Genomic DNA, 57,671 nt, shown 5'->3' on the forward strand with positions numbered 1-57,671 from the left:
ATGGGACCAGAAGATGCTGTACTAGCGGCAAAATGGATTAATGCGAAAACTGTTGTACCGATGCATTACAATACGTTCCCAGTTATTGAACAAGATCCATATCAATTTGTAGAAAAGCTACAAAATTGTACAGGGAAAGTATTAGAAGCTGGAGAAAGTATTACACTATAGAAAAGAAACCCTTCATTTGAAAAGAAAAGTGAAGGGTTTTTACGTGTGTAGGACAGCTTTTAATGCTTGTATTTGTTTTGGTGATTCTTTTCTTTTGGTACGTGGCTGTTCAGGTGTTTCATTCAATTCCATTGTAACTTTTTTACCATCTACGAAAGCTAAAAATACAGCACCTACAACCTCTAAAAGTTTTTTCATCATGTGTTCGCTCCTTTGATTTATTTCTTGTCTTAATTGTATAGGTAATCAAGTGTGCGAACTATCGAATGAGATGACAATAGCATTACATTGTTGTAATAGAATGACTGGTGGAATGTAAGAGTTATTTTGTTATAAAAAAAATAGTACAGGTATGCAAAGAGAGAGTGTAACAGTTTTGAAAATATAGTATACTGAAAGTACAACACATGAAGAATTTAGGGAAAAGAAAGTATGGTGAAACCATTTGGCTACCAAGCATAACCAAATTTTAGAACATATTAATAGCCTGCCAGTAGGCCATAAAATTTCTGTAAGACAAATTGCGAAAGATTTGAGTGTAAGTGAAGGGACCGCTTACCGTGCAATTAAAGATGCAGAAAATAAAGGGTATGTTAGTACAATTGAACGTGTCGGAACAATTCGAATTGAACAAAAGAAGAAAGAGAATATCGAAAAACTGACATATGCAGAAGTCGTTAACATTGTCGACGGTCAAGTACTTGGAGGCAGAGAAGGACTACATAAAACGTTAAATAAATTCGTAATCGGGGCAATGAAATTAGAAGCGATGATGCGCTATACAGAAGCTGGGAACTTACTTATTGTCGGTAACCGTACGAACGCACATCAATTAGCGTTAGAAACTGGAGCCGCTGTATTAATTACGGGCGGATTTGATACGGAAGATCATGTGAAGAAATTAGCAGATGAATTAAAACTGCCGATTATTTCAAGTAGTTACGATACCTTTACAGTTGCAACGTTAATTAACCGTGCGATTTACGATCAGCTTATTAAGAAAGAAATTGTACTCGTTGAAGATATTTTAACGCCAATTGAAGAAACATTATATTTAAAGCCAAATGATACAGTGCAGCAATGGCATGCCTATAATGAAGAGACGATGCACGGAAGGTATCCGATTGTTGATGAAAGTAACAAAGTGCTAGGAATCGTGACTTCAAAAGATATGATCGGTGTAGCGAAAGAAACACCAATTGATAAAGTAATGACAAAACACCCAATTACAGTGAACGGTAAAATGTCTGTCGCAGCTGCGGCACGTATGATGGTGTGGGAAGGTATTGAGTTACTTCCTGTTGTTGATGAAGGAAATAAACTACAAGGTATTATTAGCCGTCAAGATGTACTTCAGGCACTGCAAATGATTCAACGTCAGCCACAAGTTGGAGAAACCATTGATGATATTGTAACGAATCAATTTATGACGCCGAAAGAAGCGAAGAATGAGCATCTATATCAATTTTCGGTGACGCCGCAAATGACGAACTCAATCGGAACGTTATCGTACGGTGTATTTGCAACAATTGTGACAGAAGCGACAAATCGCGTCATTCGTGCGCAAAAGAAAAGCGATTTAATTGTTGAAAACTTAACGATTTATTTCGTAAAGCCGGTTCAAATTGATAATGTTGTATCTGTTCATCCGAAAGTATTAGAAATTGGGCGTAAATTTGGTAAGGTCGATGTAGAGGTGCATCATGAAGGTAATGTTGTTGGAAAGGCATTACTTATGGTGCAGTTAATCGATAAATAAAAAGATGGAACAAATCGTTTTGATTTGTTCCATCTTTTTTTGTTGTTTTAAATTTGAAAGGCATGATTTTAGATGGGAGTTTTAGTGAAATATGTATGGAGTGGAAAAGTAACGTAAGAAAAGACAGAATAGTAATTCGATTTGGCTGTATATTGTGTTATGATTATATTGTAAGAAAATGGAATTCTGAAAGGTGGTATGCATTATGTCGTCAGCCGTACTCTTTTTTGGTAGTATCGCACTATTTTACTTTCTTGTAATGATACCGATCCAATATTTATATTTACAAGGTTTACATGAAAAAAAGGAAAAGACAGGATTATCTCAGCGAGAGCTATATGAAAAAATGTCTTTTGGAGAAGAACAACTACATTTTCATGTACAAGGTAACCCATTTAATATACCATCTGCGTTTGTTGCATATATGATTTTGAAAGTTAAGGGACGTAAAAAAGCATCACAATATTGATGCTTTTTTATGTTGCTTCATAGACTTCGGCTTCTTTAACTGCTAATGGCAAGAAATGTTTGTATTGGCGAAACCCGTTAAATACACTTGCACTACCAAATAGAACGAATAAAACACCAACGATAATACGAGCGGTTGAAAGTTCTAAAAAGAATTGGTTTATCCCGAAAAATAAAACGAATGAACCGAGTGCCATTGCGGATTTTCCTGAGAGCCAACCTTTCTCCATTGGGCGGTTTGTACGAAAGTATTTTGTTTTGTAAAAGAGGTACAACATAAATGAGACGATAATACAGAAGACTAATACTGGCATAATGAACACTCCCATCGCTTTGTGAAAAATAATAGAAAAGAAAAAGAAATATCTAAACTTTCTAACTTTTATTATAAAGCAATTGTTCGCATGTATGAAATACTTTCCGTTATAATGGAGGATAAAGTGAAGAAGTTGATTAAAAAGGAGATTATACATATGCATGAGCAAATTTTAGGAGCAATTAAAGAGTTTGATACAATTATTATTCATCGCCACGTGCGTCCGGACCCAGATGCGTTAGGTTCACAGGGTGGTCTTGGTACAATTCTACAAGAATCGTTTCCAGAGAAAAATATTTATACGGTTGGGTACAATGAACCGTCACTAGCATACTTACGAGTAATGGATGATATTGAAGATAGTGTATACGAAAATGCGCTTGTTATTGTTTGTGATACTGCGAATCAAGAACGGGTTGACGATCAACGCTATACAAAAGGGAAGATGTTAATTAAAATTGATCATCATCCAAATGAAGATCCATATGGAGATATTACGTGGGTAGACACGACAGCGAGTTCTACAAGTGAAATGATTTATGAGTTTTATAACTATGGAAAAGATAAAGGATTAAAAATAACAAAAGAAGCAGCTCGCCTTATTTTAGCAGGAATTGTTGGAGATACAGGTCGTTTCTTATTCCCAAATACGACAGCAAAAACACTTCGTTACGTAAGTGAGCTTGTTGATATGGGTGTGAAATTCACAGATTTATACAATGAAATGTATAAGACAAAAGAAAAAATTGCTCGTTTAAACGGTTATATTTTACAAAACTTTACGATGGTAGAAGAAGGAGCAGCTTACATTAAATTAACGAAAGAAGTATTAGAAGAGTTTGATGTACTTCCTTCTGAAGCATCTGGTGTTGTTGGAGCGCTTGGCAATATTGATGGATTAAAGGCGTGGGTTCTATTTTTAGAGGAAGATGACGTAATTCGTGTTCGTCTTCGTTCAAAAGGACCAGTTATAAACAAATTGGCAATGCAATATAACGGCGGAGGGCATCCGATGGCTTCTGGTGCCAAGGCATCTTCTTGGGAAGAAGCGGATCGTCTTTTTGCTGATTTACGTGAGATTTGTAAATAAAAGACTATATGTTAGAACGAAAAGAAGGAGCGGCGCTAAAGCCCTCCTTCTTTATTTTTCTTTCTCTATAGTAATGCTAATTTCAAGCACTGTATCAAAAGATATTGTATCGACTTTAAAACGGTATAGGCGATCGTAATGTTTGTATGTTTTATTTTCGATTACCTTTTTTAGTAGGTCTTTATTTTTTGCGATACTTTGAATGTTTTTCGTTAAAAGATGCTGGAGATCATTATGAATAGATGTAGTCATATTTTCGAGTGTAAGATTGTCTAAATCGTATTTTTCTCGATTGATAAGTTTTATTTTAATCTCTTGAATGGTTAAGAGCCGTTTATTTTCAGTGTTCAATTTTTCTTGATCTTCGAGAAGGACGTGGAGCTTTGCTTCTTGTTTTTCTATAATTTCTCTTTGTTCTGCTATTTTACTAGCTTGTTCTTGTTGAAAAACACCGTATATGTACAAAAAAATAAACCAGCTCAACACGCCTCCAACAGCAGCACCAGCTAATACTAAGTACCATCTTTTTGCTGTATTGGCACTTGGTACTCTCATACATGTTCCTGCGTTAGCCATTTAATAATAATGAGACCTGTTTGCATACCACCAGTTGCGAAAAAAATAAGGAGAATTTGTTTTACGATATCTTTCATATCTCCGCCAAAGAAACTTCTTTCAAAGCTATAAAAGGTATCGAATGTTCCGCCGATTGCTGCAACGAGTGCCCAAATTCTTAAATTTTGGGCGAATTGATTAATGTAAGTTAGAGCTGGTTTTCCGATAAGAAACGCACCAAATCCACCAATTAATGAACCGCCAAGTATAACCCCAAAGGCAATAAAATAACTAATAATAAGCAGAGAGAAAAAAGTATGTTCTCTTACATCCATCGTCATTCCCCTTTCTTCTTCATATATATGGACAAAGTATAAGAAGTATGTTTTGATTTCCGCTTTCCTCATCACCTATAATAAAAGTAGTCAAATAGGTAAAGAGAGGGTACAACAGTGAAGTTTGTGCATTTACAATGTCAAACCGTTTTTAGTTTATTAAAAAGTGCTTGTAAAATTGATGAGCTTGTAGTCAGGGCGAAAGAACTTGGTTTTTCATCGCTAGCTATTACGGATGAAAATGTTATGTATGGTGTTATTCCGTTTTATAAAGCATGTAAGAAACATGGTATACAGCCTGTTATTGGATTAACCGCTTCTATTTTTAGTGAAGAAGAAGAAAGGTCTTATCCGCTTGTATTACTTGCTGAGAATGAAATAGGCTACCAAAATTTATTAAAGATTTCTAGCAGTATTATGACAAAGTCCAAAGAAGGTATTCCTAAGAAGTGGCTTGCGCATTATGCGAAAGGATTAATTGCTATTTCGCCAGGTAAAGATGGCGAAATTGAGCAATTATTACTAGAAGACAATGAGAGTCAGGCTGAAGAAGTAGCTCGCACGTATCAAAATATGTTCGGCCATTTTTATATGAGTTTGCAGCATCATGCAATTCAAGATGAGTTGCTTTTACAAGAGAAACTACCTGAATTTATTAGTAGGGTTAATATTCCAGTCGTTGCAACAAATGATGTGCGCTATATCAATCAAAGTGACGCGCTTGTTCACGAATGTTTACTATCTGTTGAAAGTGGAACGAAAATGACTGATCCAGATAGGCCGAGGCTGAAAACAGATCAGTATTATTTAAAGTCATCGGATGAAATGGAAGCACTATTTTCCCATGCGCCGGAAGCAATCCAAAATACAATAAAAATTGCAGAGCGTTGCCAAGTAGAAATACCGTTCCATGTAAATCAACTTCCGAAGTTTCCTGTTCCGTCTAATGAAACGAGTGATATATACTTGCGTCGTGTTTGTGAAGAAGGTTTGCGGAAACGATATGGTGAACCGAAAGAAGTGCATATAAAGCGTTTGGATCATGAATTAAATGTTATTTCTCGTATGGGATTTAGTGATTATTTCCTCATCGTATGGGATTTTATGAAGTATGCACATGAAAATCATATTCTAACAGGACCAGGTCGTGGATCGGCAGCTGGTTCACTCGTTTCATACGTATTAGAAATTACAGATATTGATCCAATTGAATACGATCTATTATTTGAAAGGTTTTTAAATCCTGAACGTGTGACGCTTCCTGATATTGATATTGATTTTCCAGACGTAAGACGTGATGAGATGATTCGCTATGTGAAAGATAAATACGGTCAGCTCCGTGTTGCGCAAATTGTAACGTTTGGTACGCTTGCAGCAAAAGCGGCAATTAGAGACATTGCCCGCGTAATGGGGCTTCCGCCGCGAGATATTGATATATTTTCAAAACTTATCCCATCAAAGCTTGGTATAACGTTAAAAGATGCATATGAAGAATCACAATCACTTCGTGAGTTTATACAAGGGAATCTTTTGCATGAGCGTGTGTTTGAAATCGCAAAACGTGTAGAAGGTTTACCACGTCATACGTCTATTCATGCGGCTGGTGTTATTATGAGTCAAGAACCGCTAACAGGCAGTGTAGCAATTCAAGAAGGACATAACGATGTTTATGTTACGCAATATCCAGCCGATGCGCTAGAAGAACTTGGGTTGCTTAAGATGGACTTTTTAGGATTACGTAATTTAACGTTACTTGAAAATATTATAAAATTTATCGCGAACAAAACTGGGAAAGAAATCGATATAAGAAACTTACCTCTTCAAGATGAAAAGACATTCCAATTATTAGGGAGAGGAGATACAACAGGTGTATTCCAGCTTGAGTCAGGCGGTATGCGAAATGTACTTCGCGGGTTAAAACCGAATGAGTTTGAAGATATCGTAGCTGTTAACTCGTTATACAGACCAGGACCGATGGAACAGATACCGACTTTTATTGAATCGAAACATGGAAAAAGAAAAATCGAATATTTACATCCGGATTTAAAGCCAATTTTAGAAAGAACATACGGCGTCATTGTATACCAAGAACAAATTATGCAAATTGCATCGAAGTTAGCAGGGTTTTCGCTTGGAGAAGCAGATTTACTGCGCCGTGCAGTGAGTAAAAAAAATCGTGATATTTTAGATCAGGAACGTAAGCATTTCGTCCAGGGGTGTTTGCGAAATGGATATGATGAGACGTCTGCTGAAAAAATTTATGATTTAATTGTAAGATTTGCGAATTACGGTTTTAACCGAAGTCACGCTGTAGCTTACAGTATGATCGGATATCAGCTTGCCTATTTGAAAGCGAACTATACGCTGGAATTTATGACGGCATTATTATCAAGCGCAATTGGAAATGAAGATAAAATTGTACAGTATATACGAGAAACGAAGCGGAAAGGTTTTCACGTTTTGCCGCCGTCTCTTCAGAGAAGTGGTTATAACTTCCAAATAGAAGGGAATGCGATACGTTACAGTTTACTTTCGATCCGAAATATTGGAATGGCTACAGTGACGGCATTATTAGAAGAACGAGAGAAAAAAATGTTCGAAGATTTATTTGAATTTTGTCTCCGTATGCCGTCAAAGTTCGTAACGGAGCGTAATTTAGAAGCTTTCGTCTGGTCGGGATGTTTTGATGATTTTGGTGTTTCGAGAACGAATTTATGGAAAAGTATTAAAGGGGCGTTAGAGTACGCGAATCTCGCACGTGATTTAGGAGATGCTGTTCCAAAATCAAAATATGTACAAGGAGAAGAGCTATCTTTTATTGAACAACTAAATAAAGAGAAAGAAGTACTTGGCTTTTATTTATCAAGTTATCCGACAGCGCAATATGTGAAGTTAGCAAAAGAATTAGAAATTCCATCTCTCGCTCAGGCGATGCGACACAAGAAAAAAGTACAAAGAGCTATTGTGTATATAACAAGTGTTAGAGTGATTCGTACGAAAAAGTTTCAAAAGATGGCATTTATTACATTCTGTGATCAAAATGATGAAATGGAAGCGGTCCTCTTCCCGGAAACGTATATACATTTCTCGGATAAGTTGCAAGAAGGAGCAATTGTTTTAGTTGACGGTACGATTGAGCTAAGAAATCATAAGCTGCAATGGATTGTAAATGGACTATATCCGCTAGAGGAAATGGATGTTTATGAAGAAAAGAAAGACGCATCTGTTTACGTGAAATTGCCATCTCAGTATGAGAAAAAGCTTTTAAATCGGGTTACGAAAATATTGTTCGACTATTCAGGTTTTGCGAAAGTACTAATTTATTATGAAAAGGAACATAAAATGGTACAATTATCTCGGAGTTTATCGATTCATCCAAGTGAAGAATGTTTAGGAGCACTTCGTGAAATTGTCGGGGAAGAAAATGTAGTTGTGAAAATATAATGGACAATTTCCCTACACTTCGATTATTATAGTAGTAGTGTTCGTGGTCAGACCACTTGGAGAAATTGATATCAGCAAGAATAATTTGAGGAGAGTGGATAGTTTGTCAACACTTCGTGAAGAAGCACTTCACATGCATAAAGTGCATCAAGGAAAATTAGAAACTGTATCAAAAGTAAAAGTAGAAAATGCAAAAGATTTAAGTCTTGCATATTCTCCAGGGGTTGCAGAACCTTGTAAAGAAATTTATGACGATAAAAGTAAGGTATATGAATATACGATGAAGGGAAATATGGTAGCAGTTGTGACAGATGGAACAGCTGTACTTGGTCTTGGTAACATTGGACCTGAAGCATCTCTTCCAGTAATGGAAGGTAAAGCTGTATTATTCAAGAGCTTTGCTGGTGTAGATGCATTCCCAATTGCCTTAAATACAAACGATGTAGATAAAATTGTTGAAACTGTAAAATTAATGGAGCCAACTTTTGGCGGCGTTAACTTAGAAGATATCGCAGCACCAAACTGCTTCATTATTGAAGAGCGTTTGAAAAAAGAAACAAATATTCCTATCTTCCATGATGATCAACACGGAACAGCTATTGTAACAGTAGCAGGTCTTGTAAATGCACTGAAATTAGTGGGAAAGAAAATGTCTGACATTAAAGTTGTCGCAAATGGCGCAGGTGCAGCAGGTATTGCAATTATTAAACTTTTATATCGCTATGGTGTACGCGACATTATTATGTGTGACCGTAAAGGGGCAATCTATGATGGTCGTCCTACAGGTATGAATCCGGTGAAGGATGAAGTTGCAAAATATACAAATAAGAATCGTATAGAAGGTTCTTTAGCTGATGTTGTACAAGGTGCAGACGTATTCATTGGTGTATCTGCAGAAGGTGCATTAACAGAAGAGATGGTTCGTACAATGAATGACGATGCGATTATTTTTGCAATGGCGAATCCAGTTCCAGAAATTATGCCAGAATTGGCAAAAGCAGCGGGCGCAGCTGTTGTTGGAACAGGTCGTTCTGACTTCCCGAACCAAGTAAATAATGTACTGGCGTTCCCTGGTATTTTCCGCGGTGCACTTGACGTACATGCGACACAAATTAACGAAGAAATGAAGATGGCAGCTGTACAGGCTATTGCTGAGCTTGTAGCAGAAGATGAGTTAAATGCAGACTATATCATTCCGGCACCATTTGACGCGCGTGTAGCGCCTCAAGTAGCGGCTTACGTTGCAAAAGCAGCAATGGAGACAGGAGTAGCTCGCCGTCAAGTAGATCCAAATGAGATCGCTGAAAAAACAAAACAATTAGCGCTGATTGGTAAAGAATAAGCGAGGAAATTCCATTGACATCATCAAATACAAAAGTATATCTCGAAATTGTAAAAAAAATCCGTTCCATTATGGAAGAGGATGGATTGGTGGCGGGGGATCGTTTGCCGTCTGAGCGTGAGTTAAGTTCACGCTTAAACGTAGGACGTTCCTCTGTAAGAGAAGCATTGCGTGCTTTAGAACTGGTAGGATTGATTGAAACGAGACGTGGTGAAGGGACGTTTATTCGAAACTTTTATGATAACGGTCTTGTACAATTAATTGCTCCGTTCTTATTGCAAGATGAGAAAACAATTCGTGATTTATTACAAACGAAACGATTACTCGAGAAAGATATGATTCGAATTGTATGTAATTTACCGAAAGAAACGTTTTCTAAAGTGCTAAGTAAATTACACCAAGTACTTGAAGGAAATGAAAACTCAATCCCAACGCTTCATCAAACGTTCTTTAAAACACTTATTGAACAAGTCGATAATTATTTACTATATCGCATTTGGATGATCGTAAATGATTACGTATCAACGCTTTCTTGTAAAGTTTCAAGAGATTCTATCGATATGTATAGAAAGCTTTACGCTACTTTGGAAGAAAAACAAGAAAATGATGCACTAAAAATTTACGATGAATTAGTAGAGAATATACAGTTTCACTCGTAATGTATAAAATTTGTCGAAATGACCATGACACGTTATGACAAACATTCTACCGCGTAGCGGTTAAAGTTAAACGTAAAGAGTGAGGTTATTAGACAGATTGAGAAGATAAGGCTAACATCAAACTTTGGTGTTAGCCCCATTTTCTTCTTACGCTAACCTTAGCTCTCAACGAAGGGGGTCAAATTGTGCTAAGAGATTTATTCGTGAAAAAGAAAAAGTACGCTGCAATACCTTCAGAACAAGTACGAAAAGATGTGCCAGATGGCGTTATGACAAAATGTCCGGAATGTAAAAAAATCATGTATACGAAAGAACTTCTAAAAAATTTAAAAGTATGTGTGAATTGTGGATATCATCATCCTATGAATGCATGGGAACGTCTTGATAGTATATTGGACGAAGGGTCATTCCGTGAGTATGACAAAGAAATGGTTTCATTAAATCCACTCGAGTTTCCAGGTTATGAAGAGAAACTAGAGAGCGATCGTAAGAAGACTGAATTGAACGAAGCGGTTGTAACTGGTGAAGGAACAATTGATGACATGCTTGTTGTTGTTGCAGTAATGGATTCTCGTTTTCGAATGGGGAGCATGGGCTCTGTAGTAGGAGAAAAAATCGCCCGTGCGGTTGAAAAGGCGTACGACTTACAAGTTCCATTTATTATCTTTACTGCTTCGGGTGGTGCCCGTATGCAAGAAGGTATATTAAGTTTAATGCAAATGGCAAAAACAAGCGTAGCTTTGAAAAAGCATAGTAATGCAGGAGGATTATTTATTTCTGTTATGACTCACCCAACGACGGGCGGGGTTTCAGCGAGTTTCGCTTCACTTGGTGATTATAATCTTGCAGAACCAGGTGCACTTATCGGATTTGCTGGTAGACGTGTAATTGAACAAACGGTGCGTGAGAAACTACCGGAAGATTTCCAAACGGCAGAATTCTTACTAGATCATGGTCAATTAGATGCGGTGGTGCATCGTGATGATATGAGAGAATCGCTTCGTAAGATTTTAGAAGTTCATCAAGGAGGGGAAGTGGCTGTATGGCAGAGCTAGAATTTGAAAAACCAGTTGTTGAGCTAAGAAATAAGATTCGTGAACTGAAAGACTATACGAAAAACAGCCAGATGGACTTCAGTGAGGAGATTCGTATTTTGGAAGAAAAGCTAGAAAATTTAGAGGAAGATATATACGGCAATCTAAAAGTATGGGACCGTGTTCAAATTGCTCGTCATGCAGAACGACCGACAACGCTCGATTATATTGAGCACTTATTTACTGATTTTTTCGAATGTCATGGAGATCGTCTATTTGGCGATGATGCAGCGATTGTCGGCGGCATTGCGAAATATAAAGGGATGCCTGTAACTGTAATTGGGCATCAGCGCGGAAAAGATACGAAAGAAAATATTCGCCGTAACTTTGGAATGCCTCATCCAGAAGGATATCGAAAAGCACTGCGTCTCATGAAACAAGCGGAAAAGTTTAATCGTCCTATTATTTGTTTCATCGATACGAAGGGAGCTTATCCTGGTAAAGCAGCTGAAGAACGTGGACAAAGTGAAGCTATTGCCCGCAACCTATTTGAGATGGCAGGTTTAACGGTACCAGTTATTTGTATCGTTATCGGTGAAGGCGGTAGTGGTGGTGCGCTAGGCCTTGGAGTAGGAGATTACATTCATATGCTAGAAAATTCCACTTATTCTGTTATTACACCAGAGGGTGCAGCGGCAATTCTTTGGAAAGATGCAGGAAAAGCAAAGGAAGCTGCAGAGGCAATGAAAATTACAGCAGCAGATTTGAAAGAATTAGGTGTAATTGATGAAATTATTCCAGAGACAAAAGGTGGAGCTCACCGTAATATTTTGAAACAGTCAGAAAATATAGACTTAATAATTAGAAAAACTTTTGAACAATTAAACGGAATTTCGAAAGATGAATTAATCGAAAAACGTTATGAAAAATATATGAAAATTGGGCAAGTTTCGTTTTCAAACGCTTCCATTGGGATAAAATAAGAAAAGCGTGCGTTCCTCTTCGCGAATGCACGTTTTTATTATGAAAAGACACATCTTCTCCATTGTGTTTTTATATTTTTTCGTGTTATTTTATTATAAGGCAAATAATCTTTATGAGGTGAGTACAAATGAAACGTATTGGTGTATTAACAAGTGGTGGAGATTCACCTGGTATGAATGCTGCCATTCGTGCAGTTGTTCGTAAAGCGATTTTCCATGATATTGAAGTATATGGTATTTACCATGGATACGCTGGATTAATTTCTGGTCACATTGAAAAATTAGAACTTGGTTCTGTTGGCGATATTATCCACCGCGGTGGTACGAAATTATATACAGCAAGATGTCCTGAGTTTAAAGACCCAGAAGTACGACTAAAAGGTATCGAGCAATTAAAGAAACATGGTATCGAAGGACTTGTTGTTATTGGTGGAGATGGTTCTTACCAAGGCGCTAAAAAATTAACTGAACAAGGATTCCCATGTGTTGGTGTACCAGGTACAATCGACAATGATATCCCTGGAACAGACTTCACAATTGGTTTCGATACAGCTTTAAACACTGTTATTGATGCAATTGATAAAATCCGTGATACAGCTACATCTCATGAACGTACATATGTTATCGAAGTAATGGGACGTCATGCTGGAGATATCGCATTATGGGCTGGTTTAGCTGATGGTGCAGAAACAATCTTAATTCCAGAAGAAGAGTATGACATGGATGATGTAATCGCTCGTCTAAAACGTGGTAGCGAACGTGGTAAAAAACACAGTATTATCATTGTAGCTGAAGGTGTTGGAAGTGCAATTGACATCGGTAAGCACATTGAAGAAGCAACAAACTTTGATACTCGTGTAACTGTATTAGGTCACGTACAACGTGGTGGATCACCAAGTGCACAAGACCGTGTATTAGCAAGTCGTCTTGGTGCAAGAGCAGTTGAGTTGTTAATTGCTGGTAAAGGTGGACGTTGTGTAGGTATTCAAGATAATAAACTTGTTGATCATGACATTATCGAAGCGTTAGCTCAAAAGCATACAATCGATAAAGATATGTATCAATTATCTAAAGAATTATCCATCTAATCGGCGTAATGTCAGATATTTGGGAACGGTTTCATAATTTTCGGAGGTGCAATATGCGTAAAACTAAAATTGTATGTACTATAGGTCCTGCTAGTGAAAGTATTGAAAAATTAGAGCAATTAATCGAAGCAGGTATGAACGTTGCTCGTTTAAACTTCTCTCATGGTAGCCATGAAGAGCACGGAGCTCGTATTAAAAACATTCGTGAAGCTTCAAAGAAAACTGGTAAAACAGTTGGTATCTTACTTGATACAAAAGGTCCAGAAATCCGTACTCACGACTTCGTAGACGGACAAGCTGAGCTTGTAACAGGTGCAGAGGTAGTTCTTTCTACTGAGCAAGTATTAGGTACTGCAGAGAAGTTCTCTGTATCTTATGCTGGTCTTTATGACGATGTAGACCCGGGTTCTCGTATTCTAATCGATGACGGTCTTATCGAACTAGAAGTAATCGAAAAAGCTGATGGAAACATCCGTACAAAAGTTCTTAACAGCGGAACTGTAAAAAATAAAAAAGGTGTTAACGTACCAAACGTAAGCATTAAGCTTCCTGGTATCACTGAAAAAGACGTAAAAGATATCATCTTCGGTATCGAGCAAAAAGTTGATTTCATTGCAGCTTCATTCGTACGTAAAGCGTCTGACGTATTAGAAATCCGTGAATTATTAGAAGAGCATAACGCTCAATACATCCAAATCGTACCAAAAATCGAAAACCAAGAAGGTATCGACAACATCGATTCAATCTTAGAAGTTTCTGACGGTTTAATGGTAGCTCGTGGTGATATGGGTGTAGAAATTCCACCAGAAGAAGTACCGTTAGTACAAAAACGTCTAATTAAAAAATGTAACGTGTTAGGTAAACCGGTTATTACTGCAACACAAATGTTAGATTCTATGCAACGTAACCCACGTCCAACTCGTGCGGAAGCAAGTGACGTAGCTAACGCAATCTTCGATGGTACAGATGCAATCATGCTTTCAGGTGAAACAGCTGCTGGACAATACCCAGTAGAAGCGGTAACAATGATGGCTAACATTGCGGTACGTGTTGAAAAATCATTACAATATGAAGATATGTTCAAAAAACGTATTAAAGAGTTCACTCCAACAATTACAGATGCAATTAGCCAATCTGTTGCGCATACAGCACTTGCTCTTGATGTAGCTGCAATCGTAGCTCCAACAGAAAGTGGATATACTGCGAAAATGATCTCTAAATACCGTCCAAAATCTCCAATCGTAGCTGTAACATCTGACGAGCAAGTAGGACGTCGTCTTGCACTTGTTTGGGGTGTACAAGCATTTATGGCTGAGAAGCGCGCAGCTTCAACTGACGAAATGTTAGATACAGCAATTCAAACAGGTATGGATGCGGGTCTAATTGGACTTGGAGATACTGTAGTGATTACTGCGGGTGTTCCAGTTGCTGAAACTGGTACAACAAACTTAATGAAAATCCACGTTGTTGGTGAAGAAATTGCTAAAGGACAAGGAATTGGTCGTAAAGCTGCAAAAGGTAAAGTAGTTGTAGCAAAAACAGCTGCTGAAGCTGTAGCGAACGTAAACGAAGGTGATATCCTTGTTACAACAAGCACTGATAAAGATATGATTCCTGCAATCGAAAAAGCTGCGGCTTTAGTTGTAGAAGAAGGTGGCTTAACAAGCCATGCAGCTGTTGTAGGCGTATCAATCGGTATTCCTGTTATCGTTGGTGTAAACGGCGTAACAGCAACTTTAAAAAATGGCCAAGAAGTAACAGTTGATGCAGCACGCGGAATTGTTTATAATGGACATGCGGAAGTGCTATAAGTAATACGGAGAGAAGGATCGGAGTCCTTCTCTTTTTTTTACACAAAAACGAGATAGAATTAGCTTAAAGCGCCTAGAATTGCTTTTAAAAGCTGTTTGTTATGTGTTTTAATATGAAAGAGTATCTATATTTCATATGATGTATATAGGCGTTGTGAGGACGTTAAAAGTGAGTTGTGAGAGAGGTGTAGAACTATGAAGTGGTTACTATTCTTGTTTATTTTAATACCGGCGATTGAGATTACGGTCTTAATTGGATCAAGTCATGTAATAGGTTTATGGTCTACGTTCGCTATGATTGTATTTACAGGTGTTGTAGGTGTGTATTTGGCGAAAAGACAAGGGTTTAAAGTGCTTGGAGAGATTCAATCTAAGTTGAATAGAGGGGAAATGCCAGGTGAGGCGGTACTAGATGGTATTTTTGTATTTGTAGGAGGTATTCTCTTAGTGCTTCCTGGGTATGTGACAGATGTGCTAGGGTTTATCTGCGTGATCCCTATTACGAGAGCTTTATTGAAGCCGCTTGTTATGAAGTGGATGGAATGGAAATTTAGAAAGAACTCTACTATTATTATTCAGAAATAGCACTTAGATTGTAGAAATCTAAGTGCTATTTTTTGTGTTGTAAGAGGAGAGGAACTTTCTGGTTGAAGCTTTGCTTTACCGCGCTATTTGTGGGGTGGAATTTCTATCTCAAAGCTGGGCTGCTCGTAAGTGTCTGGTGTGGGGCGAATGATGAGTGGGGATGAACAAAACGTTCGCTTATTATATGTGCTATATAATTTTCGTTTGAACTCTTGTGTGTACTTCGATTAAACTTGTGGTTTTTTAGTGCTATTAATTTAGATGAATAAGATGGAGGGAACGCTGCTGAATTAAATTTTTGCTTTCTTATATAAAGGAACGATTGGTGTAAAAAATTCATATAAAAAGGCGGAGATTGTTAGTTGAAGTCTTGTTTTATGCTACTTTGTATATTTATTCATTTACATAAAAAGTAATAAATGTAAATGATAATTATAAAATAAATAGAATAAATATGTAAAAATACCACGAAATATGCGTTTTTCATGCAAAAAAACAAGAGAATTATCTTTTCTGAGTGCAATTCTCTTGTTTTATGTAATGAGTATGAAAAATAAGTACAAGGAATAATCAGTGGGAAATTCCCACTGATTACATGTAAGTTTTTTGTTGTGTATGAATTAGAAACTATTATTTTGAAGGTGAACCTTTAATATATTTCCACAAGTCATGGAAGACATTAGCTTTGTGTAATGTATTAAGTAGTACTAAGGTGACTGGGCCGATGATTAATCCTAAAAAGCCAAAAAGTTTAAAGCCGACAAATAGAGCGACGAGTGTTGCTAATGGATCGAGACCGATGTTAGATGAAAGTACTTTCGGCTCCATAATTTGTCTTTGGACAATCACGACGATGTATAAAATGAGAAGACCAATGGCGAATGCGGTATCGCCAGTGAAAAATACGTATATAACCCATGGAACGAAGACTGCGCCTGTTCCTAAGTATGGTAGTAAATCTACAACTCCTGTAATAATCGCAATAGTAATGGCGTATGGTACGCGTAATATTAAAAGTCCGATTAGTACAATGACGGTTGTCATAGATACGAGTGTAAGTTGTGCTTTCACAAAACCAAACAAAGCTTTTCTTAAGTCGACAAAAATAGTTTTTCCATAGCCATGTACACGATTCGGTAGCAATTTTCTTGCTTTCTGAGCAAGACGGTGCCAATCGTAACTAATGAAGAAAGTGGCTAATAAAATGAATACAAGAACAGTTAAAGTTGTTGGCAGTGCACTAATGAAATTCGTTAACCCGCTTATAATGGCGGTTAAAAGTTCTTTCATTTGTGTTGTTGCTTCTGTTCCTAAGTTTTGAATGTTTTGTGTAATTGTATAGCGCTGTGGTTCTCCAAGATGATTAAATTTAGAGATTAAATCATCGTAGAGAGGCATAATATGATTAAGTGCAAATTGCTGAGCGAATGTAACGATATCTGGAAACTTTACTGTAACAAGTTGTAGTAAGTATGTTGTGGCAGATATTGCTTCAGTCACAAGATATGTAACAAGTCCAACGATAGCTCCAAATACGAGAATTAAGCTAACGAGTACTGCTAGTGCGCGAGGAAATTGTAGTTTTTGATTAAGGAAATTGACGACAGGATTAATCAAATAAGCAAATGCAAAAGCGATAATAAAAGGATAGATAAGCCCTGACATGTATAGTAATACATAGAACCCAGCTACCGTTGCTACAATGACAAATATGAGTCGCAATATCATATATAGTAAGTTTCGGTTCAAAGATGTATACCTCCCATTCCAATTTGGATTATCCTAATTCGTTCAACTTATAACGAGTGTGCTCCACTGATTAAAGTTTCACTTTACCCCGCATTAACGGGCAGTAAATCTCCTACCCGAAGTGCGGCTGGATCAAAGGAGTTAGCTGGAGATAAACTGCCCGTAAAAGCCCGATTGGTGAAGGCTAATAATCAGTGGAAAATGCCCCACTGATTAAAGTTTCACTTTATGTTATAGTGGAATGATGGATTTTTCCTGCTTTTTCAGTATATGAGTGACTGTGAAAGCTTGGTGTTGATGCTTCTACTATATGGTAAAAACTTCATTTTCTCTTCTTTTTATTTTACCTGTTTCTAATTAGAAAAGAAAGAAGAGACGCCCGTTTTTTAAAATGTATACATGCTTAAATTTTGATGGTGAAAGTCTCAGTTTGTCATTTTAAAATACATAAAAAATGAAGTGATTCATGTTGAATAGGCATCGATATAGCATGTATAACGATAGGTTTAAAGGTATTTTTGTTTGGAAATGAGTTCATTATTTTCAGAAAGGAAGTGCAAACATGATTAGTCAGTCAACGTTATTTTTATTCATACTACTTATTATAGGACTTATTGCTAAAAACCAATCGCTTACTGTAGCTATTGGCGTGTTATTTTTATTGAAGTTTACGTTTTTAGGAGATAAGGTCTTTCCTTATTTACAAACGAAAGGAATTAACCTAGGTGTAACGGTCATTACAATAGCGGTGCTCGTACCGATTGCGACAGGGGAAATAGGTTTTAAACAACTTGGAGAAGCGGCGAAATCTTATTATGCGTGGATTGCTTTAGCTTCAGGTGTAGCGGTCGCTTTGTTAGCGAAAGGCGGCGTACAATTGTTGACGACGGATCCTCACATTACAACTGCGCTTGTTTTTGGGACAATTATAGCGGTTGCGCTATTTAATGGGGTTGCTGTTGGTCCGTTAATTGGGGCTGGAATTGCCTATGCGGTTATGAGTATTATACAGATGTTTAAATAAGGAATTTTATAGTAATATAAAATTTTTGAATTCTTTCTGTTCACAAAAGTCAGATAATTGTTTATAATAGGATTAGAAACTTTGAAAAGTTACATAACAGCAGAGACTTTACACCAGATAAAATAAAAACAACATAAAACAATTTTATAATGATATTGTTTTATGTTGTTTTTATCATAAAACTCTTCGGAATGTATTTTCCTCACTAACTTGTTGTTTTGAGCGTGAGGATTCGGGGAGACATTCACGCTCATGCTTTCCATGTAAACAATGGACAATAAGAGGGGAACATCGCAACAAATTTGCATGATCGTGCATTTTGCTTGCCTAAAGAGTGAACGGGCGTTCATAATTCATAAGGGGAGCAAATAGATATAAGGAGCAAGGTTGGGAGAATTTTCAGGAAAAGGAGAGAATGTCATGACTGTTATTCGAGGTTTAGAAGGGGTAGTAGCAACAACATCATCTGTGAGCTCTATTATTGATGATACATTAACTTATGTTGGGTATAATATTGATGATTTAGCTGAGAATGCTACGTTTGAAGAAGTAGTGTACTTATTATGGCACCGCAAGCTTCCTAATGAAAAAGAACTAGCGGAATTTAATGAAATTGTATCTGAATACTATAAAGTTCCAGGTGAGATTTTAACATATTTGAAACAAGTAGATTTAAAAATTGCACATCCGATGTCTGTTTTACGAACTGCAATTTCCATGCTATCATTATACGATGAGAGCGCTGAAATTATGGATGAAAAGTCCAATTATTTGAAAGCGGTTAAATTACAGGCGCAAGTCGGAACTTTAGTTGCTGCTTACGCGAGAATCCGTAAAGGTTTAGATATTGTTGAGCCAAGAAAGGATTTATCATTAGCTGCAAACTTCTTGTACATGTTAAATGATCGCGAGCCAAATGAAGTTGAAATTGAAGCTTTTGATAAGGCGCTTGTACTTCATGCAGATCATGAGTTAAACGCTTCTACATTTACTGCACGTGTTTGCGTAGCTACACTTTCAGATGTATATTCTGGTATTACAGCAGCAATCGGTGCATTAAAAGGTCCTCTTCACGGTGGGGCAAATGAAAATGTAATGAAGATGTTAACTGAGATTGGTGAAGAAGAAAATGTAGAGTCATATATTCATAATGCTCTTCAAAATAAAGTGAAAATCATGGGCTTTGGCCACCGTGTGTATGAGCAGGGTGATCCACGTGCAAAACACTTACGTGAAATGTCTAAGAGATTATGCGTGCTTTTAGGAGAAGAGAAATGGTATAATATGTCTATCAAAATTGAAGACATTGTAACAAAAGAAAAAGGTCTTCCACCAAATGTTGATTTCTATTCAGCTTCTGTATACCATTGTTTAGGAATTGACCATGACTTATTTACACCTATTTTTGCAATTAGCCGTATGTCAGGCTGGTTAGCTCATATTCTAGAACAATATGAAAACAACCGTTTAATTCGTCCGCGTGCTGATTATAATGGACCAACGCATCAAGTGTATGTTCCAATTGCACAACGATAAGCGAATAACACTATTTTGATAGTGAAAATACGCTTTCAAAAGTCTGATTTTTTCGGAAAGATGTAATGATTAGAATATTTTAATTTGACTAACGGTTTGAACTGAGGGGTTATTCCCTCAGTTTCATACATATGAAATTTCAAACATGGGGGTTATCACATTGACGACAGGTGAAAAAATTACTGTAACTAATGGTGTTATGAATGTACCAAACAATCCGATTATTCCATTTATCGAGGGAGATGGAATTGGTCCTGATATTTGGGCGGCTGCATCTCGCGTACTAGAAGCAGCAGTTGAAAAAGCTTATGATGGTGAGAAGAAAATCGTTTGGAAAGAAGTGCTTGCAGGGGAAAAAGCATTCAACCAAACAGGCGAGTGGTTACCAGAAGAAACTTTAAACTTAATTCGTGAATATTTAATCGCGATTAAAGGTCCACTTACAACTCCAGTTGGCGGTGGTATTCGTTCTCTAAACGTAGCACTTCGTCAAGAATTAGATTTATATGTATGTCTACGTCCAGTTCGTTATTTTGAAGGTGTTCCTTCACCTGTAAAACGTCCGGAAGATACTGATATGGTTATTTTCCGTGAAAATACAGAAGACATTTATGCTGGAATTGAATATGCACAAGGATCTCCAGAAGCAGAAAAAGTTCTTGCTTTCTTAAAAGAAGCAATGGGTGTTAATAAAATCCGCTTCCCAGAAACATCTGGTATTGGTATTAAGCCGATTTCAGAAGAAGGGACAAAGCGTCTTGTTCGTGCTGCAATTCAATATGCAATTAACGAAAAACGCTCTTCTGTTACATTAGTTCATAAAGGAAACATTATGAAATTTACAGAAGGTGCTTTCAAAAACTGGGGTTACGAAGTAGCGGAACAAGAATTCGGCGACAAAGTATTTACTTGGGCTGAATACGATCGTATCGTTGAAAAAGATGGTAAAGATGCAGCGAATAAAGCGATGGCAGACGCTGAAGTGGCTGGAAAAATCATCGTAAAAGATTCTATTGCAGACATCTTCTTACAACAAATTTTAACTCGTCCACGTGAGTTCGATGTTGTTGCAACAATGAACTTAAATGGTGACTATATCTCTGATGCACTTGCTGCACAAGTAGGTGGAATTGGTATTGCACCTGGTGCAAACATTAACTATGTGACTGGACATGCTATCTTTGAAGCTACACACGGTACAGCTCCAAAATATGCAGGTTTAGATAAAGTAAACCCATCTTCTGTTCTTCTTTCAGGTGTATTATTATTAGAACACTTAGGATGGAACGAAGCTGCGAAATTAGTAACTGCTTCTGTTGAGAAAACAATTGCTTCAAAAGTAGTAACTTATGATTTCGCACGCTTAATGGAAGGTGCAACAGAAGTGAAATGTTCTGAGTTCGCTAATGAACTTATTAAAAACATGGATGTAGCGATAATCAAAAACGCATAATTAAAGCGGGGGGTAAATTATGACAATCAAACGCAAGAAGGTTTCAGTCATCGGTGCAGGATTTACAGGAGCAACAACGGCATTCTTATTAGCACAAAAAGAACTGGCAGATGTTGTATTAGTGGACATTCCACAACTGGAAAATCCAACAAAAGGGAAAGCGTTAGATATGTTAGAAGCGAGCCCAGTACAAGGTTTTGATGCTAACATTATTGGAACATCTGATTACGCAGATACTGCTGATTCTGACGTTGTCGTTATTACAGCAGGTATTGCACGTAAGCCTGGTATGAGCCGTGATGACTTAGTAGCAACAAACTCTAAAATTATGAAAAGTATTACGCGCGACATTGCAAAACATTCACCAAATGCAATTATTGTTGTGTTAACAAATCCAGTTGATGCAATGACATATTCTGTATTTAAAGAAGCAGGATTCCCGAAAGAGCGTGTTATCGGTCAATCGGGTGTATTAGATACAGCTCGTTTCCGTACATTCATCGCACAAGAATTAAATCTTTCTGTAAAAGATATTACAGGATTTGTTCTTGGTGGACACGGTGACGACATGGTACCTCTTGTGCGTTATTCATATGCAGGCGGTATTCCGTTAGAAACGTTAATTCCGAAAGAGCGTTTAGAAGCAATCGTAGAACGTACACGTAAAGGTGGCGGTGAGATTGTAGGCTTATTAGGAAACGGTAGTGCATATTACGCACCAGCAGCTTCTTTAGTTGAAATGACAGAAGCAATCTTAAAAGATCAACGCCGTGTATTACCGGCTATTGCGTACCTTGAAGGTGAGTATGGTTATAGTGACCTTTACTTAGGGGTACCAGTAATTCTAGGTGGTAACGGAATTGAAAAAATTATTGAATTAGAACTTCTTGCAGATGAAAAAGAAGCGTTAGATCGCTCTGTAGAATCTGTACGTAACGTAATGAAAGTTCTTGTTTAATAATTGAATAGTAGTGAAAAAGATTCGGGATTCCGAATCTTTTTCTACTATTTACCGAATTGTTTTTTTGAAATAATATGAAAACGCTATCATTTGTAATATCCTATAATGAAACTGTAGATTTATACTATACATTGCCCTCATCATAGTAAATTTCGGATAAGGTATCGCTTTTAGTAGGATAATAAGGTGAAAAAATCGGAGGGGGTTGTAACATGTTAAAGAAAAAAGTTCAAATTGGTCGTAAAATGGATGAAATTACAGTAGGAGAGAAATTATCTATCACTGAAAAAATTGAGGATAAAGATTTGTTATTGTACTTAGGGTTAACGAATGATGCCAATCCATTATATATTCAGCATGATTACGCATCCCAAACTCCGTATGAAAAGCCGATTGTACCAAGCATTATGCTAACGGGAATGATTACAACGGCGGTTACGAAATATTTACCGGGTCCAGGAAGTCATATTACGAGAAAGGACCTTACATTCGTGAAACATGTTCACCATTATGAAACGTTACAAATCCACTTTGAAGTTGTGGCTGTTTCTGAGGAGGAACATACAATTGATATGCTTGTATCTGCTCATGATGAAAAAGGAGAAACTGTTGTAAAGGGTTCATTAACAGTAACGCCACCTTATAAATCTGTTTCCATTATGGAAAAAGCATTAGATAACTTTTAAAAGATGAAAATAAAAATAGCGCTAGCATACCTTTAATAAGGATGCTAGCGCTATTTTTAGTTGAAAAACCCTGCTTTGAACCCTTCAGCAAATTCTGAGCACCCCGTTTTAATCGTATCCCAGCTAGGAGCGTTAAAAGCAAGGATACATGTGATTGCTAAAGATAGAATGGATAGTATTAGTCGCATAATAGACCTCCAAATATTATTAATTTATATATTAAGATTAATAATATTATCATCGGTAATTGAAGTCAATTAAAGGAGTGATTTTTTAGGTGAGGTGGAAAAGAGAAGACGCGATCTTTGAAACGGTAAGAGAAGCTCAAGTGTGGGCAGACGGGTTTGTGAATGAAATGTACGGGAGAGTATTTGATGGATATGAAACACCAGATTATAAAATAGCGTATGCTTTATCTTTTCTCTTAGCACAAAATCGAGAACTCAATATTCATACGGAAGTAGAATTTAATAACGATATGGAAGTATATAAAGTATGGATAACAAAACATAATTGAGGCGAACGTAATTGTTTTTAGGAATAACAATAGCACAATCCGAATCCATGAATAGACAATTATATTGAGAGGGACCTTGTTTTCTAGTATGATGAGAATAACGGGGAAAATACTAGGATGAAGAAGGTTTCAAGTCTATAACTTGGAGGAAAAGAATGAACAATCGTATTTTAGTAGTTGATGATGAGGAATTTATCTTAACTTTAATCGAATTTAATTTACAACAAGCTGGGTTTGAAGTTATAACAGCGATGGATGGAGAAATGGCGCTTCAAAAAGCGACAACAGAACGCCCAGATTTAATTATATTAGATTTAATGCTTCCGAAAATGGATGGTATGGAAGTGTGTAAAGAATTACGATTGCAGCGCGTTATGACGCCGATTTTAATGTTAACGGCAAAAGATGATGAGTTTGATAAGGTGCTAGGCCTTGAACTTGGGGCAGATGATTATATGACAAAGCCATTTAGTCCAAGAGAAGTAGTTGCTCGTGTGAAGGCGATTTTGCGCCGTACGAAATTACAACAAGAAGAACAAGTTGCAGAAGCGCCAGATGAAGATAGCATCACAATTGCAGAACTTAAAATTTTACCGGAGTTTTATGAGGCTTATTTCCAAGGAAGAAAGCTTGAATTAACACCAAAAGAATTTGAACTACTTGTGTATCTTGCGAAAAATAAAAGTCGCGTGTTGACACGTGATCAATTATTAAGTGCTGTATGGAATTATGATTTTGCTGGTGATACACGAATTGTTGATGTTCATATTAGCCATTTGCGCGATAAAATTGAACAAAATACGAAAAAACCGACGTACATTAAAACGATACGTGGTTTAGGATATAAATTAGAGGAGCCAAAAGGGAATGAATAAATTTCGTTCCAGGCTTCTTTTTACATTTGTTTCTCTTATTGTATTTATTTTAGTTGGACTAGGTTTATTACTAGAAACTGTGTTTGAAAACTACTATATAGATCATGCTAAAGAGAGAATGGTAAAAGAGACGGAGTATGTTGCGACGTTAGCAGAAGAGCAAGGTTTTGATAATGTCTTAAAAAATCCATACGTATTTGAAAAGTTAGAAGAAAAAATACCAGCTTCTATCGTATTTTTGGATGAAAAAAAGAAAGTTCAATATAGAAAAGGACAAGAATTGGCATTTAGTCCAGAGACGATTAAAGAACTTTCTTCGGAAGTGGCAAAACAACGAAGTAAAGTAATTACGAAAGAAACGGATCGAAAGAATGAATTTTATCATGCGGTGTTCGTTCAAGATGTAGAAGGAAAACAAGGATACATTTTGGTGAAAAGTATAATTGATCCTTTAAGAGACGTACATCAAAAAACGTGGGGATTATTAATTATCGGATTTGTCATTGCTTGTCTCGTAGTTGTATTTTTAGGTATGAAAATTACAGGGCAATATATTAGGCCGATTGAATCGGTTACGAAAGTTGCAATTGAATTGGCAAAGGGTAATTATAAAGCACGTGCATACGAAAGTCATTCGGATGAAACAGGAATGCTGAGTAAAGCGATTAATATTTTAGCTCGAAATTTACAAGAGATGACACTTGAACAAGAAATGCAGCAAGATCGTCTGCATACGTTAATTGAAAATATGGGAAGCGGAATGATTTTAATTGATAGCCGAGGATATATAAACCTTGTAAACCGCTCTTATAAGGAAACTTTCCACGTAACAGATGAAGAATATTTAGATCGCTTATATTATGAATCGTTTCATCATACAGAAATTATTGAGCTTGTAGAAGAAATCTTTATGACAGAAGTGAAAGTGCGTAAACAAATGTTATTGCCACTTGGAATTGAACGGAAGCATTTCGAAGTATATGGAGCGCCGATTATCGGGACAAACCATGAATGGAAAGGGATTGTTCTCGTATTCCATGACATAACAGAGTTAAAGAAATTAGAACAAATGAGAAAAGACTTTTTAGCGAATGTTTCTCATGAATTAAAGACACCGATTACTTCTATTAAAGGTTTTTCAGAAACACTCTTAGACGGAGCGATGGATAATAAAAAATTCTGCGAACATTTCTTGCACATTATTTTAAAAGAAAGTGAGCGCATGCAAGGATTAATTGAAGATTTATTAGATTTGTCGAAGATCGAACAACAAGGATTTAAATTAAATATGGGAACCGTTGACATGAAGGGGCTGCTTGAAGATATTCATATGGTGCTTGATAATAAAGCAGGAGAAAAAGAAATCTCTTTACAAGTGAATGTATTAAAACGTGCCTCTGTTATTGGAGATCCAAGTCGTTTGAAACAAATCTTTATTAATTTAATTAATAACGCAATCGTATATACACCGGCTGGAGGCGTTGTTTCAGTAGAGTTAGCGGAAGATAAATATAATGCTTATATAAAAGTATCGGATACTGGAATTGGTATTAGTAAAGAGGAAATTCCGCGTATTTTTGAACGTTTCTACCGGGTGGATAAAGCAAGAAGTAGAAATACTGGTGGTACCGGCCTTGGATTGTCGATCGTAAAGCATTTAGTTGAGGCGCATCAAGGTACGATTACAGTAGATAGTGAAGTTGGAGAAGGGACAACGTTTACAGTTGTTTTACCGAAATCAGCAACTGAAAAATAGGATGAAGGATGTTTACAATATATTAACAATGGCTTAATTAAATATTAATAAAGCTCTGTTAATATAATACATGAAAACCCCTTCATCCAAGGAGTAATTTTGGACGAGAATAGTTAAGCTGTTCTCGTCACTTCCCTTTATGCCAATATAAGTCTGTTTTATATATGAAAGAAAATAGCCGTTATTTTTCTTCTCTCTATTAGTCATGTTAATATAGAGAGAGGAAAGGAACGGTTTTTTTCTGTGAAAAAAATCATTTCAAATTTGTATGGGGAGGTTTCAATTTTGGAAAAAAAGGTCGTATTAGTAGATGGTAATAATATCGCGTATCGTGCTTTCTTTGCACTACCGCTTTTAAATAACGACAAAGGTATACATACGAACGCAATTTACGGTTTTACAATGATGTTAATGAGAATATTAGAGGAAGAAAAGCCAACTCATATGTTAGTGGCGTTTGATGCAGGCAAAACAACGTTCCGTCATAAAACGTATAGTGAGTATAAAGGAGGGCGTCAAAAGACTCCACCTGAATTATCAGAGCAATTCCCATTTATTCGTGAGATGCTGGATGCGTTCAATGTACCGCGTTATGAATTAGAAAATTATGAAGCGGACGACATCATGGGAACGTTAGCGAAAGAAGCGAGTGAGCAAGGGGCAAGTGTAAAAGTTATTTCAGGAGATAAAGATTTACTTCAACTTGTTTCTGATAACACGCTTGTATGTATTCCGCGAAAAGGGATTACAGAAGTGGATGAATATACGAAAGAAGCTTTATTTGAAAAATACAGCTTATCACCAAAGCAAATTATCGATATGAAAGGTTTAATGGGAGACCAGTCAGATAATATACCAGGTGTACCAGGAGTTGGTGAAAAAACGGCAATTAAATTGTTAACACAGTTTGGAACGGTTGAAGCGGTGTATGAAAATATAGATCAAGTAAGTGGGAAGAAATTAAAAGAAAAACTGGAAGAAAATAAAGAACAAGCTCTTATGAGTAAGGATCTTGCAACTATTATTACAGATGCGCCGATTACAGTTCATGTGGATGATATGGCGTATAAAGGATATGAAGCAAGTGATGTCATTCCAATGTTCGAGAGTTTAGGATTTACATCCCTTTTAAATAAATTAGGCGTTACGCCAGAAGAAACTGCTCCAGCTGAATTAGATGATATTACATTTGATATTGTGGAAGAAGTTACAGAAGAAATGCTTCAGCAAGATAGTGCGCTTATCGTTGAAGTACAAGAAGATAACTATCATAAAGCAGACATTCAAGGTTTCGGTATTCAAAATGAAAATGGATGTTACTTTATTCAGACAGACATTGCTCTTAAGTCAGATGCTTTTAAAGAGTGGCTTGCAGATGGAGAAATGAGAAAGCATACATTTGATGCGAAGCGTGCAATCGTTGCACTGAAATGGAATGGGATAGATATGCAAGGGATTGACTTTGATCTATTAATCGCTGCTTATTTACTTGATCCAGCTGATACGGATAAAGACTTCCGTACTGTAGCGAAAATGAAAGAAACGCATGCTGTGAAATCTGATGAAGAAGTTTACGGAAAAGGTGCGAAGCGTGCTGTTCCAAAGTTAGAGGTAGTAGCGGAGCATGTGGCTCGTAAAGTGCATGTATTATATGATGTAAAGCAAACATTCGTTGAAGAGTTAAAGAAGAATGAGCAATATGAACTGTTTACAGAGTTAGAATTGCCGCTTGCACGTGTATTAGCTGATATGGAAGTAAAGGGTGTAAAAGTTGATACAGAGCGTCTTCGTAATATGGGAGAAGAACTTGCGGGTAGATTAAAGGAAATGGAACAGGAAATTTATAAGCTTGCGGGAACAGAATTTAATATTAATTCACCGAAGCAGCTTGGTGTTATTCTGTTTGAGAACTTAAACTTGCCGGTTATTAAAAAGACGAAAACAGGTTATTCTACGTCAGCTGATGTACTAGATAAGCTTATGAATCACCATGAAATTATTCCAAATATTTTACATTATCGTCAATTAGGGAAACTAAATTCAACTTACATTGAAGGTTTATTGAAAGTTGTACATGAAGATTCATCTAAAATTCATACTCGCTTTAATCAAGTGTTAACGCAAACAGGTCGATTAAGTTCAACGGATCCGAACTTGCAAAATATCCCGATTCGATTAGAAGAAGGAAGAAAGATTCGTCAGGCATTTGTTCCGTCAGAAGAAGGATGGATTATGTATGCGGCTGATTACTCACAAATCGAACTGCGTGTATTAGCTCATATTGCAAATGATAAAGGGCTAGTTGAAGCATTCCAACATGATATGGATATTCATACGAAAACAGCTATGGATGTATTTGGCGTTAAAAAAGATGAAGTAACTTCAAATATGAGACGACAAGCGAAAGCTGTTAATTTCGGAATTGTATATGGTATTAGTGATTATGGTCTTTCACAAAACTTAGGAATTACAAGAAAAGCAGCAGCGGAATTTATTGAAAAGTATTTAGAAAGTTTCCCTGGTGTACAAGAATACATGGAGGACATCGTAAAAGATGCGAAACAAAAAGGATATGTGGCTACATTATTAAATCGTCGCCGTTATATTCCAGAAATTACGAGTCGTAATTTCAATTTACGTAGCTTCGCTGAGCGTACAGCGATGAATACACCAATTCAAGGTACTGCCGCAGATATTATTAAAAAAGCGATGATTATTATGGCGGATCGTTTAGAAGAAGAAGGATTACAAGCACGTCTTCTTCTGCAAGTACACGATGAATTGATATTTGAAGCGCCAAAAGAAGAAATTGAAAAATTAGAGAAGCTTGTACCTGAAGTAATGGAGCATGCAATTGAACTTGCAGTTCCGCTGAAAGTTGATTATTCTTACGGTCCAACTTGGTACGACGCAAAATAAGGAAGTGATGAAATGCCTGAATTACCAGAGGTTGAAAACGTCAGACGGACACTTGAAAATCTTGTAACAGGAAAAACGATTGAAGATGTTATTGTTACTTATCCAAAAATAGTGAAACGACCGGATGATGCAGAAATCTTTAAAGGAATGCTAAAAGGCGAGAAGATTGAAAAAATAAAGCGAAGAGGAAAGTTTTTGCTTTTATATGTAACGAATTATGTTATTGTTTCACATTTGCGTATGGAAGGTAAGTTTTTACTACATCAAGAGGATGAGCCGATTGATAAACATACGCACGTCCGTTTCTTATTTACAGATGGAACGGAATTACATTATAAAGATGTGAGAAAGTTTGGTACGATGCATCTCTTTAAGAAAGGTGAAGAAATGAACCAAATGCCTCTTGCGGACTTAGGTCCGGAGCCATTTGATGCTGAAATGACACCGCAGTATTTACAAGAAAGATTACAAAAGACAAATCGTAAAATAAAAGTTGTGCTACTGGATCAGCGTCTTTTAGTAGGGCTTGGAAATATATATGTAGATGAAGTTTTATTCCGTTCTCAAATTCATCCGGAACGAGAAGCTTCGTCTTTAACAGTAGAAGAAATTGAGCGAATTTATGAGGCTACCGTTACAACGCTAGGCGAAGCAGTAAAGCGTGGCGGAAGTACAATTCGGACGTATATCAACTCACAAGGGCAAATTGGTTCTTTCCAAGAACTCCTAAATGTATATGGGAAAAAAGGAGAGCCGTGCGTAACTTGTGGCACGATATTAGAAAAAACAGTTGTTGGCGGGCGAGGAACGCATTACTGCCCAATTTGTCAGCCTAGAATATAGAAAAGAGATAACATCGGATAGGCATTTGTCATATACATACAGCAGAGCTATGTATAAGGGAGGAGCTTACCGATGTACCTTTATTTATCTCTTATTTTATTAGCTTTTACATTAAGCTTGGATAGCTGTAGTGTAGGGCTAACATATGGTTTAAGAAGCGTAAGAATTCCACTAAGATCAATTATAATTATCGGAATGTGTTCAGCGGCTGTTATGCTTGTTTCAATGGGAATTGGACATATGATCGCGAAAGTATTTTCACCTGTTATCGCAACGCGTATCGGTGGGCTTGTTCTTATTGGAATAGGGATTTGGGTATTATATCAATTTTTTCGAAGTGAGAAAAAAGAAGAACCGAAGCAAGAGGAGAAGGTCTGGAAATTAGAGATTGCCTCGCTAGGGCTAGTGATTCAAATTTTACGGAAACCGACTGTAGCAGATTTTGATAAATCAGGCACCATTTCTGCAGGAGAAGCATTGCTTCTTGGTATCGCTCTTTCTGTAGACTCATTTGGTGCCGGAATTGGTGCATCTTTATTAGGGTATGCACCCGCTATGATGGCGATATTAGTTGCAATTATGAGTTCTTTGTTTTTATTTATTGGAATGAAACTTGGAACGGTTTTATCGAATATGAAGTGGTTACAAAAATTTACATTCCTGCCTGGAGTATTACTCATTATTATTGGAATTTGGAAAATGTAAGTATGGGCGTGGAACATTAGTTTCGCGCCTTTTATTATGAGGAGGATTATGATGACAGTAGTAATTGGATTAACAGGAGGCATTGCAAGTGGAAAAAGTACAGTGTCTCAAATGTTTCGTGAACTGAGCATACCAGTTATTGATGCAGATATTATTGCACGAGAAGTTGTAGAGCGAGGAAAACCAGCATATAACAAAATAGTAGAAGTATTTGGAACGGAAGTGTTACAAGAAGATGGAGAACTAGATCGTCCAAAACTAGGAAGTGTCGTTTTCTATAATGAAGAAAAACGATTGCAGTTAAATAAAATTGTTCATCCTGCAGTGCGTGAGGAAATGAATAGGCAAAAGGAAATGTACATAAAAGAAGGTATGCAAGCGGTTGTGTTAGATATTCCTCTCTTATTTGAAAGCAAATTAACAAGTCTCGTTGACCGCATTTTAGTTGTAGCGGTTAAGCCGCATACGCAATTAGAACGTTTAATGAAACGAAATAACTTTTCAGAAGAAGAAGCAACAGCTCGTATTCAATCTCAAATGCCGTTAGAAGAAAAAGTGAAAAATGCAGATGAAGTGATAAATAATGATGGCACAATTATGGGAACGAAAACACAATTGCAGGTAATTTTAAAGAAGTGGAACATTATTGACTAAAAAATTGTGAAATTAATGAAAATGCTTAGTGACATATCCCCTTTTTGTGTTATACTATTATTGGGATTGGAGATAAATAGTATAACGCATTCAAGGGGGATAACATATTATGACTCGTGTGGCAATTAATGGATTTGGACGTATTGGGAGAATGGTATTTCGTCAAGCAATAAAAGAAAGCGCATTCGAAATTGTAGCAATCAATGCAAGCTATCCATCTGAAACGTTAGCACACTTAATTAAATATGATACAGTTCATGGCAAGTTTGACGGAACAGTAGAAGCATTTGAAGATCACTTATTAGTTGATGGAAAAATGATTCGCCTTTTAAACAACCGCGATCCAAAGGAATTGCCTTGGACAGATTTAGGTGTTGAAGTTGTAATTGAAGCAACTGGTAAATTTAATTCAAAAGAAAAAGCAATTCTTCACGTTGAAGCTGGAGCGAAAAAAGTAATTTTAACAGCGCCTGGTAAAAATGAAGATGTAACAATTGTAGTTGGTGTGAACGAAGACCAATTAGATATTACAAAACATACTGTTATTTCAAATGCATCTTGTACAACAAACTGTTTAGCGCCTGTTGTGAAGGTGTTAGATGAGCAGTTTGGAATTGAAAACGGTTTAATGACGACAGTTCACGCTTATACAAATGACCAAAAAAATATTGATAACCCACATAAAGATTTAAGAAGAGCACGTGCTTGCGGACAATCAATCATTCCGACAACGACAGGTGCTGCGAAAGCGCTAGCAAAAGTTCTTCCACATTTAAACGGAAAACTTCATGGTATGGCACTTCGTGTACCAACACCAAACGTGTCTCTTGTTGATTTAGTAGTAGATGTAAAACGCGATGTGACAGTTGAAGCCATTAACGATGCATTCAAAACTGTTGCAAACGGTGCGTTAAAAGGTATTGTAGAATTCAGCGAAGAGCCTTTAGTATCTATCGACTTTAATACAAATACACACTCAGCTATTATTGATGGTTTATCTACAATGGTAATGGGTGATCGTAAAGTGAAAGTACTTGCTTGGTATGATAACGAGTGGGGCTACTCTCGTCGTGTTGTAGATCTTGTAACGTTAGTTGTTGAAGAGTTAGCGAAACAAGAAAATGTGCAACACATTTAAGTGAATAAGGGAGGAGAGGGCAAGGCAACATTTGCCCTCTTTTTTTAATTTTTTCTGAAAAGGAAAAAAATTATATAAGTATATTTAAAAAAGTGGACATACCACGAAGCGTTGTGATTACTGCATTTGTGAATCGTTTATTTTTTTTAGGGAAAAGTAAAGAGGAAAATATGACAGAAAATCGAAAAAACTGTTGTTGCAAAATGAAAATAAACAAAGTATACTAACACTCGTAAACTTAAGAGCTGAGGTACGTAGTCACTACTTAAAGGGTTAGGACCTCTCTGGACTAACTTTCCCCCGTGGTAGTGGAGCAAGCCAAATTGCAAATTAGTTTTCAATTCGAACAGTTAGAATAAATTTACAAGGGGGAACTGTAGAATGGATACTATGGATACGATGGGTCGTCACGTGATTGCTGAACTTTGGGATTGCGATTTCGACAAACTGAATGACATGCCGTATATTGAACAATTATTTGTGGATGCAGCACTAAAAGCTGGTGCTGAAGTGCGTGAGGTTGCTTTCCATAAATTTGCACCACAAGGTGTAAGTGGAGTAGTAATTATCTCGGAATCACATTTAACAATTCATAGCTTTCCGGAGCACGGTTACGCAAGTATTGATGTTTATACTTGTGGGGATCGTATTGATCCAAATGTTGCTGCAGAATATATTGCAGAAGGTTTAAACGCGAAAACGCGTGAGAGCATCGAGCTTCCTCGAGGAACTGGTAGCTTCGAAATTAAGCAGAGAGAAACAAAAGCTCTTTAAAAAAGAACATAATTGATTTAAAATGTAAAGAGGTGTATAATGCACCTCTTTTTTAGTTTATAAAAAAGGAAAAATATAACGTACTCGTTAGTTGAATAAATTGGATTCTTGCAAATGAGGTAGTGCTCTATATACCATCTTATTTTTAAGGATGAGATGATAAAGTGATGCGCTGAAACTTAAAGTGGTAAGAGAGTTAGAATGAGTTATATAATATTGTATATATATTTTAGGTGAAGTGAGTAGAGAAAAATAAAGAGTATAGTGTAAAGGAGTGAATGTATTGCGTTGTCCATCCTGTTCTCATAATGGTACAAGAGTGTTAGATTCGCGTCCGGTAGACGAGGGGCGCTCTATTCGAAGAAGGAGAGAGTGTGAAAGCTGCTTAAGTCGCTTTACGACCTTTGAAAGGGTAGAAGAGTCACCTCTTATCGTTGTAAAAAAAGAAGGCACACGAGAAGAGTTTAATAAAGAAAAGATTTTACGTGGTTTAATTAAAGCGTGTGAAAAAAGACCAGTATCTTTAAGACAATTAGAAGAAGTAACACAAAGCGTGGAACGTGAACTGCGTAATTTAGGTATATCAGAAGTGAAAAGTGATATGATTGGTGAAATTGTCATGGAAGAACTTCGCGATATTGATGATGTTGCTTACGTACGTTTTGCTTCTGTATATCGTCAATTTAAAGATTTAAATGTATTTATTGAAGAATTAAAAGATATACTGCAAAAAGAAAGAGAGTAGAAGTTGTATTTTATTCTCTTTACATACCGTAAGTAATAGGATAAGAGAGCTAGAAGCGCAAGCTAATAGCTCTTTTTCACTAAGAATTTATATAATGAAGATAGAACGAATGAAGTAGAGGATAGATTGGATGAGAGAAAGGAAAAGCAAGAATGGAAAAACAGTCATGGATGGAGCTATTGCCGATTGATCGTTATAAAGTAAGTGCGAAAGGGCTACTGCACAATTACGACCGAAAAGTGTTAACGATGTTGTATCAGCCGTTAATAGGTAGTAGAGCTTTTAGCTTATACATGACACTATGGGGAGAGCTAGAGCAAGATCGTGTATTTGGAAAAGAGAATACGCATCATTCCCTTATGGTGACTATGCAAATGCAACTTCCTGAAATATATGAGGAACGAGTAAAGTTAGAGGCAATTGGGCTATTGAAGGTATATATTAAGAAAGAAAAAGATATTCGAATGTTCATATATGAGTTGCAACCACCTTTATCTCCGAAGCAGTTTTTTGATGATATTGTTTTAAGTATCTTTTTATACAATCGATTGAGCCGGACAAAATATAATCAAGTAAAGCAATATTTCTTAGAAGAAGAATTTGATTTTGCTTCTTATGAAAATGTTACGCGTTCTTTCAATGATGTGTTTGGTTCGTTTAATCCAGGACAGCTTGAGCATGCGCAAGAAGACCTTCGTATTCCAAAAACGACAACTATGCCAAGTAACGAGAAGGGAGACGCTCCGAAAGTTTGGAATGATTTCTTTGATTTCTCTTTATTTGTAGATGGATTGTCCGCTCTTGTTCCTAAAAAGGCGATTACAGATCAAGTGAGAGACTGCGTTATAACACTTGCTTACGTGTATGGTGTAGATGTGTTATCGATGCAAAATATCGTTCTTGGTGCAGTGACAGAGATGCAAACAATTGATACGGAAAGGCTTAGAAAAGGAGCGCGCGATTGGTATCAATTTGAAAATGGTCAAGCATTACCGGTATTAAGTGAAAGAGTACAGCCTCATGCTGCACGTACGATGAAAGAGAAAGAGCCTTCATCGCAAGAGGAGATGTTAATAAAGCAGCTAGAGGAAATCTCGCCAAAACAACTATTGAAAGAGATTTCTGGTGGTGCAGAGGCAACGAAAGCGGACTTGCAGATCGTTGAAGATGTCATGATTAATCAAAAATTGACACCAGGAGTTGTGAATGTACTTATTTATTACGTTATGCTACGCTCAGATATGAAACTTGCGAAAACGTATGTCGAGAAGATTGCTGGGCATTGGGCACGTAAAAAGGTCGGTACAGTAGCGGACGCGATGGCGTTAGCGAAAGAAGAGAACCGGCAATATCAAGAGTGGGCTGAGACGAAGAAAAAAGGCCGTACGGCGAAGAAAACGGTGCGGAAAGAAATGGTGCCAGATTGGCTTAAGGAAGAAGAGCCGAAAGAACAAGAGAAAGAAACAGAGAAGAAAGATACAAGTGTAGAAAAAGATGCAAGTACGCTAGAAGATGAAAGAAAACGACTAGAAGAAGTGTTAAAAAAATATAAGCGTGATTAATAGAAGAGAATGAACGCTCTTTGAGGTGAGAAAATGGAGCATATTCAAAATTCATTTGCAAAATTAATGGAAAATGAAAACTTTAAAAATAGATATGAAGTACTAAAGGCAGAAGTAATGGCGCATCCGCGTGTGAAAGAATTTATAGACGAACATAAGGGTGAAGTAACGACTTCTATGATTGAGCGCAGTCTTGTGAAGTTATATGAATATATTGGACAAAGTGTAGGTTGCGTGGATTGTCCGGATTTAGGTTCATGTAAAAATATGCTACAAGGTTATGAGCCAAAGCTTGTTATTCAAGGGAAGATGATTGATATTCAATACGATCGCTGCGTTAGAAAAGTAGCGCATGACGAGAGAAAGAAATATGAAAAACTCGTTCAAAGTGTATATATGCCAACGGATATTTTGCAGGCAACTATGGAAAACTTAGACCCTTCTGATTTAAATGCACGTATCGATGCAATTGGTGCAGCGAATGAATTTTTAAGTACATATGAACCAGGTAAAAAAGCACAAGGTTTATATTTGTACGGTAAATTTGGTGTAGGAAAAACGTACCTTTTAGGAGCAATAGCGAACGAGCTTGCTCGAAAGAAAATAAGTTCGATGCTCGTATACTTCCCGGAATTTTTACGTGAAATTAAAAGTTCAATTCAAGATAATTCGATTGGTGAAAAGATTGATGCGGTTAAACGCGTACAAGTTTTAATGTTAGACGATATCGGGGCAGAAGCGATGTCAAGCTTTGTGCGTGACGATGTGCTTGGTGCAATCTTGCAATTCCGTATGTTAGAAAACTTACCGACGTTCTTTACGTCTAATTTTGATTTTAAACAACTGGAACACCATTTAACGTATACGCAGCGTGGTGAGGCTGAAGAAATGAAAGCAGCACGTATTATGGAAAGAATTAAATATTTAGCGAAACCAATTCCAATTGGTGGGAAAAACCGTCGTCATAAGTAAAAGAGTAAGCTTCTCAGCTTGCTCTTTTTTTGTATTATAGTGATATTTTCTTTTCGAATATGAGATCGAAATATTCAGGTTGTCCAGAACTGCCAAACGTAGGGGCAACAATCTGTACGAACCTCCAGCCATCTCTAGCATGTTCTTGAATAATTTCTTGGTAGTCTTCAGCTGGTTTTGAGCGAGTGAACCCCCAATGTAATTCGACTTTTACGAATTTATATTCAAACATTCAGATACCCCCTTTTATTGATAAGTAAAGTATACAATAAAAATTCATAGTAGCTTGTATCATTTTTTTCTCCCTCCCTTAATATATATAAAATTAGCAAGCCATATTGAGTGGATTTTCTAACGATAGGAAATGTGATTCTACTAAGAGTGAAATTCACGCGGGACGGACTCTTATAGGATTTGTAACGTATAGATACAGTCCTTTAGAGCGGGGATAAAAGGGGGGACAAAAGTGATTGAAATTTGCTTCGAAGAAAAAAATGATGCTATGCACGTATATAGACAATTGCTGAAAAGAGCGGAAGTGTTATATAAGGAAACGAGTGTGTATTTACAGGAACAAAAAGTGGTGATTCACATACCAGTACGTGAATCGAATTATATTGAAAAAATCTTATTGCCAGTAATGGTGTATTTCATTGTGAATGTGAAACAAAATGAGTGGATTTATACGATTTTAAAAGAAAAGTTTTTTTATGAAGAACAAGAAGAGTGTCATCAAATATTGCACATGGCACATGAGATTTTAAAGGGAAGAAGAAAAGGTGTAGCTCAGGATTTAACGCGTAACGCATTTGAGTCATATATTAAGTCTTCTTTAAATAATTGGCTTTGTGATCCGCTCTCATTCTCGTTTTCATCATATATCCGTTTTCGTCTTCGTACATACAGGGAAATGGTGGCTAAACTTGCGGAAGTGGCAATTGATGAATATAAGATGGAGCAAGAATACCAAATGTTCATTGAGACGCTTCGGCAACAAGTAAGTAGCCGTAAATCACGTTTGTCTTGCGTGCATCTTATTTTTGATGAAAGCTTTATCTTTTATGATGATAAAGGTAGACGTTTAAAACAGGAGAAGTTGGTCCAATATATAGATGAGGAATTATTAAAGCAAAATGATGTATATATTGATACGAAAGTAATTGCGCCGCTTCTTTCTATTTCGCCTAAAAAGATTTATTTATATACGAAAGAACAAGACCATAATATGATTATTACTTTGCGAAATGTGTTCCAAGAACGGGTCCAATTACATGGATTACATGATTTTGAGCGCAATGTGAAAAATTTAAAAAATAAAGGTAACGCCCTTGATTTTCTAAGTTTTTGAGCATATAATTACCTACATAAATGAAATATATTGAAATGTCATGATGAGGACATGAGTAGTTTTCTACGATTTTCAGAGAGGGAAGCCTTAGGGTGTGAGCTTCCTAGTACGGGATTATTACTTACCACCTCTAAACTTTAGCAGTGAACGGTTTTTCTAGTAATTGCTAACGGACAACACCGTTATGTTGAACTTGAGCAATTAACAATTATGTTAATTGGAACAAGGGTGGAACCACGAATTCAACACTCGTCCCTTTTTACGGGATGAGTGTTTTTTATTTTGAGAAAAAGAGGAGTGACCAGTGATGGCAGATGTAGTTAAAATTACTTTCCCTGATGGAGCTGTGAAGGAGTTTCCAAAAGGCGTAACAACTGAAGAAATCGCAGCTTCTATTAGCCCAGGCTTAAAGAAAAAAGCTGTAGCTGGAAAATTAAAAGATGAGATGATCGATCTTGTTACACCAATCGAAGAAGATGGTGCAGTTTCTATCATTACATTAGATTCTGAAGATGGCCTATATATTTTACGCCATTCAACAGCCCACCTTTTAGCACAAGCGTTAAAACGTTTATATAAAGATGTTAAGGTTGAGCTTGGCATTGGTCCAGTAATTGAAAATGGCTTCTACTACGATATTGATATGGAAGAAGCAATTACAGTTGAAGACTTCAAGAAAATCGAAAAAGAAATGCAAAAAATCGTGAACGAGAACTTAGAAATCGTTCGTCATGAAGTACCACGTGCAGAAGCAATTCGTCGCTTTGAAGAAATCGGCGATGAGTTAAAATTAGATTTAATTAACGATCTTCCAGAAGATGCAGTTATTTCAATCTATGAGCAAGGCGAATTCTTCGACCTTTGTCGTGGTGTTCACCTTCCATCTACAGGGAAAATTAAAGTGTTTAAATTATTAAGCGTTGCAGGTGCTTACTGGCGCGGCGATAGCAATAATAAAATGCTACAACGTATTTACGGTACTGCATTCGTTAAGAAAGCAGAATTAGATGAGCACTTACGTATGCTTGAAGAAGCGAAAGAGCGCGATCACCGTAAATTAGGTAAAGAATTAAAACTATTTACTAATAGCCAAAAAGTAGGACAAGGTTTACCACTTTGGTTACCAAAAGGTGCAACAATCCGCCGCATTATCGAGCGTTACATCGTTGATAAAGAAGCAAGCTTAGGCTATGATCACGTATATACTCCAGTACTAGGGAGCAGAGAGCTTTATGAAACTTCTGGTCACTGGAACCACTACCGTGATGGCATGTTCCCATCAATGGAAATGGATAACGAAGAATTAGTTCTTCGTCCAATGAACTGTCCTCATCATATGATGGTTTATAAAAATGATATTCACAGCTACCGTGAATTACCAATCCGTATTGCAGAACTTGGAACAATGCACCGTTATGAAATGTCAGGTGCGTTATCTGGATTACAACGTGTACGCGGAATGACTTTAAACGATGCGCACATTTTCGTTCGTCCAGATCAAATTAAAGAAGAGTTAAAACGTGTTGTAAACTTAACTCTAGAAGTGTACAAAGATTTCGGTTTAGAGAACTACTCATTCCGTCTATCTTACCGCGACCCAGCAGATACTAAAAAGTATTATGCGGATGATGAGATGTGGGAAAAAGCACAAGGTATGTTAAAAGAAGCTATGGATGAAATGGGTCTTGATTACTATGAAGCTGAAGGTGAAGCGGCATTCTACGGTCCAAAACTTGATGTTCAAGTTCGTACTGCTCTTGGAAAAGACGAAACACTTTCAACTGTACAATTAGACTTCTTACTTCCAGAACGCTTTGAATTATCATACGTTGGTGAAGACGGTAAACAACATCGTCCAGTTGTAATTCACCGTGGTGTTGTATCAACTATGGAACGTTTTGTTGCCTTCTTAATTGAAGAATACAAAGGTGCATTCCCAACATGGTTAGCTCCAGTTCAAGTACAAGTAATTCCAGTTTCTCCGCAAGTACATTTAGACTATGCGAAGAAAGTACAAGACGAATTGCGTCGTGCTGGTATCCGTGTTGAATTAGACACTCGTGAAGAGAAGATCGGTTACAAAATCCGTGAAGCACAAATGCAAAAAATTCCGTACATGCTTGTAGTAGGTGACAATGAAGTAACTGAAAACGGCGTAAACGTACGTAAATATGGTGAACAAAAATCAGAAACAATCGCATTAGATGCTTTTGTTGACATGATTAAAGTAGAAGGAAAACGATAAGAAAAAGCCGCGGTATACCGCGGCTTTTTTATGTAATATACTCGAGAGAAATTAGAAAAAATAACCATGTAACACTTATCATAAAAAAGTATTGCAAGTATGTTAGTTGTTTGTTACAATATTTCTTGTTGTTAGTAAAACACATCGCGTCTTCTTGACAGACGTCATGTCCTATGATAAACTCATCAAGGATAATAGAATATTGTTTTGTGGAACAAGTAGAAGCACCCGCTTCTCACCTGATGGACGCATTCGCAGTTAACAGGTAAATGTATTTCTTACTTAAGATTTTACAAGTGTGGGTGTCGTATGCCCGCACTTTTTTTGTTCGGGTTCTATGACTACAAAATATGTTCTGAGAAAACCTTGGAGGTGGCTTACTATTAGCAAGGATATGATGATTAACGAGCAAATTCGTGCACGTGAAGTACGTTTAGTTGGCGCAAATGGCGATCAACTTGGAATCAAGTCTCGTAATGACGCTTTAGACTTAGCTGCAAATCTTAATCTTGATTTAGTATTAGTTGCTCCAAATGCGAAACCGCCAGTATGCCGCATTATGGACTACGGTAAATTCCGCTTTGAGCAACAGAAGAAAGAAAAAGAGCAGCGCAAAAATCAAAAAGTAATTAGCATGAAAGAAGTTCGTTTAAGTCCAACAATTGATGAACACGACTTTAACACAAAACTTCGTAATGCTATCAAGTTTTTAGAGAAAGGCGACAAGGTTAAAGCGTCAATTCGCTTTAAAGGACGTGCCATTACTCATAAAGAAATCGGTCAACGTGTTTTAGATCGCTTCTCAGAAGCTTGTGCTGAAGTTAGTACAGTTGAATCTAAGCCTAAAATGGAAGGACGCAGTATGTTCTTAGTTTTAGCACCGAAAAACGATAAGTAATAGATAGAGGAGGAAATACCTATGCCTAAACAAAAAACTCATCGCGGCGCTGCAAAGCGTTTCAAAAAGACTGGATCAGGTAAACTGAAACGTTCTCACGCTTACACAAGCCATTTATTCGCTAACAAATCTACAAAAGCTAAACGTAAACTACGTAAAGCTGGTGTAGTAAGCGCTGGTGACTTCAAACGCATTCGTCAAATGCTTGACAACTTAAAATAAGTTCGGCTGATATATAGAACAATTAGGAGGTAATATTATGCCAAGAGTAAAAGGTGGTACAGTTACTCGTCAACGTCGTAAAAAAGTAATTAAATTAGCAAAAGGTTACTACGGTTCAAAAAATACATTATTCAAGGTTGCTAACCAACAGGTTATGAAATCTCTAATGTATGCATTCCGTGACCGCCGTCAAAAGAAACGTGACTTCCGTAAATTATGGATTACACGTATCAACGCAGCAGCTCGTATGAATGGTCTTTCTTACAGCCGCTTAATGCACGGTCTTAAAAATGCTGGCATCGAAGTTAACCGCAAGATGCTTGCTGACTTAGCTGTTCATGACGAAAAAGCTTTCGCTGAATTAGCAACAGTTGCAAAAAACAACATTAACTAATTAATTAGTTGAAACCTTAGAAGAATTTTCTTCTAAGGTTTTTTATTTGTATTCAAATAGAAGTTAGAAGTGAAAGAAATTCTAAAGATTAACGACTATGTCGTTATCAATATGACAAAATCAATATAAAAGTTATAGCAGTATAGAAGAATATACATATGAAGTCAGGAGAATACTCCTGGCTTTTTTTAATTCTGCTCTTTTGGAAAGAAGAGTATCTTTCCTAGCCGAAACGACACTGCTATAATGGAAAGATGATATGGAACTTTCATCAGATGAACAATTTAAGAGCGATGACTGAAACGTATTTGTAAATTAAGGACAAGCTATTTTATAAAGAGGTAGATAGCTGACTTATTCATAAGAACTGAAACATAATAATGAACTTTGAGATGAAACAACATTGTTGCGTAAAATGCGATGTTGGAGGAGGACAATAGAATGGACTTACTACAACTATTTAAATTACAAAAAGAATTAGATGACCGTATTGCAAAAGAACATGACTTACAACCGAAAAAATTGTTAAAAGAAAAAATGTTAGCTCTTCTTGTAGAAATTGGAGAACTTGCAAATGAAACACGTTGTTTTAAATATTGGAGCAACAAACCAGCTTCGGAGCGTGAAGTGATATTAGAAGAGTACGTAGATGGTTTGCATTTTATTTTATCAATCGGAATTGATTTAGGTATTGATAAAAACTTCCTATTCTATAAATGTGCACAAACGAATAAAACACAAGTGGAAATTTTCTTAGACACATATGCGAAAGTAATTCGTTTTACAGATCAACCATCTATTACAAACTATATTGAATTATTTACGAGCTATCTTCGACTTGGACAAGCACTTGAATTTGAGCAAGAAGAGATTGAAAAAGCATATTTAGATAAAAATGAAGTAAATCATCAGCGTCAAACACAAGGATACTAATTTAATTTTTGAATATTTCAATTTAATTATTGTATAATAAATTGACTGAAGAAAAAGGAGGGTGTTGGCAATGACAAAATTAGACGCGACATTGACAATGCTAAAAGAATTAACAGATGCACGTGGTATTGCCGGTAACGAGCGTGAACCACGTGAAGTAATGAAGAAATATATCGAGCCGTTTGCGGACGAACTTTCTACTGATAATTTAGGGAGTTTAGTTGCGAAAAAAGTAGGGGAAGAAAACGGTCCGAAAATTATGGTTGCAGGTCATTTAGATGAAGTTGGATTTATGATTACACAAATCGATGACAAAGGTTTCCTTCGCTTCCAAACGGTTGGTGGCTGGTGGTCACAAGTTATGCTTGCGCAGCGCGTGACGATTGTAACGCGTAAAGGAGATGTAACAGGTGTAATTGGTTCAAAACCACCGCACATTTTACCTCCAGAAGCTCGTAAAAAGCCAGTTGAAATTAAAGACATGTTCATCGATATCGGTGCTTCTAGCCAAGAAGAAGCAATGGAGTGGGGCGTACGACCAGGAGATCAAGTTGTACCTTACTTTGAATTCCAAGTGATGAAGAATGAAAAAATGTTACTTGCAAAAGCATGGGATAACCGAATCGGTTGTGCAATTGCAATTGACGTATTAAAACAATTAAAAGATGAAAAGCATCCAAACGTTGTATACGGCGTTGGAACTGTACAAGAAGAAGTTGGTCTTCGTGGCGCAAAAACATCTGCGAATTATATTAAACCAGATATCGCGTTCGCAGTAGATGTTGGTATCGCTGGAGATACACCGGGTGTAACGTCAAAAGAAGCGCAAAGTAAAATGGGCGATGGACCACAAATCATTTTATATGATGCTTCTGTTATTGGACATACAGGTTTACGTGATTTCGTAGTTGATGTTGCTGATGAATTACAAATCCCGTATCAATATGATTCAGTAGCGGGCGGAGGAACGGATGCGGGTGCGATTCACATTGCTGTAAATGGTATTCCTTCTATGGCAATTACAATTGCAACGCGCTATATCCATTCTCATGCGGCAATGTTACACCGTGATGATTATGAAAATGCAGTAAAGTTAATTGTAGAAGTTATTAAACGTCTTGATAAAGAGGCTGTACATAACATTACATTTAATTAATAGAAAAAGCGAAGGACATTCTCCTTCGCTTTTTTATGTTTTAAAAAGGCCGTTCTAATCCCGCTGCAGTATGAGCACCTAAAATAATTAAACGAGTTAATTGCATCGCCATAAAATGCGGGGTATATATCATCCCTCTTTTTAGCCATGACATAATCATCCCTAGATGGGCACCAGTAACATAACTAATGAGAATATCGCGTGGAACCATTAGTTTTTCATCGTTAGGTTGTGAAATAGAGAGGCTTAATGTTAAATGCGTTTGAATTGCTTTCATCATCTTATACGTATAGTTTCCGGCCGCTTTATCACCAAGCATGACGTTATAGAAGTTAGTGTTTTCTGCAATATGTTCGAACAAGGCCAAAAAACTTGGATGTGGCGAATCAAATGTTAGTTGGAAATCTTCTTTATTTCTATTTCTTGGTTTAATTACTTCAGTTAGCTTTTCTAACATTTCTTCAATGCTTTTGTCTAGTAAGTCATATTTATCGTGGTAATGGCTATAAAATGTAGCGCGGTTTACAGGAGCGCGTTCTGCAATATGTTGAACAGTTACATTTTCAAAACCTTTTTCGCCTACTAAAGCGACAAAAGCATCCTGTATGAGTTGTCTCGTCCGTTTTACACGTGGATCATTTTTATTTTTAATAGACATTTTTATTTCCCCTCGTTTAATTTTCTATACTTAAACAACATATTGGTATTATATTGTTGTTTAACCGACATTTCATACATAAATTGTCGGTTGTAGATTCAAAATAATTATTTATAATTATAAACGATAGTCCTTCAGAAATCAGCACCGCTCGCAGGTAGATAAATTTCGATTTACGCTGCAAATGGTGTGATTTTTTTGTTAAAAGGTTAATATAATTAACAATTAAACAATCTAAACAATAAGGACATAAATAGTTTAGAAAAAAATTATATGCGATATAAGGAGAGGAATGCAATGAATCAGTTTCGAAGAATGGTAATTATCAACATTATCACATTAATTGTACTAGTTGGCGGCGGTATTGGCGGTTATTACTATTACAACCAAACGGAAAATTACTTAAAAACAGACAATGCAAAGATTGATGGGAAGGTAATTCCGGTTGCTTCACCAGTAGCAGGTAAACTAACTGACTGGAAAGCTGAAGTAGGAAAAAATTATAATGAGAACGATAAACTAGGTACTGTTACTGTAGCGGCAGCTAATGGAGAACAAACAGTAGATGTAACAATTCCACAAAATGCAACGGTTGTACAATCAAACGCAACAACAAATGCTTTCGTTGGAGCTGGTAGCCCGATTGCTTACGCATTCGATATGAACAATTTATGGGTAACAGCAAACATTGAAGAAACAGATGTTGATGATGTTCAAAAAGGTCAAGATGTAGATGTGTATGTAGATGCATACCCAGATACAACGTTAACAGGAAAAGTAGAACAAGTTGGCTTAACAACAGCGAATACATTCTCTATGTTGCCATCAAGCAACGCAACAGCGAACTATACGAAAGTAACACAAGTAGTACCAGTTAAAATTTCTTTAGATCATAGCAAATCAGTAAATATTGTTCCTGGCATGAATGTGACAGTTCGTATTCATAAGTAAGGGGGAGATGAGATGTCCTCAATTGTAATTGCAGGATATGCACTATTTTGTATAATCGTCTTCTTCCTTGTAAATCGTCTTTTACGAAAGAAAAAAACGAAAATGGGAGAAGAACAAGTCCCAGCCGTAAGTAAAATAGAAATAAGTAAAGTTGAAACAGAAGAGAAAGAAATTGAACGAAAGCAAGAATCGGAAATTTCTAATGTAGTTGAGTTAGAAACAGGAAAGCAAGAAGAAGTAAAACAAGAAAAAGAAGTGCAGAAAAAACAAATTTCTACGCCTGTAGAGAATGTGAACGTAAAAGCAGTTGTAGCTGTATTAATTCTCGGCATGTTCGTTTCTATTTTAAACCAAACAATTATTAACGTTGCATTACCTCCGTTAATGAATGAATTTAACGTATCAACTTCAACAGCACAATGGTTAATTACAGGCTTCATGCTTGTAAATGGTATTTTAGTACCGATTAGTGCCTTTTTAGTTTCACGATTTACGTATCGTAAATTATTCGTAGCAGCAATGTTATTCTTTACGGTAGGATCTATCATTTGTGCTACTTCCGGAAACTTTACGATGATGATGACGGGCCGTGTTATTCAAGCGGTTGGTGCGGGTATTTTAATGCCGGTTGGTATGAATATCTTCATGACATTATTCCCGCCTCATAAGCGCGGAGCAGCGATGGGGTTACTAGGTGTAGCGATGATTTTAGCTCCAGCTATCGGACCGACTGTAACAGGTTGGGTAATTGAAAATTACAGCTGGAACTTAATGTTCTATGCGATGTTTATTATCGGTTTAATTATTACGTTCCTATCTTTAAAATTCTTTACACTAGCTCAGCCAGTGTCTAAAACAAAATTAGATGTATTTGGTGTTGTTAGTTCAAGTATTGGGCTAGGAAGTTTGCTGTACGGATTTAGTGAGGCTGGAAATAATAGTTGGACTAGTGCAGAAGTTGTTATTTCACTTATCATTGGTGTAATTGGTTTAGCGTTATTTATTTGGAGAGAGTTAACAACGGACAATAAAATGCTTGATTTACAAGTATTTAAATATCCAGTATTTACTTTCACTTTAGTAATTAACGCAATCGTTACGATGGCATTATTCGGAGGTATGTTATTGCTTCCAGTATATCTGCAAAACATTCGTGGCTTTACGCCAATTGAATCTGGTTTACTACTTCTTCCAGGTTCATTAATTATGGGGATCATGGGACCAGTAGCGGGTAAATTATTCGATAAATATGGCATCCGTCCATTAGCGATAATTGGATTGGCAATTACGACGTATGCGACATATGAATTTACAAAATTATCGATGGATACACCGTATAGCGTTATTATGACGGATTATATTATACGTTCAATTGGTATGTCATTCATTATGATGCCAATTATGACGGCTGGTATGAACGCGCTGCCTATGAAATTAATTTCTCACGGTACAGCAACGCAAAATACGTCAAGACAAGTAGCGGGTTCAATCGGAACAGCGATTTTAATTACACTTATGACGCAACAAACGACTGCTCACGTAGCAGATTACGGCAACATGTTAACAACATCAAACCCAATTTTAGTTGATAAAATACACGGCATGGGGCAAAGTTTAGCGGCCTTAGCTGGATCAGCTCAAGCAGGAGACGCGATGAGCACACAACTATTATATGGACAAATTTCAAAGCTATCTGCAATTAACGGTATTAACGATGCCTTCTTAATTGCAACGATACTCGCAGGGATTGCTTGGGTGTTATCGTTCTTCTTACCATCAGGCAATAAACCAAATAGAAAAGCAGGGAATTAAATTCCCTGCTTTTTTGTGTTCTTTATGCAGTTAAATATAAAAGCTGGTAACCAGCTACGGAGCACAGCCCTGTTATAAACAAAATTGTTCCCATAGCACGAATACTTGATATTTGTCTGCCGCTTATAATAGCTAATAGTCCAGCTAAAGAGAAGAGACCCCAATATAAAGTTCCTGAAATTGGAATCATCCCCTCTAAATCTATTCCAGAACCTATACAAACGATAGGAACAACGATAAGCGATATGCTAATGAAACCAGCTATAATGGTAAGTGATTTACGACATTTAATACCAAAAATAATTAAAAAAATGCCAACGATGAATTCGCATACCATTAAAGTAAGAGCTAAAATCATCCAAGTTAATATTCCGAACACTTCTGTGTTACCTCCGATTTGTGAGTTTCAAAAAATATTATATATAGTATGAATCACCCACAGTCATGAGTAACCAGAAGATAACTCCTAATATACCAGCGATAAAAATAATGAATCCCATATTACGGATACTTTTAATCTTTGCTTGTAATCCACTTAATCCAGCTAATAATCCAGTTAAAGAAAATAGGGTCCAGTAAAGAGCAGTTGGAATGGGGAAGATTGTATCCATATTAATTCCTATACTTAAAAAAACAAAAGGTAGTGTGACAAAGGATAGGCTAAGTAGCCCCATTAAACCAACGAGTAATTTCCGATATTTAATTCCTGTTACTATTAAAAAAATACCACCAGCAATCCCGCATAGTAAGAGAAGTGGCGTGAAAAGCATCCAAATAACACTGAACATATGTAAACTCCTTTATATGAATTAAGTTATATTTTACTACATGAGGTTTATTTTGGATATTATTAATAAATATGTATAAATTGATAGAGATGAGAAGTGATCATACGAATTAATAAAAGAGGTATCGTGAGGATACCTCTTTCTAATTCAAGAATGCCAACAAATTATTCATAATATGAAATAACATAGCTGGAATAATGGATTTTGTTTTTTTACATAAAATAGCCATTAATAATCCCATGAAGAAAGTAATGACCATTACGCCAAGTGAGTATGTATGAGCGATACCGAAGAAGAAGCTTGTTATAATCGCTGCAATCCAAAATGGAAAGCGTTCTGAGAAAAAGCGAAGTATAAAGCCACGGAAAATAAGCTCTTCAAAAATTGGTGTGAGTATTGCAAAGCCCAGAAGTAATAATATTTGATACTGCTTAAAGACATCTAAGTTTAGTGCGGAAGATTGCTGCTTTGTTGCGTCTTGGAATACATAATTTAACAAGATGTAATTGAGTAAAATGTTTATAGCGAAGAAAAGAAGTAAGTATACGTATGTACGCCATTCTCTCAGTGCTTTAAAGTTAAATGATTGTAGTAGTAATTTTTTTGCGGGTTCGAATTTAAAAATGAAGAATAACAACACGGCTAGCTGTAATACAATACTTGCAGTATTTACGATAGATTCATACAGGGCAATTTGTTTTTTATCTGTAAGACCGGCTGTATAAATTGTTAAGGGCATTGCGAGGAACACAGTAATAAGTCCGGTTCCGAAAAAAGCGAATACAACGGAGCTAATAAATTGTCCCCATGACATAGAGTATTTCTGTTCATTAGAAAGTTGTGTAGCGGGTTGCATATGTAGAATCACCTCTTTATATTTGTATATTTAATTATAAGGCATTTTGTTTTCAGGCGTAATATTTAAATATTACATATAAAGGTGTATTTTCCATAAAATAATAAAAGAGGTATCACCCTGTAGTGATGCCTCTTTCTCATTGATAACTATGTTCTGTCTTGTTATTCAATTTTGCCTGCTCTATTTGCAATTCACGCTCTACCAATCGATCTAATTGCTGAATTGCTTTAAGTGCTTTTTCATAAGAAATTGTTCGATAATGATGCGCTCCGCCCGGTTCTTCATCTGCTTCGTCTGCCCATTTAATAATATTTTGAAGAGATGTTCTTTCAATTTCTTGTTCCACTAAGAAAGAATCTGTATGAAGAAGAATTGCAATAGAAATTTCTTTTGCTAGTTTTGGATGTTCTCCTAATCTAATAAGTAATTTATGTGCTCTTTCAGCACCTTTAATTGCATGGATATCATTCTTTTTATATAAGTCATAATCCCATTCGCCGCCTGTGTACCACGTATGATGTCCGATATCATGAAGGAAGCCAGCTTTTGTGGCAGCATCGACTGAGGCGTGATGCTTTTTGGCTAGGTGAAACGCATGGTAAGCGACAGCGATCGCGTGGACCATTCCAGAACGGTTTACGTATTTTTGTGTAATGTGGTGTTTAAAAATTTGTTCAAGCGTAATACGGTGCATAAAACATTCACTCCTTTTATCTTATGGTGTATATGAAGAAAAATCGATCGGTTTAAATGTATTTTGAACATTGTACTCCATCATAGTTCGTTAGTAAAGTAGAAATGTTTAGGAGAAGAAAAAATTTTTCCGAAAAAAAATCACCTTAGCTTATGCAAAGGTGATTTTCAAATTGCTTATTTTTTTAATCCTTGCTCTAGTGTTTCTAACATTTCGTGCTTTTCATTTTCATCAGCGTTTTTCCAAATGACTTCAAATAAAACGCCAAGACCTGGAAGCATTTTTTCTTCACCGCTTTGAATTGCATCGACGATTGTTTCTTGTAATTGATCTTGTGAATTTCCAGATACATTCGCTAATACAGCACCGCGTAAATTAAAACTCATTGCTTTCACCTCTTCTTCAGAATTGAAACTGACGTTAGTTTTTGTTCTTTTTTATGTAAATATGTATGAAAAATAGGCTATAATGATAAGACAAGAAGAGAGGGAAATACATATTATGAAAAACATTGATTCAGTACAAAATCCGCGTGTAAAGCAGTGGAAAAAGCTGCAAACGAAAAAAGAACGCGATAAAAAAGGTTTATTTTTTGTAGAAGGATTCCACTTAGTCGAGGAAGCTTTGAAGGCAGGAATTGTAACAGAACTTATCGTTTCAGATCAGACAGACCTTCCGAAAGATTGGACAGTTAATGATGTGGAAATGTATATCGTACCTGAGGCGATTGTCAAAATACTTCGTGAAACAGAAACGACACAAGGTGTATTTGCTGTTTGTGAGAAGCATGAGAAAGAAGTAGCTCTTACTGATGGGAAATTCCTTTTATTAGATGGCCTGCAAGACCCAGGTAATTTAGGAACAATTATTCGTACAGCTGATGCAGCTGGTATTCACGCCGTTGTGCTTGGAGAAGGTTGTGTTGATGTTTACAATAGTAAAGTACTCCGCTCTACACAAGGCTCTATTTTCCACTTACCAATTGTAAAAGGGAACTTAGAAGAATGGGTAGACAAGTTAAAAGAAAACAACGTTCCTGTATATGGAACAGCTCTTGAAAATGGAGTTCCGTATGGTGAAGTAACGCCGGCTGGCAGTTTTGCATTAATTGTAGGAAATGAAGGAAATGGCGTACGCCAAGAAATTCTTGCAAAAACGGATCAAAACTTGTATATTCCGATTTACGGCGGGGCAGAATCATTAAATGTTGCGGTTGCAGCAGGGATTTTAACGTATTATTTGCAAAGCCCGGTTGCGAACAAATAAAAAACTTCTTATAATAAGTTGAAGTACATTATATTAAAAGTTAAATAACGAAAAACGTTGATAGAGAAGAGTAACTTACAAAATCGCCATATAGGGAGAGAGTGCCGTAGACTGAAAGCATTCTTATGGTAGACGAAAGTGAATTCACCTCTGGAGTTGACGCCAGGACCATGTATATGTAAAGGCGTTCCGGTCAGAATTGATCGTTATAACTAATGAGTGGGCAGACTTGTTCTGTCAATTTAGGGTGGTACCGCGAATTTACCTCGTCCCTTTTTGGGAGCGAGGTTTTTTTATTTTTAAAATTAGGAGGGTTCCAAAATGGAAGCACGTTTAAAAGAGCTAAAGCAAAAAGCGTTAGAGCTTATTGAAGAAGCGAAAGAGCTAAAGGGCTTAAACGACGTACGCGTAGCGTATTTAGGAAAAAAAGGCCCAATTACAGAAGTATTACGCGGCATGGGAAAATTGTCAGCAGAAGAGCGTCCACGTATGGGAGCATTAGTAAATGAAGTGCGTGAAGCGATTCAAACGCGTTTAGATGACAAAATTAGTAACTTAGAAAAAGCAGTAATCGAAGCGAAATTAGCTACTGAAACAATCGATGTTACACTGCCAGGTCGTCCTGTTGAAACAGGTTGTCACCATCCGTTAACAGCTGTTGTTGAGCAAATTGAAGATGTATTCATCGGTATGGGTTATGAAGTAGCTGAAGGAACAGAAGTAGAAAAAGACTACTACAACTTCGAAGCACTAAACTTACCGAAAGATCACCCAGCGCGTGATATGCAAGATACATTCTACATTACAGAAGAAACGTTACTACGTACACATACATCTTCTGTGCAAGCACGTACGATGGAAAATAATAAAGAAAAAGGCCCAATCAAAATTATTTGTCCTGGTAAAGTGTATCGCCGTGATGACGACGATGCGACGCATTCACATCAGTTCATGCAAATTGAAGGTCTTGTAATTGATAAAAACATTCGTATGAGTGACTTAAAAGGTACACTGCAAGTATTCGTGAAAAAGATGTTCGGTGAAGATCGTGAAATCCGTCTTCGTCCAAGTTTCTTCCCATTCACAGAGCCATCTGTAGAGATGGATATTTCTTGTATGATGTGTCATGGCAAAGGTTGCGGCACTTGTAAAGGAACTGGCTGGATTGAAATTCTAGGCGCAGGTATGGTTCACCCGAACGTACTTGAAATGGCTGGTTATGATTCAAAAGAATATCAAGGTTTCGCATTCGGTATGGGCGCAGAGCGTATCGCAATGTTGAAATACGGAGTAGATGACATTCGTCATTTCTATACAAATGATGTACGTTTCTTACAACAATTCAAACGAGCGTAAGGGAAGGAGAGGATAAATATGTTCGTATCATATCGTTGGTTACAAGAGTATGTAGATATTAAAGATGTAACAGCACAAGAACTAGCAGACAAAATCACGAAAAGTGGTATTGAAGTAGAAGGCGTTGAAGTATTAAATAAAGGTGTAAAAGGTGTTGTAGTTGGTCACGTATTAGAATGTGAAAAACACCCAGAAGCTGATAAATTAAGCAAATGCTTAATCGATATCGGTGAAGAAGAGCCAGTTCAAATTATTTGTGGAGCTGCTAACATTGCAAAAGGTTTAAAAGTACCAGTTGCAAAAGTTGGTGCTGTACTTCCTGGTAACTTCAAAATTAAAAAAGCAAAACTACGTGGTGAAGCTTCTCACGGTATGGTTTGTGCTCTTCAAGAGCTTGGCATTGATGGAAAGTTAGTTTCAAAAGAATATGCAGATGGTATCTTCATCTTCCCAAGTGACGCTGAAGTTGGTGCAGATGCACTTGAAATTTTAAACTTACACGATGAAGTACTTGAGCTTGGTTTAACACCAAACCGTGCAGATTGCCTAAACATGTTAGGTGTTGCATATGAAGTAGCTGCTATTTATGGCCGCGAAGTAAAACTTCCAGCTATCGACTTACAAGAAACAGCAGAAAAAACTTCTGATTATATTTCTGTAAGTGTAGAAGCGAAAGAAGAAAACCCGTTATACATTGCAAAAATGGTTAAAAACGTAAAGATTGGTCCATCACCAATGTGGATGCAAACTCGTCTTATGGCAGCTGGCATTCGTCCAATTAGCAACGTAGTTGATATTACAAACTACATTTTAATGGAATACGGTCAACCGTTACATGCATTCGATTACGATAAATTAGGTTCAAAAGAAATCGTTGTTCGTCTTGCAAAAGAAGGCGAAAAAATTGAAACGTTAGATGATCAAGAGCGTACATTACAAAGCCACCATCTTGTAATTACAAACGGCACGAAAGCTTTAGCTGTTGCTGGTGTAATGGGCGGGGCGGATTCTGAAGTTACAAATGAGACAGTAAACGTTCTAATTGAGTCTGCATACTTTGCAGGTCAAACAGTACGTCGTACATCAAAAGACTTAGGTCTTCGTAGTGAATCAAGTGCACGTTTCGAAAAAGGAATCGATCCAACACGTACATTTGAAGCAATTCAACACGCAGCTGCTTTAATGGCGAAATATGCTGGCGGTGAAGCACTTGAAGGTGTAGTAGAAGCTGACAACTTACAAGTACAAGAGCGTACAGTATCTGTTACTGCTGAAAAAGTAAACCGTGTATTAGGTACAAATATTTCTGCGAGTGAAATGGGTACAATGTTCACAAACTTGAAATTCCCATTTACAGAAGTAGAAGGAACATTCCATGTAAATGTACCAGCACGTCGTCCTGATATTACAATTTCAGAAGACTTAGTAGAAGAAGTGGGCCGTCTATACGGTTATGACCACATTCCAGTTACATTACCTTCTGGAACGATGACTCGTGGTAAATTAACATCAGCACAAACGAAACGTCGTAAAGTACGCCGCTTCTTAGAGGGTGCTGGTTTATATGAAGCAATTACGTATTCATTAACAAGCGCTGACAAAGCGAAACAATATATGGTTGAGCCAAACGAAAAGGCGCCTGTAGGTCTTGCACTTCCAATGAGTGAAGAACGTAGCCAACTTCGTTTAAGCTTAGTACCGCAATTACTAGAAGCAGTTTCATACAATGTCGCTCGTAAAAACGACAGCGTTGCTTTATACGAAGTAGGTTCTATCTTCTTACCGACAGAAGAAGGAGAACTTCCGAAAGAAGAACAACATCTTGCAGGTGTTATGACAGGTCTTGCTCTTCACCATGCATGGCAAGGTGAGAAGAAAGTAGTAGACTTCTTCGTTGTGAAAGGTGTACTAGAAGGACTATTCGACGTGCTTGGCGTTTCAAATCAAATCACATATGCACCAGCAAAACGTGAAGGTATGCACCCAGGCCGTACAGCTGACATCGTATTAGATGGCGAAGTAATTGGTTTCATCGGTCAATTGCACCCAGAAGCAGAAAAACAATTAGATGTGAAAAATACATTCGTATTTGAATTATCTCTTGTAAAAGTATTCGGTGCAGACGCTGAGGAAACTTACTACTCAGCAATTCCACGTTTCCCATCTATGACACGTGACATGGCTGTTGTAGTAACAAAAGAAACAAAAGCTGGTGAAATGAAGCAAGTCATTGCTGAAGCTGGCGGAGAACTTCTGAAAGACGTAACACTATTCGACTTATACGAAGGTGAAAAAATGGAAGAAGGCAAGAAATCACTTGCATTCTCTATGACTTACTTCGATGCAGAACGTACATTAACAGACGAAGAAGTAACAGAAGCACATAACCGTGTACTAACAACGGTAGAAGAGAAATTCGGTGCGGAGTTACGTAAGTAATTAGAAAATTGCCGGATTCATTCCGGCAATTTTTTTATTGGATTGGTTGTCGGACACTGTCGGTAAGTCGATATATTACAAAAATCGCTCATATATTTTCCGACACCTTGCATCTTTCTCTCGAATGTAGTACATTAATTTTAGTTTAACAAAATGAAAGACGATGATAAGGAAAAGTAGTATATACTATAATCCAAAGCGAGTCAGGGACGGTGAGAGCCTGATGAGGCGGTATATGTGAAGAACACCTTGGAGTTGCTAACCGAAATTGAATTTTGTATTCAAGAGTAGACTTAGACGGGAATCCGGCCTGTTACAAACCGGGAAGTATGTATTACATACGAGTTAAAGTTGGTCTTTATGACAAATTGGGTGGTACCGCGAAGTTTAACCTTTCGTCCCTTTATGGATGAAAGGTTTTTTTTGTATTTAAATATATGAGCAAAGGAGAATTTCACTATGGAAAACACATTAGTAAAAAGTCTGTATAGAGATACAGAAAAGTATGCAGATCAAACAGTACAAGTATCAGGGTGGATTCGTAACTTACGTGATTCAAAAGCATTTGGTTTCATCGAATTAAACGACGGTAGCTTCTTCAAAAGCGTTCAAATCGTTTTCGATACAGAATTAGAGAACTTCAAAGAAATTGCAAAACTTCCACTTAGCTCTTCAGTTAAAGTAGAAGGTAAAGTAATTGCAACGCCGGGAGCGAAGCAACCATTTGAAATTAAAGCAGAAAAAATTGATATCGAGGGCTTATCAGATTCTGATTACCCACTTCAAAAGAAGCGTCATACGTTTGAATACTTACGTACAATCGCTCACTTACGTCCAAGAACAAATGCATTCTCTGCAACGTTCCGCGTACGTTCTATCGCAGCATTTGCGATTCACCAATTCTTCCAAGAGCGTGGATTCGTACATGTCCACACACCAATCATCACTGGTAGTGATACAGAAGGTGCTGGCGAAATGTTCCGCGTAACAACGCAAGATTTAAATAACCTACCAAAAGGTGAAGACGGAAAAGTTGATGAGTCAAAAGACTTCTTCGGTAAAGAAACAAACTTAACAGTAAGTGGACAGCTGAACGCTGAAGCTTATGCATTAGCATTCCGTGATGTATACACATTCGGACCTACATTCCGTGCAGAAAACTCAAACACAACTCGTCACGCTGCTGAGTTCTGGATGGTTGAGCCTGAGATTGCATTCGCTGAACTAGGTGACGTAATGAACCTTACAGAAGATATGCTGAAATATGCAATGAAATACGTATTAGAGCATGCACCAGAAGAAATGGAATTCTTCAACAGCTTCGTTGATAAAACAGTTCTAGAGCGCATGAACAACGTAATCAACTCTGACTTCGGTCGCATCACATATACAGAAGCAATTAAAGTGCTTCAAGAATCAGGTGCTGACTTCAAATACCCAGTAGAATGGGGAATTGACTTACAAACAGAGCACGAAAGATACTTATCAGAAGAAATCTTCAAACGCCCTGTATTCGTAACTGACTATCCGAAAGACATTAAAGCATTCTACATGCGTTTAAATGAAGACGGTAAAACAGTAGCTGCTACTGACCTTCTAGTTCCTGGCATCGGCGAATTAATCGGCGGAAGCCAACGTGAAGAAAGAATGGACGTTTTAGTAGACAGAATTAAAGAATTAGGTATGAACGAAGAGGACTACTGGTGGTACTTAGAACTTAGAAAATACGGCGGTACAAAACACGCTGGATTCGGTCTAGGTTTCGAGCGCTTCCTAATGTACATCACTGGTATGGCTAACATCCGTGACGTAATTCCATTCCCAAGAACTCCAGGTTCTTCTGAATTCTAAAATATGAAAAAAGGCGAGAGGATTTCCTCTCGCTTTTTATTTTACATATTGTATAGTTTATTCCCTCGTAGCAAAAAGTAACGCGAAGGGGTGAATATAAATGAGTAAAAAAGTGAAAAAAGATCATTCAAGATCGGGCCTAGGTTCTCCAGAAGTTGAAGGACAAGGAACGACGACACATGAAACAGGTTCTCATAAAGTATCTTCATCAAATAAGAAGCAGAAACGAAGCTAACATAACAAAGGAGAGTCTTAAGGGCTCTCCTTTGTTATGTGTTACATCTTATTATCGTTAATTTCTTTTGTAATCTTATTTATGTCTTTGTCTAATCGATCTAAATAGAAAAACCACAGTAAACTTATGAACACGTAATAGATGGCCATCACGCCAAGATTATCAGATATATTTTCGAATGTGGATTTAGTAGTGAAAAAAGCTCCCCAAATTATAGAAATAGTGAGGTAAGAAAGTGGGCCTACGAGGTGTACGAAAGCATATAGTACCTTTTTAACTTTTACAGCGTTCATATGAAAAACCTCCTTTTTCTAATCATACATTCAAGTTCTTCACAGAAGTGTTGTAGTTTTGCTGGATTATGTATTAACAAGCGTGCATCGTGTTTCCCGATAAATCTTCGAATCCGAAAGTTTAATAAGAAAGATCGACCATAACGCTCTATTAAATCGTTGAACGCTGGTTGTTCACTTAGTAGCTGAATGTTTTCTCTAATTTCGAACTGTCTTTCGTGTGGATCGCCTAGTAAAATATTTAGAATCATTTGTAGAAGTAGCAATGTAGATCTCCTCCTATGTTAGAATAATCTGTATATTATAATTATAACAAAACTATAAGGACAATAGTAGGATGAAACAAAAAACAGGAGTTTGTAGGCTCCTGTTTTTGTCGATACTATTTTAATAAGCGAAGCGCCTTCTCCGTATTAGCGAAATGCAGTTTCACAAACTCGGGTAATCGTTCTTTACCAAGCTTTTGAATTAATTTAGCAGCAGCGATATCAACTTGTTTACCAGCACCTTTCGGAAGTGGCATACCAGCTTTTTTACTTAGTTCGTCAAACTGTTTTACGAATGAGTAGCGAGCTAAAATAGAAGCAGCGGCTACTGCTAAATGGACGCTTTCACCTTTCGTAGCGAAATAAACATTTTCACGCTGTACCTGTTTTTGTTTTGCTAAATATTTGTAGTATGTATCAGGTTGTGTGAATTGGTCGATTAAGACGCCTTCAGGTTTTGTAGGTGCCATTTTAGCTAATAAGTTTGTAATAGCTTTA

59 protein-coding genes and 4 other annotated features (2 of these 63 running past the window's edge) are annotated in these 57,671 nt (G+C 36.9%); of the genes, 43 read left to right on the forward strand and 16 right to left on the reverse strand.

From position 1 onward, the window contains the following. Positions 1 to 171 carry the 3' end of a metal-dependent hydrolase gene (locus ES895_RS00960; protein WP_000868930.1) on the forward strand. 513 nt of this gene lie to the left of the window's left edge, so only the last 171 of its 684 coding nucleotides appear in the window; the start codon falls outside the window, past its left edge; its stop codon occupies positions 169 to 171. A gap of 39 nt (positions 172 to 210) precedes the next feature. On the opposite strand, the gene ES895_RS29125 is transcribed toward ES895_RS00960, so the two are convergent. After that, positions 211 to 372: a hypothetical protein gene (locus ES895_RS29125; protein WP_167754507.1), complete on the reverse strand. Its 162-nt coding sequence runs from the start codon at positions 370 to 372 to the stop codon at positions 211 to 213. Between the two features lie 244 nt (positions 373 to 616). On the opposite strand from ES895_RS29125, the gene ES895_RS00965 reads away from it, so the two are divergent. Together ES895_RS00965 and ES895_RS00970 are read left to right on the forward strand one after the other, a co-directional pair. Further along, positions 617 to 1,930, forward strand: coding sequence for a CBS domain-containing protein (locus ES895_RS00965; protein ID WP_000201590.1), 1,314 nt, complete (start codon positions 617 to 619; stop codon positions 1,928 to 1,930). A 205-nt stretch (positions 1,931 to 2,135) separates the two neighbouring features. Then, positions 2,136 to 2,399: a DUF3949 domain-containing protein gene (locus ES895_RS00970; RefSeq protein WP_000093045.1), complete on the forward strand. Its 264-nt coding sequence runs from the start codon at positions 2,136 to 2,138 to the stop codon at positions 2,397 to 2,399. Between the two features lie 7 nt (positions 2,400 to 2,406). Here ES895_RS00970 and ES895_RS00975 read toward each other — a convergent pair whose 3' ends face one another. After that, positions 2,407 to 2,712 (reverse strand): YtpI family protein, encoded by a 306-nt coding sequence (locus ES895_RS00975; protein WP_001144776.1) that lies wholly within the window; start codon positions 2,710 to 2,712, stop codon positions 2,407 to 2,409. A 159-nt stretch (positions 2,713 to 2,871) separates the two neighbouring features. On the opposite strand from ES895_RS00975, the gene ES895_RS00980 reads away from it, so the two are divergent. Then, a complete protein-coding gene (locus ES895_RS00980; RefSeq protein WP_000545136.1) occupies positions 2,872 to 3,804 on the forward strand; it encodes a DHH family phosphoesterase in 933 nt (310 codons plus the stop codon). A 51-nt stretch (positions 3,805 to 3,855) separates the two neighbouring features. Here ES895_RS00980 and ytrI read toward each other — a convergent pair whose 3' ends face one another. Together ytrI and ES895_RS00990 are read right to left on the reverse strand one after the other, a co-directional pair. Further along, positions 3,856 to 4,359 carry a sporulation membrane protein YtrI gene (gene ytrI, locus ES895_RS00985; RefSeq protein ID WP_001265740.1) on the reverse strand — a complete coding sequence of 168 codons (504 nt, stop codon included), beginning with the start codon at positions 4,357 to 4,359 and terminating at the stop codon, positions 3,856 to 3,858. After that, positions 4,356 to 4,769, reverse strand: a complete 414-nt coding sequence (locus tag ES895_RS00990; protein WP_002005839.1) for a YtrH family sporulation protein — start codon at positions 4,767 to 4,769, stop codon at positions 4,356 to 4,358. The genes ytrI and ES895_RS00990 overlap by 4 nt, the downstream gene beginning before the upstream one ends. Positions 4,770 to 4,811: 42 nt before the next feature. Between ES895_RS00990 and dnaE the strand changes: the two genes are divergently transcribed. From dnaE to ES895_RS01030, 8 genes are all read left to right on the forward strand, one after another. After that, complete coding sequence (dnaE, locus tag ES895_RS00995; protein ID WP_000673729.1) at positions 4,812 to 8,138, forward strand: DNA polymerase III subunit alpha; 3,327 nt, start codon at positions 4,812 to 4,814, stop codon at positions 8,136 to 8,138. 133 nt (positions 8,139 to 8,271) lie between these two features. Further along, positions 8,272 to 9,480: an NADP-dependent malic enzyme gene (gene ystJ, locus ES895_RS01000; protein ID WP_161508111.1), complete on the forward strand. Its 1,209-nt coding sequence runs from the start codon at positions 8,272 to 8,274 to the stop codon at positions 9,478 to 9,480. A gap of 14 nt (positions 9,481 to 9,494) precedes the next feature. Further along, complete coding sequence (locus tag ES895_RS01005) at positions 9,495 to 10,139, forward strand: FadR/GntR family transcriptional regulator (protein ID WP_000204440.1); 645 nt, start codon at positions 9,495 to 9,497, stop codon at positions 10,137 to 10,139. A gap of 185 nt (positions 10,140 to 10,324) precedes the next feature. Continuing rightward, on the forward strand, positions 10,325 to 11,194 hold the full coding sequence (gene accD, locus ES895_RS01010) for an acetyl-CoA carboxylase, carboxyltransferase subunit beta (protein ID WP_000942857.1): 870 nt from the start codon (positions 10,325 to 10,327) through the stop codon (positions 11,192 to 11,194). Beyond that, entirely contained in the window at positions 11,182 to 12,156 is a 975-nt protein-coding gene (gene accA, locus ES895_RS01015) for an acetyl-CoA carboxylase carboxyl transferase subunit alpha (RefSeq protein WP_000818807.1), read from the forward strand. Before accD ends, accA begins: the two co-directional genes overlap by 13 nt. 128 nt (positions 12,157 to 12,284) lie before the next feature. Next, positions 12,285 to 13,244 carry a 6-phosphofructokinase gene (gene pfkA / locus ES895_RS01020; RefSeq protein WP_000821156.1) on the forward strand — a complete coding sequence of 320 codons (960 nt, stop codon included), beginning with the start codon at positions 12,285 to 12,287 and terminating at the stop codon, positions 13,242 to 13,244. A gap of 53 nt (positions 13,245 to 13,297) precedes the next feature. Beyond that, positions 13,298 to 15,055 carry a pyruvate kinase gene (gene pyk, locus ES895_RS01025; RefSeq protein ID WP_001232673.1) on the forward strand — a complete coding sequence of 586 codons (1,758 nt, stop codon included), beginning with the start codon at positions 13,298 to 13,300 and terminating at the stop codon, positions 15,053 to 15,055. Positions 15,056 to 15,250: 195 nt separating this feature from the next. Beyond that, entirely contained in the window at positions 15,251 to 15,640 is a 390-nt protein-coding gene (locus ES895_RS01030; RefSeq protein WP_000871631.1) for an FxsA family protein, read from the forward strand. A 630-nt stretch (positions 15,641 to 16,270) separates the two neighbouring features. Here the strand turns inward: ES895_RS01030 and ytvI are convergent. Beyond that, on the reverse strand, positions 16,271 to 17,389 hold the full coding sequence (ytvI, locus tag ES895_RS01035) for a sporulation integral membrane protein YtvI (RefSeq protein ID WP_001081388.1): 1,119 nt from the start codon (positions 17,387 to 17,389) through the stop codon (positions 16,271 to 16,273). A gap of 562 nt (positions 17,390 to 17,951) precedes the next feature. Here ytvI and ES895_RS01040 point away from each other — a divergent pair. From ES895_RS01040 to ES895_RS01065, 5 genes are all read left to right on the forward strand, one after another. Next, a complete protein-coding gene (locus ES895_RS01040; RefSeq protein ID WP_000625507.1) occupies positions 17,952 to 18,413 on the forward strand; it encodes a DUF441 domain-containing protein in 462 nt (153 codons plus the stop codon). Between the two features lie 387 nt (positions 18,414 to 18,800). Next, a complete protein-coding gene (gene citZ / locus ES895_RS01050; RefSeq protein ID WP_000503652.1) occupies positions 18,801 to 19,949 on the forward strand; it encodes a citrate synthase in 1,149 nt (382 codons plus the stop codon). Positions 19,950 to 20,109: 160 nt separating this feature from the next. Beyond that, positions 20,110 to 21,402 carry an NADP-dependent isocitrate dehydrogenase gene (gene icd, locus ES895_RS01055; protein WP_000206898.1) on the forward strand — a complete coding sequence of 431 codons (1,293 nt, stop codon included), beginning with the start codon at positions 20,110 to 20,112 and terminating at the stop codon, positions 21,400 to 21,402. Between the two features lie 19 nt (positions 21,403 to 21,421). Continuing rightward, positions 21,422 to 22,360: a malate dehydrogenase gene (gene mdh / locus ES895_RS01060; protein ID WP_000153232.1), complete on the forward strand. Its 939-nt coding sequence runs from the start codon at positions 21,422 to 21,424 to the stop codon at positions 22,358 to 22,360. A 215-nt stretch (positions 22,361 to 22,575) separates the two neighbouring features. Next, positions 22,576 to 23,049, forward strand: a complete 474-nt coding sequence (locus tag ES895_RS01065; RefSeq protein WP_000914181.1) for a MaoC family dehydratase — start codon at positions 22,576 to 22,578, stop codon at positions 23,047 to 23,049. Between the two features lie 56 nt (positions 23,050 to 23,105). Here ES895_RS01065 and ES895_RS29950 read toward each other — a convergent pair whose 3' ends face one another. Beyond that, the gene (locus ES895_RS29950; RefSeq protein WP_001237019.1) at positions 23,106 to 23,237 is read right to left on the reverse strand and encodes a hypothetical protein; all 132 of its coding nucleotides are present in this window, start codon (positions 23,235 to 23,237) and stop codon (positions 23,106 to 23,108) included. An 89-nt stretch (positions 23,238 to 23,326) separates the two neighbouring features. Between ES895_RS29950 and ES895_RS01070 the strand changes: the two genes are divergently transcribed. The 12 genes from ES895_RS01070 (at position 23,327) to dnaI (ending at position 36,509) form a co-directional block, all read left to right on the forward strand. Then, positions 23,327 to 23,566, forward strand: a complete 240-nt coding sequence (locus ES895_RS01070; protein WP_097998297.1) for a hypothetical protein — start codon at positions 23,327 to 23,329, stop codon at positions 23,564 to 23,566. Positions 23,567 to 23,721: 155 nt separating this feature from the next. Next, complete coding sequence (gene phoP, locus ES895_RS01075; protein WP_001065220.1) at positions 23,722 to 24,441, forward strand: two-component system response regulator PhoP; 720 nt, start codon at positions 23,722 to 23,724, stop codon at positions 24,439 to 24,441. Beyond that, positions 24,434 to 26,197: a sensory box histidine kinase PhoR gene (gene phoR / locus ES895_RS01080; protein ID WP_001032106.1), complete on the forward strand. Its 1,764-nt coding sequence runs from the start codon at positions 24,434 to 24,436 to the stop codon at positions 26,195 to 26,197. The genes phoP and phoR overlap by 8 nt, the downstream gene beginning before the upstream one ends. Positions 26,198 to 26,482: 285 nt before the next feature. Beyond that, positions 26,483 to 29,116, forward strand: a complete 2,634-nt coding sequence (polA, locus tag ES895_RS01085) for a DNA polymerase I (protein ID WP_000412804.1) — start codon at positions 26,483 to 26,485, stop codon at positions 29,114 to 29,116. 12 nt (positions 29,117 to 29,128) lie between these two features. Continuing rightward, positions 29,129 to 29,959, forward strand: a complete 831-nt coding sequence (gene mutM, locus ES895_RS01090) for a DNA-formamidopyrimidine glycosylase (protein ID WP_001114496.1) — start codon at positions 29,129 to 29,131, stop codon at positions 29,957 to 29,959. 72 nt (positions 29,960 to 30,031) lie between these two features. After that, entirely contained in the window at positions 30,032 to 30,664 is a 633-nt protein-coding gene (gene ytaF, locus ES895_RS01095) for a sporulation membrane protein YtaF (protein ID WP_000281743.1), read from the forward strand. Between the two features lie 51 nt (positions 30,665 to 30,715). Next, positions 30,716 to 31,318, forward strand: coding sequence for a dephospho-CoA kinase (coaE, locus tag ES895_RS01100; RefSeq protein ID WP_000219315.1), 603 nt, complete (start codon positions 30,716 to 30,718; stop codon positions 31,316 to 31,318). Between the two features lie 109 nt (positions 31,319 to 31,427). After that, on the forward strand, positions 31,428 to 32,456 hold the full coding sequence (locus ES895_RS01105) for a glyceraldehyde-3-phosphate dehydrogenase (protein WP_000198974.1): 1,029 nt from the start codon (positions 31,428 to 31,430) through the stop codon (positions 32,454 to 32,456). A 390-nt stretch (positions 32,457 to 32,846) separates the two neighbouring features. Further along, positions 32,847 to 33,230 carry an adenosylmethionine decarboxylase gene (speD, locus tag ES895_RS01110; protein WP_098413228.1) on the forward strand — a complete coding sequence of 128 codons (384 nt, stop codon included), beginning with the start codon at positions 32,847 to 32,849 and terminating at the stop codon, positions 33,228 to 33,230. 283 nt (positions 33,231 to 33,513) lie between these two features. Further along, positions 33,514 to 33,975 (forward strand): transcriptional regulator NrdR, encoded by a 462-nt coding sequence (nrdR, locus tag ES895_RS01115; protein WP_001203687.1) that lies wholly within the window; start codon positions 33,514 to 33,516, stop codon positions 33,973 to 33,975. A gap of 152 nt (positions 33,976 to 34,127) precedes the next feature. Then, positions 34,128 to 35,537 carry a replication initiation and membrane attachment family protein gene (locus ES895_RS01120; protein ID WP_000415029.1) on the forward strand — a complete coding sequence of 470 codons (1,410 nt, stop codon included), beginning with the start codon at positions 34,128 to 34,130 and terminating at the stop codon, positions 35,535 to 35,537. 33 nt (positions 35,538 to 35,570) lie between these two features. Then, complete coding sequence (gene dnaI / locus ES895_RS01125; protein WP_000400104.1) at positions 35,571 to 36,509, forward strand: primosomal protein DnaI; 939 nt, start codon at positions 35,571 to 35,573, stop codon at positions 36,507 to 36,509. 34 nt (positions 36,510 to 36,543) lie between these two features. On the opposite strand, the gene ES895_RS01130 is transcribed toward dnaI, so the two are convergent. Beyond that, on the reverse strand, positions 36,544 to 36,741 hold the full coding sequence (locus tag ES895_RS01130; RefSeq protein ID WP_000464456.1) for a DUF4177 domain-containing protein: 198 nt from the start codon (positions 36,739 to 36,741) through the stop codon (positions 36,544 to 36,546). A 234-nt stretch (positions 36,742 to 36,975) separates the two neighbouring features. On the opposite strand from ES895_RS01130, the gene ytxC reads away from it, so the two are divergent. The 7 genes from ytxC (at position 36,976) to ES895_RS01165 (ending at position 43,705) form a co-directional block, all read left to right on the forward strand. Continuing rightward, entirely contained in the window at positions 36,976 to 37,857 is an 882-nt protein-coding gene (gene ytxC, locus ES895_RS01135) for a putative sporulation protein YtxC (protein WP_000569629.1), read from the forward strand. 31 nt (positions 37,858 to 37,888) lie between these two features. After that, positions 37,889 to 38,117: a binding site (T-box leader), on the forward strand. A 47-nt stretch (positions 38,118 to 38,164) separates the two neighbouring features. Further along, complete coding sequence (gene thrS / locus ES895_RS01140) at positions 38,165 to 40,102, forward strand: threonine--tRNA ligase (RefSeq protein WP_135238135.1); 1,938 nt, start codon at positions 38,165 to 38,167, stop codon at positions 40,100 to 40,102. Between the two features lie 210 nt (positions 40,103 to 40,312). Further along, positions 40,313 to 40,433: a sequence feature (ribosomal protein L20 leader region), on the forward strand. A gap of 63 nt (positions 40,434 to 40,496) precedes the next feature. Further along, positions 40,497 to 41,000: a translation initiation factor IF-3 gene (gene infC / locus ES895_RS01145; RefSeq protein ID WP_000973215.1), complete on the forward strand. Its 504-nt coding sequence runs from the start codon at positions 40,497 to 40,499 to the stop codon at positions 40,998 to 41,000. A gap of 21 nt (positions 41,001 to 41,021) precedes the next feature. Then, positions 41,022 to 41,222, forward strand: coding sequence for a 50S ribosomal protein L35 (rpmI, locus tag ES895_RS01150; protein ID WP_001125945.1), 201 nt, complete (start codon positions 41,022 to 41,024; stop codon positions 41,220 to 41,222). 37 nt (positions 41,223 to 41,259) lie between these two features. Further along, positions 41,260 to 41,616 carry a 50S ribosomal protein L20 gene (gene rplT / locus ES895_RS01155; protein ID WP_001138362.1) on the forward strand — a complete coding sequence of 119 codons (357 nt, stop codon included), beginning with the start codon at positions 41,260 to 41,262 and terminating at the stop codon, positions 41,614 to 41,616. Positions 41,617 to 42,057: 441 nt separating this feature from the next. After that, on the forward strand, positions 42,058 to 42,549 hold the full coding sequence (locus tag ES895_RS01160) for a dUTP diphosphatase (protein WP_000365050.1): 492 nt from the start codon (positions 42,058 to 42,060) through the stop codon (positions 42,547 to 42,549). A gap of 70 nt (positions 42,550 to 42,619) precedes the next feature. Beyond that, entirely contained in the window at positions 42,620 to 43,705 is a 1,086-nt protein-coding gene (locus ES895_RS01165; RefSeq protein WP_000163555.1) for a M42 family metallopeptidase, read from the forward strand. A gap of 40 nt (positions 43,706 to 43,745) precedes the next feature. Here the strand turns inward: ES895_RS01165 and ES895_RS01170 are convergent, their stop codons facing one another. Beyond that, the gene (locus ES895_RS01170; RefSeq protein WP_135238136.1) at positions 43,746 to 44,363 is read right to left on the reverse strand and encodes a TetR/AcrR family transcriptional regulator; all 618 of its coding nucleotides are present in this window, start codon (positions 44,361 to 44,363) and stop codon (positions 43,746 to 43,748) included. Between the two features lie 297 nt (positions 44,364 to 44,660). On the opposite strand from ES895_RS01170, the gene ES895_RS01175 reads away from it, so the two are divergent. Beyond that, positions 44,661 to 45,314: an HlyD family secretion protein gene (locus ES895_RS01175; protein ID WP_001071419.1), complete on the forward strand. Its 654-nt coding sequence runs from the start codon at positions 44,661 to 44,663 to the stop codon at positions 45,312 to 45,314. A 12-nt stretch (positions 45,315 to 45,326) separates the two neighbouring features. Beyond that, complete coding sequence (locus ES895_RS01180; protein ID WP_000095274.1) at positions 45,327 to 47,126, forward strand: DHA2 family efflux MFS transporter permease subunit; 1,800 nt, start codon at positions 45,327 to 45,329, stop codon at positions 47,124 to 47,126. Between the two features lie 22 nt (positions 47,127 to 47,148). Here ES895_RS01180 and ES895_RS01185 read toward each other — a convergent pair whose 3' ends face one another. The 5 genes from ES895_RS01185 to sspI all read right to left on the reverse strand — a co-directional run bounded on the left by ES895_RS01185 (position 47,149) and on the right by sspI (position 49,853). Then, positions 47,149 to 47,505 carry an ammonia permease gene (locus ES895_RS01185; protein WP_065222750.1) on the reverse strand — a complete coding sequence of 119 codons (357 nt, stop codon included), beginning with the start codon at positions 47,503 to 47,505 and terminating at the stop codon, positions 47,149 to 47,151. 37 nt (positions 47,506 to 47,542) lie between these two features. Further along, the gene (locus tag ES895_RS01190) at positions 47,543 to 47,914 is read right to left on the reverse strand and encodes a DNA-binding protein (protein WP_070179522.1); all 372 of its coding nucleotides are present in this window, start codon (positions 47,912 to 47,914) and stop codon (positions 47,543 to 47,545) included. A 142-nt stretch (positions 47,915 to 48,056) separates the two neighbouring features. Further along, positions 48,057 to 48,770 carry a CPBP family intramembrane glutamic endopeptidase gene (locus tag ES895_RS01195; RefSeq protein WP_001182122.1) on the reverse strand — a complete coding sequence of 238 codons (714 nt, stop codon included), beginning with the start codon at positions 48,768 to 48,770 and terminating at the stop codon, positions 48,057 to 48,059. A gap of 139 nt (positions 48,771 to 48,909) precedes the next feature. Continuing rightward, positions 48,910 to 49,467, reverse strand: coding sequence for an HD domain-containing protein (locus ES895_RS01200; protein WP_000554786.1), 558 nt, complete (start codon positions 49,465 to 49,467; stop codon positions 48,910 to 48,912). 176 nt (positions 49,468 to 49,643) lie between these two features. Further along, entirely contained in the window at positions 49,644 to 49,853 is a 210-nt protein-coding gene (gene sspI, locus ES895_RS01205; RefSeq protein ID WP_000009509.1) for a small acid-soluble spore protein SspI, read from the reverse strand. An 82-nt stretch (positions 49,854 to 49,935) separates the two neighbouring features. Here sspI and ES895_RS01210 point away from each other — a divergent pair, with 82 nt between their 5' ends. The 5 genes from ES895_RS01210 (at position 49,936) to ES895_RS01230 (ending at position 56,614) form a co-directional block, all read left to right on the forward strand. Beyond that, positions 49,936 to 50,733 (forward strand): TrmH family RNA methyltransferase, encoded by a 798-nt coding sequence (locus tag ES895_RS01210; protein WP_001986644.1) that lies wholly within the window; start codon positions 49,936 to 49,938, stop codon positions 50,731 to 50,733. A gap of 48 nt (positions 50,734 to 50,781) precedes the next feature. Continuing rightward, positions 50,782 to 51,010 (forward strand) — a binding site (T-box leader). Positions 51,011 to 51,054: 44 nt separating this feature from the next. Further along, positions 51,055 to 52,089, forward strand: coding sequence for a phenylalanine--tRNA ligase subunit alpha (gene pheS, locus ES895_RS01215; RefSeq protein WP_000388219.1), 1,035 nt, complete (start codon positions 51,055 to 51,057; stop codon positions 52,087 to 52,089). Positions 52,090 to 52,107: 18 nt separating this feature from the next. Next, positions 52,108 to 54,528, forward strand: coding sequence for a phenylalanine--tRNA ligase subunit beta (gene pheT, locus ES895_RS01220; protein WP_000498191.1), 2,421 nt, complete (start codon positions 52,108 to 52,110; stop codon positions 54,526 to 54,528). A gap of 154 nt (positions 54,529 to 54,682) precedes the next feature. Beyond that, positions 54,683 to 54,934 (forward strand) — a binding site (T-box leader). Between the two features lie 53 nt (positions 54,935 to 54,987). Beyond that, the gene (gene asnS / locus ES895_RS01225; RefSeq protein WP_000432177.1) at positions 54,988 to 56,379 is read left to right on the forward strand and encodes an asparagine--tRNA ligase; all 1,392 of its coding nucleotides are present in this window, start codon (positions 54,988 to 54,990) and stop codon (positions 56,377 to 56,379) included. Between the two features lie 100 nt (positions 56,380 to 56,479). Next, the gene (locus ES895_RS01230; protein ID WP_000039590.1) at positions 56,480 to 56,614 is read left to right on the forward strand and encodes a YuzL family protein; all 135 of its coding nucleotides are present in this window, start codon (positions 56,480 to 56,482) and stop codon (positions 56,612 to 56,614) included. Positions 56,615 to 56,655: 41 nt separating this feature from the next. Here ES895_RS01230 and ES895_RS01235 read toward each other — a convergent pair whose 3' ends face one another. From ES895_RS01235 to rnhC, 3 genes are all read right to left on the reverse strand, one after another. Next, complete coding sequence (locus ES895_RS01235) at positions 56,656 to 56,907, reverse strand: hypothetical protein (RefSeq protein WP_000994758.1); 252 nt, start codon at positions 56,905 to 56,907, stop codon at positions 56,656 to 56,658. Continuing rightward, positions 56,904 to 57,173, reverse strand: a complete 270-nt coding sequence (locus tag ES895_RS01240) for a hypothetical protein (RefSeq protein WP_000925537.1) — start codon at positions 57,171 to 57,173, stop codon at positions 56,904 to 56,906. Before ES895_RS01240 ends, ES895_RS01235 begins: the two co-directional genes overlap by 4 nt. 116 nt (positions 57,174 to 57,289) lie before the next feature. Beyond that, a protein-coding gene (gene rnhC, locus ES895_RS01245) for a ribonuclease HIII (protein ID WP_000071574.1) crosses the window boundary here: on the reverse strand, positions 57,290 to 57,671 show its 3' end. It continues 554 nt past the right edge of the window; only the last 382 of its 936 coding nucleotides appear in the window; its start codon lies beyond the right edge, outside the window; its stop codon occupies positions 57,290 to 57,292.

The sequence above is a fragment of the Bacillus sp. 007/AIA-02/001 genome (genome assembly GCF_004634455.1).
GTDB lineage: Bacteria > Bacillota > Bacilli > Bacillales > Bacillaceae_G > Bacillus_A > Bacillus_A cereus.

Coding starts and splice junctions, on each gene's coding strand:
- ES895_RS00980 (WP_000545136.1), top strand. CDS start 2,872: ATGCATGAGCAAATTTTAGGAGCAATTAAAGAGTTTGATACAATTATT.
- rpmI (WP_001125945.1), top strand. CDS start 41,022: ATGCCTAAACAAAAAACTCATCGCGGCGCTGCAAAGCGTTTCAAAAAG.
- ES895_RS01175 (WP_001071419.1), top strand. CDS start 44,661: ATGAATCAGTTTCGAAGAATGGTAATTATCAACATTATCACATTAATT.
- ES895_RS01230 (WP_000039590.1), top strand. CDS start 56,480: ATGAGTAAAAAAGTGAAAAAAGATCATTCAAGATCGGGCCTAGGTTCT.
- ES895_RS01200 (WP_000554786.1), bottom strand. CDS start 49,467: ATGCACCGTATTACGCTTGAACAAATTTTTAAACACCACATTACACAA.
- ES895_RS01030 (WP_000871631.1), top strand. CDS start 15,251: ATGAAGTGGTTACTATTCTTGTTTATTTTAATACCGGCGATTGAGATT.
- asnS (WP_000432177.1), top strand. CDS start 54,988: ATGGAAAACACATTAGTAAAAAGTCTGTATAGAGATACAGAAAAGTAT.
- rplT (WP_001138362.1), top strand. CDS start 41,260: ATGCCAAGAGTAAAAGGTGGTACAGTTACTCGTCAACGTCGTAAAAAA.
- ytaF (WP_000281743.1), top strand. CDS start 30,032: ATGTACCTTTATTTATCTCTTATTTTATTAGCTTTTACATTAAGCTTG.
- ES895_RS01190 (WP_070179522.1), bottom strand. CDS start 47,914: ATGTTCAGTGTTATTTGGATGCTTTTCACGCCACTTCTCTTACTATGC.
- ES895_RS01195 (WP_001182122.1), bottom strand. CDS start 48,770: ATGCAACCCGCTACACAACTTTCTAATGAACAGAAATACTCTATGTCA.
- ES895_RS01210 (WP_001986644.1), top strand. CDS start 49,936: ATGATAAGACAAGAAGAGAGGGAAATACATATTATGAAAAACATTGAT.
- ES895_RS01160 (WP_000365050.1), top strand. CDS start 42,058: ATGGACTTACTACAACTATTTAAATTACAAAAAGAATTAGATGACCGT.
- phoR (WP_001032106.1), top strand. CDS start 24,434: ATGAATAAATTTCGTTCCAGGCTTCTTTTTACATTTGTTTCTCTTATT.
- ES895_RS29950 (WP_001237019.1), bottom strand. CDS start 23,237: ATGCGACTAATACTATCCATTCTATCTTTAGCAATCACATGTATCCTT.
- dnaI (WP_000400104.1), top strand. CDS start 35,571: ATGGAGCATATTCAAAATTCATTTGCAAAATTAATGGAAAATGAAAAC.
- ES895_RS01040 (WP_000625507.1), top strand. CDS start 17,952: ATGATTAGTCAGTCAACGTTATTTTTATTCATACTACTTATTATAGGA.
- thrS (WP_135238135.1), top strand. CDS start 38,165: ATGGCAGATGTAGTTAAAATTACTTTCCCTGATGGAGCTGTGAAGGAG.
- ES895_RS29125 (WP_167754507.1), bottom strand. CDS start 372: ATGATGAAAAAACTTTTAGAGGTTGTAGGTGCTGTATTTTTAGCTTTC.
- pheT (WP_000498191.1), top strand. CDS start 52,108: ATGTTCGTATCATATCGTTGGTTACAAGAGTATGTAGATATTAAAGAT.
- pfkA (WP_000821156.1), top strand. CDS start 12,285: ATGAAACGTATTGGTGTATTAACAAGTGGTGGAGATTCACCTGGTATG.
- infC (WP_000973215.1), top strand. CDS start 40,497: ATGATGATTAACGAGCAAATTCGTGCACGTGAAGTACGTTTAGTTGGC.
- speD (WP_098413228.1), top strand. CDS start 32,847: ATGGATACGATGGGTCGTCACGTGATTGCTGAACTTTGGGATTGCGAT.
- ystJ (WP_161508111.1), top strand. CDS start 8,272: ATGCATAAAGTGCATCAAGGAAAATTAGAAACTGTATCAAAAGTAAAA.
- pyk (WP_001232673.1), top strand. CDS start 13,298: ATGCGTAAAACTAAAATTGTATGTACTATAGGTCCTGCTAGTGAAAGT.
- accA (WP_000818807.1), top strand. CDS start 11,182: ATGGCAGAGCTAGAATTTGAAAAACCAGTTGTTGAGCTAAGAAATAAG.
- ES895_RS01065 (WP_000914181.1), top strand. CDS start 22,576: ATGTTAAAGAAAAAAGTTCAAATTGGTCGTAAAATGGATGAAATTACA.
- ES895_RS01130 (WP_000464456.1), bottom strand. CDS start 36,741: ATGTTTGAATATAAATTCGTAAAAGTCGAATTACATTGGGGGTTCACT.
- ES895_RS01180 (WP_000095274.1), top strand. CDS start 45,327: ATGTCCTCAATTGTAATTGCAGGATATGCACTATTTTGTATAATCGTC.
- mdh (WP_000153232.1), top strand. CDS start 21,422: ATGACAATCAAACGCAAGAAGGTTTCAGTCATCGGTGCAGGATTTACA.
- ES895_RS01120 (WP_000415029.1), top strand. CDS start 34,128: ATGGAAAAACAGTCATGGATGGAGCTATTGCCGATTGATCGTTATAAA.
- coaE (WP_000219315.1), top strand. CDS start 30,716: ATGACAGTAGTAATTGGATTAACAGGAGGCATTGCAAGTGGAAAAAGT.
- phoP (WP_001065220.1), top strand. CDS start 23,722: ATGAACAATCGTATTTTAGTAGTTGATGATGAGGAATTTATCTTAACT.
- pheS (WP_000388219.1), top strand. CDS start 51,055: ATGGAAGCACGTTTAAAAGAGCTAAAGCAAAAAGCGTTAGAGCTTATT.
- ES895_RS01165 (WP_000163555.1), top strand. CDS start 42,620: ATGACAAAATTAGACGCGACATTGACAATGCTAAAAGAATTAACAGAT.
- ES895_RS00975 (WP_001144776.1), bottom strand. CDS start 2,712: ATGCCAGTATTAGTCTTCTGTATTATCGTCTCATTTATGTTGTACCTC.
- sspI (WP_000009509.1), bottom strand. CDS start 49,853: ATGAGTTTTAATTTACGCGGTGCTGTATTAGCGAATGTATCTGGAAAT.
- ES895_RS00970 (WP_000093045.1), top strand. CDS start 2,136: ATGTCGTCAGCCGTACTCTTTTTTGGTAGTATCGCACTATTTTACTTT.
- ytrI (WP_001265740.1), bottom strand. CDS start 4,359: ATGAGAGTACCAAGTGCCAATACAGCAAAAAGATGGTACTTAGTATTA.
- ES895_RS01235 (WP_000994758.1), bottom strand. CDS start 56,907: ATGAACGCTGTAAAAGTTAAAAAGGTACTATATGCTTTCGTACACCTC.
- ES895_RS01105 (WP_000198974.1), top strand. CDS start 31,428: ATGACTCGTGTGGCAATTAATGGATTTGGACGTATTGGGAGAATGGTA.
- ES895_RS01170 (WP_135238136.1), bottom strand. CDS start 44,363: ATGTCTATTAAAAATAAAAATGATCCACGTGTAAAACGGACGAGACAA.
- mutM (WP_001114496.1), top strand. CDS start 29,129: ATGCCTGAATTACCAGAGGTTGAAAACGTCAGACGGACACTTGAAAAT.